This is a genomic window from uncultured Stenotrophomonas sp. (assembly GCF_945952405.1).
Lineage (GTDB): Bacteria > Pseudomonadota > Gammaproteobacteria > Xanthomonadales > Xanthomonadaceae > Stenotrophomonas.
Genome location: NZ_CAMFIA010000024.1, coordinates 1 through 54,276, shown reverse-complemented (window position 1 = coordinate 54,276; position 54,276 = coordinate 1). Strand labels below are relative to the sequence as shown.

45 protein-coding genes are annotated in these 54,276 nt (G+C 67.9%); 19 read left to right on the top strand and 26 right to left on the bottom strand.

Annotated elements, in window-relative coordinates; genetic code table 11:
- Positions 1-47: 47 nt before the first annotated feature.
- The 10 genes from Q0P60_RS18340 to Q0P60_RS18295 form a co-directional block, all read right to left on the bottom strand.
- Complete coding sequence (locus Q0P60_RS18340; RefSeq protein WP_294996886.1) at positions 48-494, bottom strand: transposase; 447 nt, start codon at positions 492-494, stop codon at positions 48-50.
- Between the two features lie 149 nt (positions 495-643).
- On the bottom strand, positions 644-1,402 hold the full coding sequence (locus Q0P60_RS18335; RefSeq protein WP_294996884.1) for a 2,3-dihydro-2,3-dihydroxybenzoate dehydrogenase: 759 nt from the start codon (positions 1,400-1,402) through the stop codon (positions 644-646).
- On the bottom strand, positions 1,393-5,283 hold the full coding sequence (locus Q0P60_RS18330; protein ID WP_294996882.1) for an amino acid adenylation domain-containing protein: 3,891 nt from the start codon (positions 5,281-5,283) through the stop codon (positions 1,393-1,395). The genes Q0P60_RS18335 and Q0P60_RS18330 overlap by 10 nt, the downstream gene beginning before the upstream one ends.
- Positions 5,280-5,537, bottom strand: coding sequence for a phosphopantetheine-binding protein (locus Q0P60_RS18325; RefSeq protein ID WP_294996881.1), 258 nt, complete (start codon positions 5,535-5,537; stop codon positions 5,280-5,282). Before Q0P60_RS18325 ends, Q0P60_RS18330 begins: the two co-directional genes overlap by 4 nt.
- Positions 5,537-6,169 carry an isochorismatase family protein gene (locus tag Q0P60_RS18320; protein WP_294996879.1) on the bottom strand — a complete coding sequence of 211 codons (633 nt, stop codon included), beginning with the start codon at positions 6,167-6,169 and terminating at the stop codon, positions 5,537-5,539. Before Q0P60_RS18320 ends, Q0P60_RS18325 begins: the two co-directional genes overlap by 1 nt.
- Positions 6,169-7,821 (bottom strand): AMP-binding protein, encoded by a 1,653-nt coding sequence (locus Q0P60_RS18315; protein ID WP_294996877.1) that lies wholly within the window; start codon positions 7,819-7,821, stop codon positions 6,169-6,171. The genes Q0P60_RS18320 and Q0P60_RS18315 overlap by 1 nt, the downstream gene beginning before the upstream one ends.
- Complete coding sequence (locus Q0P60_RS18310) at positions 7,818-9,011, bottom strand: isochorismate synthase (RefSeq protein WP_294996876.1); 1,194 nt, start codon at positions 9,009-9,011, stop codon at positions 7,818-7,820. The genes Q0P60_RS18315 and Q0P60_RS18310 overlap by 4 nt, the downstream gene beginning before the upstream one ends.
- Positions 9,008-10,204: an MFS transporter gene (locus Q0P60_RS18305; RefSeq protein ID WP_294996874.1), complete on the bottom strand. Its 1,197-nt coding sequence runs from the start codon at positions 10,202-10,204 to the stop codon at positions 9,008-9,010. The genes Q0P60_RS18310 and Q0P60_RS18305 overlap by 4 nt, the downstream gene beginning before the upstream one ends.
- Before the next feature lie 153 nt (positions 10,205-10,357).
- On the bottom strand, positions 10,358-10,702 hold the full coding sequence (locus Q0P60_RS18300; protein ID WP_294996872.1) for a DUF3817 domain-containing protein: 345 nt from the start codon (positions 10,700-10,702) through the stop codon (positions 10,358-10,360).
- Between the two features lie 110 nt (positions 10,703-10,812).
- Complete coding sequence (locus Q0P60_RS18295) at positions 10,813-11,757, bottom strand: TIGR03571 family LLM class oxidoreductase (RefSeq protein WP_294996870.1); 945 nt, start codon at positions 11,755-11,757, stop codon at positions 10,813-10,815.
- Positions 11,758-11,823: 66 nt separating this feature from the next.
- Here Q0P60_RS18295 and Q0P60_RS18290 point away from each other — a divergent pair, with 66 nt between their 5' ends.
- From Q0P60_RS18290 to Q0P60_RS18270, 5 genes are all read left to right on the top strand, one after another.
- A complete protein-coding gene (locus Q0P60_RS18290; protein ID WP_294996868.1) occupies positions 11,824-12,303 on the top strand; it encodes a GNAT family N-acetyltransferase in 480 nt (159 codons plus the stop codon).
- 99 nt (positions 12,304-12,402) lie between these two features.
- On the top strand, positions 12,403-13,923 hold the full coding sequence (locus Q0P60_RS18285) for a thioredoxin family protein (protein WP_294996890.1): 1,521 nt from the start codon (positions 12,403-12,405) through the stop codon (positions 13,921-13,923).
- 266 nt (positions 13,924-14,189) lie between these two features.
- Entirely contained in the window at positions 14,190-14,819 is a 630-nt protein-coding gene (locus tag Q0P60_RS18280; RefSeq protein ID WP_294996866.1) for a superoxide dismutase, read from the top strand.
- Entirely contained in the window at positions 14,816-15,394 is a 579-nt protein-coding gene (locus tag Q0P60_RS18275) for a flavin reductase family protein (protein WP_294996864.1), read from the top strand. The genes Q0P60_RS18280 and Q0P60_RS18275 overlap by 4 nt, the downstream gene beginning before the upstream one ends.
- Complete coding sequence (locus Q0P60_RS18270; RefSeq protein WP_294996863.1) at positions 15,391-15,726, top strand: tetratricopeptide repeat protein; 336 nt, start codon at positions 15,391-15,393, stop codon at positions 15,724-15,726. Before Q0P60_RS18275 ends, Q0P60_RS18270 begins: the two co-directional genes overlap by 4 nt.
- 5 nt (positions 15,727-15,731) lie before the next feature.
- Here Q0P60_RS18270 and Q0P60_RS18265 read toward each other — a convergent pair whose 3' ends face one another.
- Together Q0P60_RS18265 and Q0P60_RS18260 are read right to left on the bottom strand one after the other, a co-directional pair.
- Positions 15,732-16,880, bottom strand: a complete 1,149-nt coding sequence (locus tag Q0P60_RS18265; protein ID WP_294996861.1) for an acyl-CoA desaturase — start codon at positions 16,878-16,880, stop codon at positions 15,732-15,734.
- 11 nt (positions 16,881-16,891) lie between these two features.
- Positions 16,892-17,962, bottom strand: a complete 1,071-nt coding sequence (locus Q0P60_RS18260) for a ferredoxin reductase (protein ID WP_294996859.1) — start codon at positions 17,960-17,962, stop codon at positions 16,892-16,894.
- Positions 17,963-18,054: 92 nt separating this feature from the next.
- Between Q0P60_RS18260 and fabR the strand changes: the two genes are divergently transcribed.
- From fabR to Q0P60_RS18245, 3 genes are all read left to right on the top strand, one after another.
- Positions 18,055-18,711 carry an HTH-type transcriptional repressor FabR gene (gene fabR / locus Q0P60_RS18255; protein ID WP_294996857.1) on the top strand — a complete coding sequence of 219 codons (657 nt, stop codon included), beginning with the start codon at positions 18,055-18,057 and terminating at the stop codon, positions 18,709-18,711.
- Between the two features lie 279 nt (positions 18,712-18,990).
- Complete coding sequence (locus Q0P60_RS18250) at positions 18,991-21,150, top strand: TonB-dependent receptor (RefSeq protein ID WP_294996855.1); 2,160 nt, start codon at positions 18,991-18,993, stop codon at positions 21,148-21,150.
- Positions 21,140-21,688, top strand: coding sequence for a thioredoxin-like domain-containing protein (locus tag Q0P60_RS18245; RefSeq protein WP_294996854.1), 549 nt, complete (start codon positions 21,140-21,142; stop codon positions 21,686-21,688). The genes Q0P60_RS18250 and Q0P60_RS18245 overlap by 11 nt, the downstream gene beginning before the upstream one ends.
- A 120-nt stretch (positions 21,689-21,808) precedes the next feature.
- Here Q0P60_RS18245 and mntR read toward each other — a convergent pair whose 3' ends face one another.
- The gene (gene mntR / locus Q0P60_RS18240) at positions 21,809-22,273 is read right to left on the bottom strand and encodes a manganese-binding transcriptional regulator MntR (protein ID WP_294996852.1); all 465 of its coding nucleotides are present in this window, start codon (positions 22,271-22,273) and stop codon (positions 21,809-21,811) included.
- 117 nt (positions 22,274-22,390) lie between these two features.
- Here mntR and Q0P60_RS18235 point away from each other — a divergent pair, with 117 nt between their 5' ends.
- Complete coding sequence (locus Q0P60_RS18235) at positions 22,391-23,722, top strand: Nramp family divalent metal transporter (protein WP_294996850.1); 1,332 nt, start codon at positions 22,391-22,393, stop codon at positions 23,720-23,722.
- A 71-nt stretch (positions 23,723-23,793) separates the two neighbouring features.
- Here Q0P60_RS18235 and Q0P60_RS18230 read toward each other — a convergent pair whose 3' ends face one another.
- The 4 genes from Q0P60_RS18230 to Q0P60_RS18215 form a co-directional block, all read right to left on the bottom strand.
- Positions 23,794-24,123 carry a thioredoxin family protein gene (locus tag Q0P60_RS18230; RefSeq protein WP_294996848.1) on the bottom strand — a complete coding sequence of 110 codons (330 nt, stop codon included), beginning with the start codon at positions 24,121-24,123 and terminating at the stop codon, positions 23,794-23,796.
- Positions 24,095-24,574 carry a flavodoxin gene (locus tag Q0P60_RS18225; RefSeq protein ID WP_294996888.1) on the bottom strand — a complete coding sequence of 160 codons (480 nt, stop codon included), beginning with the start codon at positions 24,572-24,574 and terminating at the stop codon, positions 24,095-24,097. Before Q0P60_RS18225 ends, Q0P60_RS18230 begins: the two co-directional genes overlap by 29 nt.
- Before the next feature lie 13 nt (positions 24,575-24,587).
- Positions 24,588-25,628 (bottom strand): ribonucleotide-diphosphate reductase subunit beta, encoded by a 1,041-nt coding sequence (locus Q0P60_RS18220; RefSeq protein WP_294996846.1) that lies wholly within the window; start codon positions 25,626-25,628, stop codon positions 24,588-24,590.
- Positions 25,629-25,703: 75 nt separating this feature from the next.
- Entirely contained in the window at positions 25,704-28,082 is a 2,379-nt protein-coding gene (locus tag Q0P60_RS18215) for a ribonucleoside-diphosphate reductase subunit alpha (RefSeq protein ID WP_294996844.1), read from the bottom strand.
- A 432-nt stretch (positions 28,083-28,514) separates the two neighbouring features.
- Between Q0P60_RS18215 and Q0P60_RS18210 the strand changes: the two genes are divergently transcribed.
- Both Q0P60_RS18210 and Q0P60_RS18205 read left to right on the top strand, forming a co-directional pair.
- On the top strand, positions 28,515-29,492 hold the full coding sequence (locus tag Q0P60_RS18210) for a zinc-binding dehydrogenase (protein ID WP_294996842.1): 978 nt from the start codon (positions 28,515-28,517) through the stop codon (positions 29,490-29,492).
- A 260-nt stretch (positions 29,493-29,752) separates the two neighbouring features.
- Positions 29,753-32,380 carry a TonB-dependent receptor gene (locus Q0P60_RS18205; protein ID WP_294996840.1) on the top strand — a complete coding sequence of 876 codons (2,628 nt, stop codon included), beginning with the start codon at positions 29,753-29,755 and terminating at the stop codon, positions 32,378-32,380.
- A 143-nt stretch (positions 32,381-32,523) separates the two neighbouring features.
- On the opposite strand, the gene betT is transcribed toward Q0P60_RS18205, so the two are convergent.
- On the bottom strand, positions 32,524-34,503 hold the full coding sequence (gene betT, locus Q0P60_RS18200) for a choline BCCT transporter BetT (protein ID WP_294996839.1): 1,980 nt from the start codon (positions 34,501-34,503) through the stop codon (positions 32,524-32,526).
- A 197-nt stretch (positions 34,504-34,700) separates the two neighbouring features.
- On the bottom strand, positions 34,701-35,081 hold the full coding sequence (locus tag Q0P60_RS18195; RefSeq protein WP_294996837.1) for a VOC family protein: 381 nt from the start codon (positions 35,079-35,081) through the stop codon (positions 34,701-34,703).
- Positions 35,082-35,232: 151 nt separating this feature from the next.
- Between Q0P60_RS18195 and Q0P60_RS18190 the strand changes: the two genes are divergently transcribed.
- The 3 genes from Q0P60_RS18190 (at position 35,233) to Q0P60_RS18180 (ending at position 39,710) form a co-directional block, all read left to right on the top strand.
- Positions 35,233-35,751, top strand: a complete 519-nt coding sequence (locus Q0P60_RS18190) for a sigma-70 family RNA polymerase sigma factor (RefSeq protein WP_294996835.1) — start codon at positions 35,233-35,235, stop codon at positions 35,749-35,751.
- Positions 35,748-36,692: a FecR domain-containing protein gene (locus tag Q0P60_RS18185; RefSeq protein ID WP_294996833.1), complete on the top strand. Its 945-nt coding sequence runs from the start codon at positions 35,748-35,750 to the stop codon at positions 36,690-36,692. Before Q0P60_RS18190 ends, Q0P60_RS18185 begins: the two co-directional genes overlap by 4 nt.
- 69 nt (positions 36,693-36,761) lie before the next feature.
- Positions 36,762-39,710, top strand: coding sequence for a TonB-dependent receptor (locus Q0P60_RS18180; protein WP_294996832.1), 2,949 nt, complete (start codon positions 36,762-36,764; stop codon positions 39,708-39,710).
- 103 nt (positions 39,711-39,813) lie between these two features.
- Here the strand turns inward: Q0P60_RS18180 and Q0P60_RS18175 are convergent, their stop codons facing one another.
- Positions 39,814-40,137 carry an SMR family transporter gene (locus Q0P60_RS18175; protein ID WP_294996830.1) on the bottom strand — a complete coding sequence of 108 codons (324 nt, stop codon included), beginning with the start codon at positions 40,135-40,137 and terminating at the stop codon, positions 39,814-39,816.
- A complete protein-coding gene (locus Q0P60_RS18170) occupies positions 40,137-40,490 on the bottom strand; it encodes an SMR family transporter (protein ID WP_294996828.1) in 354 nt (117 codons plus the stop codon). Before Q0P60_RS18170 ends, Q0P60_RS18175 begins: the two co-directional genes overlap by 1 nt.
- Positions 40,491-40,650: 160 nt before the next feature.
- Here Q0P60_RS18170 and Q0P60_RS18165 point away from each other — a divergent pair, with 160 nt between their 5' ends.
- Positions 40,651-41,520 carry a LysR family transcriptional regulator gene (locus Q0P60_RS18165; protein ID WP_294996827.1) on the top strand — a complete coding sequence of 290 codons (870 nt, stop codon included), beginning with the start codon at positions 40,651-40,653 and terminating at the stop codon, positions 41,518-41,520.
- A 49-nt stretch (positions 41,521-41,569) separates the two neighbouring features.
- Here Q0P60_RS18165 and Q0P60_RS18160 read toward each other — a convergent pair whose 3' ends face one another.
- On the bottom strand, positions 41,570-42,490 hold the full coding sequence (locus Q0P60_RS18160; RefSeq protein WP_294996825.1) for a M14 family metallocarboxypeptidase: 921 nt from the start codon (positions 42,488-42,490) through the stop codon (positions 41,570-41,572).
- A gap of 131 nt (positions 42,491-42,621) precedes the next feature.
- Here Q0P60_RS18160 and Q0P60_RS18155 point away from each other — a divergent pair, with 131 nt between their 5' ends.
- The 3 genes from Q0P60_RS18155 (at position 42,622) to Q0P60_RS18145 (ending at position 47,356) form a co-directional block, all read left to right on the top strand.
- Entirely contained in the window at positions 42,622-44,703 is a 2,082-nt protein-coding gene (locus Q0P60_RS18155) for a TonB-dependent siderophore receptor (protein WP_294996823.1), read from the top strand.
- Between the two features lie 62 nt (positions 44,704-44,765).
- On the top strand, positions 44,766-46,538 hold the full coding sequence (locus tag Q0P60_RS18150; RefSeq protein WP_294996822.1) for a chloride channel protein: 1,773 nt from the start codon (positions 44,766-44,768) through the stop codon (positions 46,536-46,538).
- Between the two features lie 101 nt (positions 46,539-46,639).
- Entirely contained in the window at positions 46,640-47,356 is a 717-nt protein-coding gene (locus Q0P60_RS18145; protein WP_294996820.1) for an MgtC/SapB family protein, read from the top strand.
- 42 nt (positions 47,357-47,398) lie between these two features.
- Here Q0P60_RS18145 and Q0P60_RS18140 read toward each other — a convergent pair whose 3' ends face one another.
- A complete protein-coding gene (locus tag Q0P60_RS18140) occupies positions 47,399-47,803 on the bottom strand; it encodes a MerR family transcriptional regulator (protein ID WP_294996818.1) in 405 nt (134 codons plus the stop codon).
- A gap of 63 nt (positions 47,804-47,866) precedes the next feature.
- Between Q0P60_RS18140 and Q0P60_RS18135 the strand changes: the two genes are divergently transcribed.
- Positions 47,867-48,694: a class I SAM-dependent methyltransferase gene (locus tag Q0P60_RS18135; RefSeq protein ID WP_294996817.1), complete on the top strand. Its 828-nt coding sequence runs from the start codon at positions 47,867-47,869 to the stop codon at positions 48,692-48,694.
- 82 nt (positions 48,695-48,776) lie between these two features.
- On the opposite strand, the gene Q0P60_RS18130 is transcribed toward Q0P60_RS18135, so the two are convergent.
- The 3 genes from Q0P60_RS18130 to Q0P60_RS18120 all read right to left on the bottom strand — a co-directional run.
- Positions 48,777-49,040, bottom strand: a complete 264-nt coding sequence (locus Q0P60_RS18130; protein WP_006450485.1) for a hypothetical protein — start codon at positions 49,038-49,040, stop codon at positions 48,777-48,779.
- 148 nt (positions 49,041-49,188) lie between these two features.
- Complete coding sequence (locus Q0P60_RS18125) at positions 49,189-50,025, bottom strand: OmpA family protein (protein WP_294996814.1); 837 nt, start codon at positions 50,023-50,025, stop codon at positions 49,189-49,191.
- Between the two features lie 61 nt (positions 50,026-50,086).
- The coding region (locus tag Q0P60_RS18120) for a YadA family autotransporter adhesin (RefSeq protein ID WP_294996812.1) at positions 50,087-54,276 on the bottom strand (4,190 nt) is incomplete at its 5' end.

Sequence of the window (54,276 nt, the reverse complement as noted above, 5' to 3'; positions counted from 1 at the left end):
GGTAGTGCCGGCCGCTGGCCGGCAACCGTCACGCTCGAAGGCCGGCATCACGACCACACCGACCATGCATGCGGATACTCGCCAACCTGGCCGGCAAGACCGGCACGTACCGGATTCCCAAGGATGTACAGCGCTTGCCGCGCCAGCGATTCCTCGGCCCTGACCGCATGATCGTAGTAGCCAGGCTGCCACACCGTACGTCGACGAGCCGCCAGGCGATTCAGGGCAAGCGCGCTCGACGACTTCATTCGGCGTGCGATGTCTGCAAGGTCAACTGCACGCAGCTCGAACATCCAGTGAACATGATCCGGCATGACAACCCACGCGAGTGACTGCACCAGTCCCCGCCGTTCGATGTCATGAAGCTGGTCGATTACACATGCCACTGCGGCTTCGCTTTCAAACAGCCGGCGACGCTGATGGGTGGTGGTTGTCAGAACATAGACCTGACCGGGAATGGAACGCCGGCCCAGGCGGAGGCGATGGCTGCTCATGCCCCCTGGTGGAACGATCATTGGGCGTTGAACGTCAGGTCATGCCTCGACCGGTGTTCGGAAATGCCTGAAAGGTTGCCGGCCAGCGGCCGGCACTACCGGGGGCATGGATTGCCGGCCAGCGGCCGGCACTACCGGGGTGCGGCCCATCACCCGCGCAGGGTGGCGCCGCCGTCGACGTAGAGGTCGCTCATTGCCACGTGGCCGGCCTGCTCGGAGAGCAGGAACATCACCGCATGGGCGATGTCTTCCGGAGTGGCCAGCTTGCGCAGGGGGATGCCCGCCTTGTAGGTCTCAAGGCTACCGGCGATCACCCGCTCGGCGCCACGTTCGTCCTGCCACATTCCGGTCTGCATCGGGGTCAGCGTCGAACCCGGCGCGACGATATTGCAACGGATGCCGAGCGGCGCCAGCTCCAGCCCAAGGCAACGGCTGAACATGGTGGCAGCCGCCTTGGACGCCGCATAGGCGGCCATTCCATGCCGCGGCACGCCGGCCGCATTCGAACTGACCGTGACGATGGCGCCCTGCCGACGCGGTGACATCACCCGCGCCAGGGCGCGCCCGACGTGGAACACGCCATCTGCATTGACCGCAAACACCCGGCGCCAGTCGGCATCGGCGGTTGCAGTCACCTCGCCGACATGCAGTACGCCAGCCACGTTCGCGGCCAGGCCGATCGGCCCGATACCGGCCTCCACCTGGTCCACCAGTGCGTCCACCGCCGCGCTATCGGTCACATCGAGCGCGAACGCGCGCGCACGCGTACCGGACACATCCGGCACCTGGCGATCGGTGGCCACCACCGTGCAACCCGCCTCGTCCAACAACCGTACCAGCGCCGCACCGATGCCACCGGCGGCGCCGGTCAGCAGCGCCACACGCCCTGCAAAGCCGGTCAACTGCATGTTGCGATCTCCTCTTGCTCATCCCACTGGCGCAGGCGCGCCGACAACCACGGCGCCAGCTGCGCCACCGCATCGCGCCCGGTCAACTCGGCATGCAGGAACGGCAGCTCCAGTGCCTGCACCTTGCGCGCGTGAACCTGCCACAGTGCGGACTGCAGCTGCGGTCGTGCCTGGTGATCGCGGCCCGCGCGCACGTGCACCAGGGTGCCATCGAAGGGCCGATGCTGGTGCTCGCGGATCAGGCGGTTGGTGCCGGTCACGGCGCGCACTACGCCATCCAGCACCACGTCCGGCAGGCTGCCCAGCGCGCTTCCGCCCCGGCGCAGGAAGCCCAGGATGCGCTCCCGGCTGTCCAGCTCTGGATGCGCGTCCGGGTCATGCCCGGCGATCGCCAGCAGGGCGCGCAGCGCCGCAATCGGATCCGGCTCGGGTTCGGCGCGCCAGCATTCACTGGGATAGGCATCCAGCAAGACCAGTTCACCGACCTCGCGGCCGATCTCATGCAGGCGCACGGCCATCGCCTGGGCCAGAATGCCGCCCACCGACCACCCCAGCAGGTGCACCGGCCCGCGCGGCTGGATCGCCACCACGCGCTGCACGTAATCGTTGGCCATCGCTTCGATGCTGACCGGCAGTGCCTGCTGCGCATCCAGCGCCGGCGACTGCAGCCCGTAGACCGGCCGCGCGGGCTGCAGCGCCCTGGCCAGGCTGCGATAGTTCCAGGCGATACCACCGGCCGGATGCAGCACGAACAGCGGCGTAGCATCGGCCGCATCGCTGGTGGCCAGGGCGATCACCGGTCCCAGCGCATGGTCGGCCAGCGCCGGCGGCATGGCGATGCGGGTAGCAAGCGCCGCAACGGTCGGCTGCGCGAACACGGCGCCCAGGCCCAGATCGCAGCGCCAACGTCGCTCGATCGCCAGCAGCAGGTGCACCGCCGACAATGAATCGCCACCGAGGCTGAAGAAGTCCGCGTCCACGGCAACCGGCACGTCGCGACCCAGCGCCTGTGCGAACAACGCCGCCAGCTCCTGCTCCAGCGGCGTGCGCGCCGCCAGCCCGCCAGACTGCTGCTGTGGGGGCTTCGGCAGCGCGTTGCGATCCAGCTTGCCGTTGGCGGTCACCGGCCACTGATCGATGCCGACGAATGCAGAGGGCACCATGTAGTCCGGCACCCGCGCCGCCAGATGGCTGCGCAGCACCGTGGCATCGGCCAGCGCCACCGGCACGTAGGCCACCAGTCGCGCGTCACCGGGTGCGTCCTGCCGCAGCAGCACTTCCACGCGCTCCATGCCGGGCAGCTCGCGCAACGCCGCCTCGATCTCGCCAAGCTCGATACGCAGGCCGCGCAGCTTCACCTGGTGGTCGCTGCGGCCCAGGTACTCGACGGCACCATCGCCACGCCAGCGCGCCACGTCGCCGGTGCGGTAGATGCGTTCGCCCGGCAGGAAGGGATCGGCGAGGAAGCGCTCGGCGGTCAGGTCGTCGCGGCCGAGATAGCCACGTGCCAGCTGTACGCCGCCCAGATACAGATCACCGGCCACCCCCACCGGCAGTGGCTGCATATGCGCATCCAGCACATACAGGCGCGTGTTCCAGACCGGAAAGCCGATCGGCACCGGCCGTGAATCGTCCTGCGCCGAGGCCGGCCAGTAACTGACGTCCACGGCGGCTTCGGTAGGGCCGTACAGGTTGTGCAGCTCGGCATGCAAGCGGGCGTGGAAGCGGTCACGCAACGAGGCGTCCAGTGCCTCGCCGCTGGTGAACACCCGGCGCAGCTGCAGGCCTTCGCTGGCCGGCGCAGCCAGGAACGCGTCCAGCATAGAAGGCACGAAGTGCATCGTGGTGATGCCGTGCGTCCGGATCAGCCGTGCCAGCTCGTTGGGGTCCCGATGCGCGTCCGGTCCGGCAAGCACCAGCGTGGCGCCGCACAGCAGCGGCAGGAAGAACTCCCAGACCGAGACATCGAAGGTGGCCGGGGTCTTCTGCAGCACGCGATCGTCGGCGCGGATGCCGTAATGCTCGCGCATCCACAGCAGGCGGTTGACGATGGCGCGATGCTCGATCACAACGCCCTTCGGCTCGCCGGTGGAACCGGAGGTGTAGATCACATACGCCGCATCGCCGGGTGCCGGGTCGGCCCAGGGCGCAGCGAAGCTGAGTGCGGTCCACTGCCCAGGCGCCAGCACCGGCACGGTGGCCATGCGTGCCTGCACAGCATCGGCCGCAAGCACGCACACCGGCCGTGCCGAGGCCAGGATCCGCGCCAGCCGCTCATCGGGATGGGCCAGGTCCAATGGCAGGTACGCGGCACCCGCGCGCAGCACCGCCACCAGTGCGATCACCAGTTCCAGCGAGCGCGGCAACGCCACCGCGACCACGCTGCCCGGGCCTGCCCCCATCGCACGCAGCTGCGCGGCCAGCGCGAAACTGCGCGCCTCCAGCGTGGCGTGATCGAGCCCGGTGTCGCCGAATGCCAGCGCAGGTGCGTGCGGATCCCGGTCCATGCCCTGCTGCAGCAGTTCGACCAGCGTGGTCTGCGGCAACGCATGCGTAGTGGCATTGAAACCGTGCACTACGCTGTGGATCTCGGCGGTGGTGGCCAGTGGCACCGCGGCGATGTCCTCCGCCTGCAGCGCCGCCGACACGAAATGCAGCAGGCGCGAGGCATGGGCCTGCACCTCCTCGCGGCTGTACAGCGCAGGATTGGCCTCGACCTCCAGATCGAGGCCATGTTGCCCATCGCCACGGAATCCCAGCGTGAGGTCATCGACCGGCCCGGTGCACAGCACGTCCAGGGTCGCCTGCACGCCGGGCAACGCCAACGGCGTGTAGAACGGCTGCACATTCACCATCGGGCCATGCAGGCGCTGCTGCGCACCCACCAGGCCAAGATCGCGGCGCAGCTGCTCACCGCGGTAGCGGCCCTGCCTGCGGCCCTGGCTGAGCTGCCGGCCGAGTGCACGGGTAAAGCCCTCGACACTGCCGCCCGCAGCCGCCACGCGCAGCGGCAGCACGTTCATCACCATCGCCGGAACGCGTGCCGAAGCGCTGCCAAGCCGCGCCATGTACGGCATGCCCAGCACCACCTCCTCGGCGGCACTTATCCGGCGCAGGTACTCGGCCGACAACGCAGCGAGCACATCCGGCCAGGGCTGCAACCAGGCAATCGATGCCTGCAACAGTTGCTCGCGGAGGACCGCATCGACGGGCTGCACCCAGCGCAGCGCGTCATCGCTGGCGGGCGCGGTGCCCGCCAGGCCCACGCCTGCCGGCGCGCCCCGCAGCTGCGCGTGCCACCACGTTGCAGCCTGCGCCCTGCGTGGATCGGCGCGGTACGCGGCATCCTCGGCCAGTACGGCGGACAGTCCAGGCAGTGGCTCGCCCGCGCGCCCGGCGTACAGCGCGCAGGCGCGCTCGGTGAACAGCGCCATGCCATAGCCATCCGCCGCCAGATGATGCACACGCAGGTACCAGACCCAGCGCTGCCCGCCCAGATCGAACAACACCTGCTGGCTGATCCGGTCACGGCTCGGATCCACCACGCTGAGCCGGTCGGCCTGCATCAGCGCACGTGCCGCCGCCGCGGGATCGGACTCCCCCGCCAGGTCACGCAGCGAGAGCCGTGGCACATGTGCCGGCTCGTGCCACTGTACGGGCTGACCATCGTCGCCCTCGGCAAAGCGCAGTGCGAAGGCCTGCGCCTCACTGGCCGCCTGGTCGACCGCCGCCGTGAACCTGGCCACGTCCAGCGGGCCTTCGATCCACAGCGCGTGCGCGGTATTGAACGACGGATTGCCCGGCGCCAGCCGCTGCGCGAACCAGAGCCCGGCCTGGGCCTCGGTCAATGCCACCGGCGTGGCCAGCGCGGCGGCGTTCATGCGTTCTGCGCGGCCTGCAGCTTCTGCACTACGCCCCACCACTGGCGCAGTGTGGTGTGCTCGGCCAACTGCGAGAACTCCAGCGGCAGCCCGGTATTGCCCCAGGCCAGGACCAGGCCGAGCATGCGCATCGAGTCCAGGTCCAGGTCGATCAGGTTGTCGTCATCACCGATCTCGGCAGGCGTGCATTCCAGTACCCGCGCCACATCGGCACGCATCCGCTCCAGGTCCAGCATCGCGTCGTTGGCAGCCATTACAGCACCTCCAGCAACTGGTCGGTGCTCATCGGCACGCCGCAGGTGCGCGCGATCCAATGCAGGGCCTGGTCATGGTCGGCGCGCGAGAAGTCCGCCACGGCATCGGCAGCGATGAATGCTTCGATATCACGCTGGAAGGCCTCGACCACGGTAGCAGTACAGCCGATATGGGCATATACGCCGGTAACCAGCAGCTGGTCACAGCCGCGAACGCGCATCAGCGTTTCCAGGTTGCTGCGCTGGAAGGCGCTGTAGCGGTGCTTGACCAGTACGTGCTCGCCCGGCTGCGCTGCCAGCGCCTCGATGATCGGCTCATGATCGGCGCTGCTGCGCATGCCCGGCCCCCACAGATCGGCCTGCAGGCCACGGTCACGGCGATCCTGGTCGCCGTGCTGGGCGGTGTAGAACACCGGAATGCCATGCGCACGGCAATGCGCCAGCAGCCGCGCGATATTGTCCACCGCCGGCCGCAACGGCTCGCTGCCGGCGTCGAACGCAGCCAGGAAGTAGCGCTGCATATCGTGCACCAGCAGCGCGACACGATCGCGCTGCGGGCGCCATGGGCCGCGCGCCTGCGGAAGCTCGGCAGCGGTCGGCAAGGGATAGTTGGTGATGCGGGGCAGCGCCATCAGCGCGTTCCTCCTGTCTGTTGCAGATGACGCGCGCGCAGCTGCGCACGCAGTTCGCGGCGGCTGATCTTGCCGACCGCAGTGGTATCGAAGCTGTCCACGAACACGACCTGGTCCGGCACCTTGAACGCGGCCAGGCCGCGTCCACGCATCCAGGCCTTCAATGCCGGCGCCTTGATCGGCTCGCCCTGCTGGATCACGAATGCACAGCTGCGTTCGCCCAGGTAGTCATCGGGAATGGAGACCACCGCGGCGTCGAACACGCCGGGGTGCGCCAGCAGGTGGTCCTCGATCTCCTCGGCGGAGATCTTTTCACCGGCACGGTTGATGTGATCCCCGGCGCGCCCCTGCACCACCAGATAGCCGCCGGGCAGCTGCTGCACGCGGTCGCCGGTGCGGTAGAAGCCGTCGTCGGTGAACGAACGCGCGTTGGCCACCGCGTCGTTGTGGTAGCCACGGATGGTGTACGGGCCGCGGGTCAGCAGGTGGCCCACCTCGCCCGCAGCCACCGGCTGGTCGTGGTCATCGACCACCCGCACCTCGTCATCCTCGCTGATCGGCCGACCCTGGCAGGCCACGATCAGCGCTTCCGGGTCATCCAGCCGGGTGTAGTTGACCAGGCCCTCGGCCATGCCGAATACCTGCTGCAGGGTGCAGCCCAGGCCGTCGATCACCCGCCGTGCCGCTTCGGGCACCAGCTTGGCGCCGCCCACCTGCAGCACCTGCAGGCTGGAAAGATCGTGCGTGCTGGTGGCGGCGGCCTGCGCCCACAGCAGGGCCAGCGGCGGCACCAGGCCACAGCAGGTCACCTTCTCGCGGGCGATCAACGGGAACGCCGCATCCGGGCCGGGCCCTGGACTGAGCACCACGCGGGCACCGGCGTAGAGCGCGCCGAAGAAGCCCGGCGAACTCATCGGAAAGTTGTGCGCGGCCGGCAATGCCACCAGGTACACGCTGTCGCGGTCGATGCCGCAGATCGCATTGCTGGCACGGAACGAATAGATGTAGTCGTCGTGGGTCCGCGGGATCAGCTTGGACAGGCCGGTGCTGCCCCCCGAGATCTGCAGGAAGGCCACCGACTGCGGGTCCGGATCAGGCGGCAGCTGGCTGCGATCGCCCTGCAGCGCCTCCAGCGCAGTGAACTCGCCGGGATCGCCGTCGATGACCACATGGCGCACGGCCGGCACTGCCGCCTGCAGCGCCCGCGCCAGCCCTCGATGATCGAAGCCGTCATGCACGCTGGTGGTGATGTAGGCGCTGGCCTCGGCCTTGTTCGCGAAGTGCTCCAGCTCGGTGATGCGATGCGCCGGCAACGCGTACACCGGCACCAGGCCGGCGCGGAACAGGCCGCACACGCTACTGATGAACCCGGCCGTGTTGCCAAGCTGTACCAGCACCCGCTCGCCCGGCTGCAGGCCCAGTGCGAGCAGGCCCGCAGCGATCCGCCCGGCCTCGTGCCACAGCTGCGCGTAGCTCAGGCGGACATCGCCGGCGACCACGGCGATGTCGTCGGCATAGCATTCCGCGCGTGCGCGCAGGAATGCCGGGAAGGTCTCGCCGCGCCAATGGCCGGCTTGGCGATAGCGTGCAACCAGTTCATCAGGCCAGGCCTGCTGCAGCGGCAGGCGCGGCGAAACAGCGGACGTATTCATGCCACAGGCTCGATCGTGGGCGCCGGCTCATGCACGCCCAGCGCGTTCAACAGGGCGGCGAACTTCGCCGCGGTTTCCGCCACTTCGGCCTCGGGCTGCGAATCGGCGACGATGCCGGCGCCTGCGTAGAGCCGCAGCTGCGTGCCCTGCAGGCGCGCGCAGCGGATCGCCACATACCAGTCGCCGTCGCCCTGCGCGTCCAGCCAGCCAACCGCGCCGGCGTAGAAGCCGCGCGCTACCGGTTCCAGCTCACGGATGCGCTGCAGCGCCGCCAACCGCGGCGTGCCGCAGACCGCGGGCGTAGGATGCAGCTGCGCCAGCAGCAGGGCGGCGGGCGTGTGCGGGTCCTTGAGCGTGGCGTGGATACGCGTACCGAGATGCCACATGCTGGCGGTGGCGTGCAACGTCGGCTGCGGCTGCGCATCGATGTCGCTGCAATACGGCGCCAGGCCATCAACGATGGCCTCGACCACGTGACGGTGCTCGTCATGATCCTTTGCCGAGCCCTGCAGCGCGCGTGCGGCACGCTCATCCTCTGAAGCATCGGCACTGCGGCGTGCAGAGCCGGCCAGGGGGTGTGACAACAGCTGTACACCCCGCTTGCGCAACAGCAGCTCCGGCGTCGCGCCGACCAGCCAGGCCGGTGCCTGCCCGGGTTCGACCGGCAGCGGCACCGCATAGGTGGCAACCGAAGGATCGGCGCCCAGGCGTGCCAGCAGCACCTCGGGAGACAGCGCCTGGCGGGTGCGGGCCAGCAGGCTTCGCGCCAGCACCACCTTGTGCAGGTCCTGCGTGGGTGAACGCAACGCCTGCACGGCGGTGGCCACGGCGGCGGCATAGTCCTGCGCTGCCGGTTCGGCCTGCAGCGCGCCCTGCAACAGCGGAGCGCCCTGCGGCTGCAACGGCAGCGCAGGCAGCAGGCGCTCAGGTTGGTACAGCGCGTCGTCGGCGCGCGGCTCGAACGGAACCGCACCGACCAGCAGGCCCGGACCACCCCGCTGCTGTGCGAAGAACTGCGCCACACGCTCGGACAGCGTCGCCAGCGCACCACTCGGCAGCGCCGCCCGGCAACCCCGTGCGTGCACGTGCTGGCCGGCATGCTGCAACAGGAACAACGAGGCGTCGTCGGTGCTTTCCAAGGGCGATGGCGCAGCCTCCGGCCACCCGCCCTGCATCAGGGAATCATTCATGGGGTCTCCTTCATCCGATGCGCTGCGGACAGCGCGCACAGCAACAGCAGCAGCGCGCCGACCAGCAGGTAGGGCAGGCTGTGCCCGCCGCGATACAACAGCGTGCCGAGCATCGGCCCGGCCACCATGCCCAGCCCCTGCGCGGCGGCAACGGTGCCGGCGGCGGCGCCCTGCTCGTGCGCCTCGACCGCATCGGCAGCCAGCGCCTGGAACGAGGGAAACACGAAGCCCATGCCGAACGCGGCCAGCGCATAGGCCGCCGGCAGCTGCCAGCCCTGCTGCACGCCGGCCACCGAGGCGAAACCAATACCGGAGATCAGCGCGCCGAGGATGATCCAGCGCCGGGGATGCACGTCCAGCTTCATCACCAGCACCTGCGCCAGGATCAGGCCGACGCCGACCGCGGTGAGTGCGATGCCGGCCATGCGCGCACCCGCGGCCGCATCCAGGCCAAGGCGATCAATCGCGAAGAAGCCGACGGTCACCTGTGCAATGGTGACCGAGACCATGGCAATGAACGCCGCCAGCTGCGGCAGGCGCAGGCGCGGGTCGAGGCGACTCAGCGGCGCGCGGCGCGGCGCGGCGGTGCCCGCCACCGGCGGCGTGGCCGGCAGGCGCCAGGCCAGCAGGGCCAGCGCCAGCAAGGGCAGCAATGCCGCCACATACAGCGCCAGCGACAGGTTCGTATAGGCCAGCCAGCCCGCCGCTGCCGGGCCCAGTACCATGCCCAGCGCATTGGCGCTGCCCAGCCGTGCGAGAAAACTGGCGCGCTGCCCGGTCGGTGCCTTGTCGGCGATCAGGGCGGCGGCGGTGGGCGGCACGGCGGCATAGAACAACCCGATCAGGCCGCGCGCTCCGACCAGCACCAGCACCGACACCCACACCGCGGGCACCCCCTGCAGGGCCACGTCGATGAACACCGCCAGCGCGATGTAGACCACGGTGTACGCGCTCATCGCCAGCATCAGTACGCGCTTGCGGCCGATGCGATCGCTGAGCTGGCCCCACGGGCGCGCGGCCAGCATCCACAGCACGCCGGCGGCGGTGACCGACAGGCCGGCGTGCCATTCGGACAGGCCGAGCATGCGGACCACGGGGCCGATCACGGCGACGAAGGACATCATCGCCATGGTGCCGATCAGGGCCGCCAACACCAGCGCCGGCAAGCCGGGAACGACGGGACGTGCGTGCATGGAACACCAGCCGTAACAGGAAAGGATCGCCGGGCGCGCCTGCGCGCCCCGCCCGGCGTCCGTCCCGTTCAGGACCGGACGCCACTCTCAAATGATAACGGCTCGTATTTGCATTTGATACCCATTCTCTTGAATGGGCATGCAACAGTGGGTTCAGCGCGTTGCACGCAGCCCCAGCAGGCCGCGGCGCTTGAACCACCATTCCAGCGGCAGCGTAACCAGCGGCGGAATCGCCGCCAACAGGGCCAGGGCACTGGCCCACCACGGCCAGCGCAGGCGCACTGCCGCAAACAGCGTGACCGCCACATAGACCAGGAAGGCCACGCCGTGCAGCGGCCCGAACAGCTTGACCAGCGCCACGTTGGCCAGCGGGCCGTATTTCATCCACATGCCGATGAGCAGGCCAGCCCAGGTCACGGCTTCGATGAAGGCAACCACGGCGAACAGGCGTCCGCTCGGATGCAGGGGGGAAGATCGGGTCACGCAGGGCTCCGCCATCAGCAAATCAAATGCGAATGATACGCAGATGCGCAAAGCATGTGGCGTCGAGCCACGCCCGCCCCTGTGGCGGGTGCAGGGAATCAACAGCAGCCCCGCGGGGTGGGTCGCTACATGTGGCCGCTCGACACCCCCGGCAGGATCTGTTCGCCGATCTCGCGCAGCACGTCCTGCAGCGGTCGTCCGTTGTCGACCAGATTGAACATCACATGCGCCACGCCCTGCGCGTGAACCCGCAACAGATAGTCGCGCAGGCCGTCACGACCCACCTTCAGGCCCAGTGGCAGCGGCGCGGGCGGCGCCTGCGGGTCGGCCTGCAGGTCCAGCTGCATCGACTGCACGAACGGCTTGGTTGCCCCGCCCCGCTGCGCAAGCGCCTGCTGCCACAACCCGATACGCCCCTCCTGCGCGACCTCCTCGCGATGGTAGGTGGCCCACCCCTCGGCCTCGCGCGCGATCCACTGCAGGCTCTGCCGCGCCGTGCCCACCACCAGCATCGGGATGCGGCTGTCTGGCGGCGGCAGCACATCGAAGCCTCCGGTGGCCCGCCGCACCCTGGCCCGCTCATCGGCATCGGCTGACAACGCCGCGCGCAGCAGCGACCAGCGCTCGCGGAAGGTGGCCGCCCTGCCCTCCAGGTCCTCCCCGAATGCGGCGAACTCCTCTGGACGATCGCCCGAACCCAGGCCCAGCACGAAGCGTCCATCGCTGATCCGATCCAGGCTCAACGCGGACTTGGCCACCTGCAGCGGCTGGCGCAGCGGCAGCACGATGGCGGCACTGCCGACCGCGATGCGCGTGGTCGCCGCGGCCAGCATGCCCAGCCACAGGAACGGATCATCCAGTGCACTGGCGCTGGCATCCGGCCCCTGCGGCACCATCAGCGGCACATCGCGCGTCCATAGCGCGGCAAAGCCGAGATCGTCGGCCAGTCGCGCCATGCGGCGCGCCTGCTGTGGATCGGCCAGCCCCTGCGCCGCGACCGGCGTCATCAGGCCCAGGCTCAACCCCTGCGGCGGGAACAACCGCGCATGGGCGGGATTGAAATCACTCATGCCGCCAGCTTAGCGTGCACACATGCGGCAACGATGACGTGCCGTCCACCTCTGGAAGAACGCTGCATGCCAAAGATCCGCCCCGCCCGCATCGATGACCTGCCTGCAATCAGCGCGGTGTGCCTGGCGGCCTTCCATGCGGCCGTCGCCCCTTCGTTGAGCGCAAACGGCATCGCCACCTTCACCCGCGTTGCCGCGATCGATGCCTTCGGCGCGCGCCTGCAGGGCGACAACCTCATCCTGGTCGCCGAGCAGGACGCCCGCATCGTCGGCGTGGTCGAACTCAAGGAAGGCCGCCATCTGGCGATGCTGTTCGTCGATCCCGCCTGCCAGGGCCAGGGTATCGGCCATGCGCTGTTCGAGGCGGTGCTGCCTAAGGCGCGGGTGCCGATGCTGACCGTACGCGCCTCGCTCAATGCCGTACCGACCTACCTGCGCTACGGCTTCGTGCTGGACGGCGAGGTGGGTGAGTTCAACGGGCTGGTCTACCAGCAGATGGTGTGTACCACGCCGGCGTCGGTCGCCGCGGCCGCGGCCGCGCACTGATATCGGGCGCACATGCCGTGCAGCATGCCCGACATGAGCAAACTGAATCAGCAACCGCTCCAGCCCTTCCTACAATGCCCTGTCATCCTGCCCTTCGAGATGCTGCCGATGCGCGTCGCGCTTTCCGTGTTGCTGCTGGCTTCGGCGCTGAGCGCCTGCACCCCGGCTCCAGTCTCCACCGCCAACTCCGCCGAGGCACCCGCGCCGACCAAGGCCATCGCCTGGCGCCAGGGCGACGTCGATGACGCCTTCGCCGAAGCCGCTGACAGCGGCAAGCCGGTCCTACTGTACTGGGGTGCGGTCTGGTGCCCGCCATGCAACCAGCTCAAGGCTGGCCTGTTCAAGGACCCGGCCTTCATCGCATTGACCGGCAAATTCGTGCCGGTCTACCTGGATGGCGACGAAGAAGGTGCGCAGGCCTGGGGCGAGCGCTTCGGCGTTCGCGGCTACCCGACCCTGATCGTGCTGGACCCGCAGCGCCACGAGATCACCCGTGTGGCGGGAGGCAACGATGCAGCCGAATTGACCCGCGCACTGACCGTCGCCGCTGGCCGCCGCAGCGCGGTCGCCGCCACGCTGGCCACCGCACTGGCCACGCCGGGCAAGCTGACCGCCGAGGATTGGCAGGTGCTGGGCGACTACGGCTGGGAAGTGGATGCCAACCGCCTGGCCGGTGAGCGCGGCAGTGAAACCGTGCTGCGCCAGCTGTCCAAGGCCGCGCCGGACGCTGCCCTGCAACGCCGTTTCGCGCTGCTGGCCCTGGCCACCGCCGACACGCCCGGCGCCTCGCCCACCGAAGTGCGTGAGCTGCTGCAGGCGGTGCTGGCACAGCCTGCCGAGGTACGTCGCAACCGCGAACTGCTGGGCTACGCCGGCGCTGCACTGGTGAAGCAGGCCAGCGCAGGCCCGGCCACCTCCAACACGCTGGGCCAGCAGCTGCTGGTAGCCCTGGAACGCGCCGACGGCGAGCGTGGCGACCGTGCCGACGACGCCTTGTCGCGGGCGCTGACCGAGCTGTCGCTGGCCCGCCAGCAGCAACCACAGGGTGCGCTGCCACCCGCCCTGGTCGCCCGGGTCAAGCAGCGCGTGGCCGCCGCCGATGCGGCCGCCAGCGATGCACATGCGCGCCAGGCCACGATCAGCAGTGCCGCCTATGCGCTGCGCCAGGTCGGCGACGATGCCGCAGCCGAAACCCTGCTGCTGGCCGAGTTGAAGCGCAGCGAGCAGCCCTACTACTACATGCCCGAGCTGGCCGAACTGGCCGAGCAGCGCGGCGACAGCGCCGGTGCGCTGGAGTGGCTGAAGCGCGCCTACGATGGCGCGCAGGGCCCGGCCACCCGCGTGCAGTGGGGCGTGCTGTACGTGGAAGGCCTGCTGCGGCTGGCGCCGGACGATGCAGCGCGCATCGAGCAGGCCACCGCATCGCTGATCGCAGAACTGGATGCGCAACCCTCGGGCTACCACCAGCGCACGCGCCAGCGCTTCGAGCGGCTGGCCGGGCAGTTGAAGGCGTGGAGCGGCAAGCACCAGGGCGCGGAGACGCTGGCGCGGCTGCAGCAGCGGATGCAGCAGGCCTGCGGCGAGCAGGTCGACAGCGCGTGCAGGGATTGGTTGAGTTGAGACTGTTGTGAAAGCGCTGGCGGAATTCTGAAATGCCACGGCGCTTTTGTTGACAGGTGTGGGAGGAGGCGGGGGCCGCTGGTGAGGGTTCGAAAGGCAGGTCCTGGTAGTGCCGGCCGCTGGCCGGCAATCGCGGAAAGTCGGTTTGCCGGCCAGCGGCCGGCACTACCACGCACCCTGCCGCCGCTTGACCTCAACCAATGTTGAGGTGCGATAACGATCTCCCCACGGCCAGCCCACTGGCCTTCCCCACGGAGATTGCTTCGATGTCGTACTCGCTTCCCCCGCTCCCCTATGCCTATGACGCTCTCGAGCCGCATTTCGATGCGCGCACGATGGAGATCCACCACAGCAAGCATCATCAGGCCTACGTCAACAACCTCAATGCCGCCCTCGAGCAGGCTGGGCTGGCCGCGCAGCCGGTGGAAACACTGATTGCCCAGCTCGATGCGGTGCCCGAGGCGCAGCGCGGAGCGATCCGCAACAACGGTGGCGGCCACGCCAACCACAGCCTGTTCTGGACCGTGCTCAGCCCCACCGGTGGCGCCCCCGATGATGAGCTGGCCGCCGCGATCGACCGCGATCTGAGCGGTTTCGATGCCTTCAGGGAAGCCTTCAGCAAGGCCGCGCAGACCCGCTTCGGCAGCGGCTGGGCCTGGCTGACCAGCGACCGCGAGGGCCGCCTGCAGGTCGAAAGCAGCGCCAACCAGGACAGCCCCCTGATGGGTGCGGCGGCCGGACTGTCCGGCAACACCCCGATCCTCGCGCTGGATGTGTGGGAGCACGCCTACTACCTGCACTACCAGAACCGCCGCCCGGACTACATCGGCGCTTTCTTCAACATCATCAACTGGGCCGAGGTTGGCCGGCGCTATCGCCAGGCCAGGGCCTCATGAGCGGCGAGACACTGCCGTACGCCGGGCCGTGGGCGGGGGTCTTCCCCGCCCCGGCCCCGGTGCCGTCGGTCGCGATGCCGCCGCGCTCGCTGCGGCGGCTGCTCGGTCATTTCCCGACCGGGGTGGCCATCGTCTGCGCCCGCGATGGACAGGGCAACCCGGTCGGCCTGACCATCAACTCGTTCGTCCCGGTCTCGCTGCAACCGCCGCTGGTGCTGTGGAACCTCGCGCTGCACGCGCAGAGCCTGTCCGTGTTCCAGCGTGCCACCCGCTTCGCGATCAGCGTACTCGGTGCCGACCAGGAAGCACTGGCACGACGCTTCGCCGACCCGCAGGTACGCAACCGCTTCGACGGCCTGCCGCTGCTGGACGATGAGGACGGCGCTCCGCCCCGCATCGCCGGTGCGGTCGCGCATCTCACCTGCACGCGCCACGCACAGTGGCCAGTGGGCGATCACCTGTTGCTGGCCGGCCGCATCATCGAGGTCAACGAGAACGGCGGCGCGCCCCTGCTGTTCCACCGCGGCCGCTTGCAGCCGGGGCCGGCCGAACTGCTGGTGGAGGTGCGCCCATGAACATCGAAGCGCTGGAATGCATGCTTGCCAGCGGCAAGGACGGCGCGCTGCTGCGCTTTGGTCTCGGCAAGGGCTGGCTGGATGCCGGCAACCCGGTACGCGCGGCGACCCACCTCGGCCGCTGCGTGGTGCTCGATCCGCAGTACTCGGCAGCGTGGAAGCTGCTGGGCAAGGCCTGGCTGGCCAGTGGCCAGCCGCAGGCGGCGCGCGAGGCGTGGCAGCGCGGGTTGAGCGTGGCCGGCAGCAAGGGCGACCAGCAGGCGCGCAGGGAAATGCAGGTGTTCCTGCGCCGCCTGGACCGCGAACAGGCGGCGCTGGCGAAGGCGGGCTGAGTCGATCAGCCCGCGTTGGCCGAGGCCGGTGCGGACATGATGTCCGCCATCGGCAGGCGGCGCGGCTTGCTCGGGAAGGCATGGCGCAGGATGCGCCAGACCACCTGGCCGAACTGGCGCGGCAGCGAGCCGTTGTTGTAGTGCTGGCCGTAGCGGCGGCAGATGTCCTTCACTTCCTTGGCGATGGCCGCATAGCGGTTGGCCGGCAGGTCCGGATAGAAGTGATGCTCGATCTGGTGGCTGAGGTTGCCCGACAGTACGTTGATCAGGAAGCCACCACTGATATTGGACGAGCCGCGCAGCTGGCGCAGGTACCAGTGCCCGCGCGATTCATTGCGCAGGCATTCCTTCGGGAAAGTTTCCGATTCGGCGGTGAAATGGCCGCAGAAGATGATCACGTAGGTCCAGATGTTACGCAGGCCATTGGCGACCAGGTTGCCCAGCATCACGGTGAGGAAGAACGGACCGGCCAGCAGCGGGAAGAACACGTAGTCCTTCAGCACCTGGCGCAGCATCTTGCGCGCCACGGGACGGGTCTGCAGCCACATCGCGCGGCCACTCATGCGCCCCTTCAGCCAGCGGCCCAGGCGCAGGTCCTGCGCAGCCACGCCCCACTGGAACAGCAACGCGAAGATCGGCGCGATGATCGGCTGCAGCAGGTAGAACGGCTTCCAGCGCTGCTCCGGGAAAATGCGCAGCAGCCCATAGCCGATGTCATCGTCCATGCCCCGCACGTTGGTATAGGTGTGGTGGCGGAAATTGTGGGTCTTGCGCCAGTTGTCGGCCGTGGCAACGATGTCCCACTCGTAGGTATTGCCGTTGAGCTTGGGGTCGCCGGTCCAGTCGAACTGGCCGTGCATGACGTTGTGACCGAGCTCCATGTTCTCCAGGATCTTCGACAACGCCAGCAACAGGGTGCCGGTGATCGCGGCCGGCCACAGCAGCGGCATCCAGAACAGCGGCGAGAACGCGGCCAGGAACAGCAGGCCGCGCCCGCCCACGCCGAACCAGCGCACAGCGGCGGCCACGCGGCGGATGTAGCGGGTATCGGAGGCACCGAGGCTGCCGATCACACGGTCGCGGATCGCATCGAGTTCTTCGCCGAAGGCATGCATCTCGGCGGTGCTCAGGGCACGGTCGGTAGCGCGGGTCATGGCAACGGTCCTCAGAGATCCAAAGTCAGGTCGGTGGTCGGAGCGCTCACGCAGATCCGCACCGGCTGTGCCGATTCGGACTGCAGGTCGCCGGTGCGCAGGTGGCGGGTAGCGCCACTGACGCGGTCGCAGGAACAACTGTTGCAGATGCCCATGCGGCAGCCGTGCTTGGGCTTGATGCCGTGGGCTTCGAGGCTCTCCAGCAGCGAACGGCCGCGCGGCACGCTCAGCTGGCGGCCGCTGCGTGCCAGGGTCAGCGACACTTCGCCTTCGCTGCTGCCATCGCGGATCGGCGCCGGTGGTGTGAAGGCTTCGGCCTGGAAGCCGGCCACCTGGTGCGCCAGGCGCGCGCGCGCAGCGGCGACGAAGCCATCCGGGCCACAGGCCAGCACGTGGCGCTGCGCCAACGGCGTGTCATCGCCGGCGGCCTGCAGCGTGTGGTTGTCGATGCGCGCCGCAGGCACGTCACCTTCACGGGTGGTCAGCAGGTGCACGCGCAGGTTGGGATGGGCCGCGGCCAGAGCCTGCAGTTCATCACGGAACTGCAGGTGAGCAGCCGTGCGTTCCCAGTAGAACAGGTCCAGCGGCGCCGCCAGCGGGCGCTGGCAGGCCTCGCGCAACAGGCTGCGCATCGGCGTGATGCCACTGCCCGCCGCCAGCAGCAGCACGGGCGCCGCAACCGGCAGGTGGAACTCGCCAAAGGCGGCATCCAGACGGAACAACTCGCCGCGCCGTGCATGCTGGACCAGGTGCTGGCTGACCCGGCCACCCTCCACTGCCTTGACGGTAATCGCCAGCTCGCGCGGGCCCAGCACGGTGGGGCTGTAGCTGCGTTGCCACAGCCGCCCTTCGATCTCCACCCCGAGGGTGACGTGCTGGCCGGCGCGCATGCCGGACCAGTGCCGGTTGGTACGCAGCACCAGGGTCGCCGCGCCCTCGCCGGCCGGTTCACGCCGGAGCAGGCGGGCCACCGGCTCGCGCAGGGTCCACAGGGGATTGAGCTGGCCCGCCCAGAAATCGAACAGCGACGGCGAGACCCAGCGGTGTGGAGAGAACAGGGACGGACGGACGACAGCGCTCATGGGCGCACTATACGGGCGCACATACACCTGTGTATACATGTGTATATTGAACCGGATTGGGTATGATTCAGCCTCGCCCCACCGGAATCCTCATGGCCGCTGCCACCGTCTTGTCGACGCCCGAAGATGCCAACAGCCCGGCCCGCCGCACGGTGAGCCGCGAGGACCTGTTGGCCGCCGCCCTGAAACTGATCGGGCCACACCGCAGCCTGTCCACGCTCAGCCTGCGCGAAGTGGCACGCGAGGCCGGCATCGCGCCGAACAGCTTCTACCGGCAGTTCCGCGACATGGACGAACTGGCCGTGGCGCTGATCGATGCCGCCGGCCGCTCGCTGCGCACCATCATCGGCGAAGCCCGTCAGCGTGCCACCTCCACGGCCAGCAGCGTGGTCCGGGTGTCGGTGGAGACGTTCATGGAGCAGCTGCGCGCCGACGACAAGCTGCTGCACGTACTGCTGCGCGAAGGCGCGGTCGGCTCGGACGACTTCAAGCATGCGGTCGAGCGCGAGCTGCACTATTTCGAGGAAGAACTGCAGCACGACCTGGTGCGCCTGGCGGCGCTGGATGGTGCCGTGCTGCATGCCCCCGAACTGGTGGCCAAGGCCATCACCCGGCTGGTGTTCGCGATGGGTGCCACCGCCATGGACCTGCCGCCGGAGAAGGATCCGGAGCTGGTCGAACAGATCTCCACGATGATCCGCATGATCATCGTCGGCGCCCGCACCCCCGCCGCATTCCGCCGCGGCTGACGATCGCCCCGCAGGGGTCGGATCCCTTTCGGCAGGAAAGGGCTGTGACCCCGACTGCCTGCGCCACACGGCAACGCCATCCCCGGTGCATGACCACCGGCAGGGTTGCGACCCTTAATTGTAATGTTATAACACACGCATGATCTGACTGGACGGGCGCCCCACGCGGAATTGCTACGGCTTCGTTATATAGCACTTGCTATATTCATAAGCCACTGCTTTCATATGCATCAGCCAGGTCGCCCTCGCCGCCTTTTTTCCCCCAAGGACGACGCCCTCATGCGCTTTATCCCCCACCGCTTCCGCCGGTTGCCGCTGACCGCCACCCTTGCCATCGCCTTGCCGCTGCCTGCACTGGCCACCCCTCCGAAACCGACGGAACTGGACCGCGTGCAGGTCAAGGTGAGTACCGCCACCCGCAGCGAGCGCCTGCTGTCGGACGTCCCCATCCGCACCGAGGTATTGCGCAGGGAAGACATCGCACTGCGTGCCGCCACGGACTTTTCACGCGCGGCGGAGCTGATCAACGGCCTGCGCGTGGAAAGCAACTGCCAGAACTGCAACACCAGTGAGGTGCAGCTGCTGGGCCTGCCCGGTGCCTACAACCAGCTGCTGTTCGACGGCATCCCGCTGCTGTCCACGCTGGGCAGTGTGTATGGGCTGGAACAGATCCCGGCCGGCTTCGTCGACCGCATCGAAGTCGTCAAGGGAGGTGGCTCTGCGCTGTATGGCCCTGGCGCGGTCGCCGGCGTGATCAACCTGATTCCGCCTCTGCCGGCGCGCAGCGGCGGCCATGTGCAGGCCGGCGTGGACGTGCTGAAGGGCACGCCGCAGAAGAATGCCGACGTGCGCCTGGACCTGGTCGGCCAGGATGCGGACGCGGGGCTGTCGGTGATCGCACAACGCAACTGGAACAGCGGCATCGACTACAACGGCGATGGCTACACCGAGATCACCCGCAAGAACCTCAAGGTCGGCGGCGTGCAGGCCTGGTACGCCCCGACCCCGGGCACCCGGCTGCGCCTGGACCTGCAGGTGACCGATGAAACCCGCCGCGGCGGCAATCGCCTGGACCAGCCCGAGTACCTGGCCAACATTGCCGAATCACTGGACACGAAGTATCGCCGTGGCAGCGTGTCGTGGGACCAGGAGGTCAATGCGGACGTCGACTTCCGTCTCGCCTATGCCTTCGCCGACATCGATCGCGACAGCTTCTATGGTGGCCTCGGCGATGTGGTCACCGATCCGTCCGCGCCCGGCTATGACCCGTCGCAGCTGGACCGCAACGTGGCTGGCAGCGCGGCCGCGCGTTCCTGGCGGCAGTACGGCCGCACCCGCAACCCGCTGCACTACATCGACAGCCAGTTGAACTGGCGGCTGGGCGCGCACGCGCTCGCCTTCGGCGTGCAGTACAAGCACGAGGCGCTGCGCGACGACAACCGCAATGGCGCCGGCCAGCGCCTCGCGGTGCTGGAGGACGCCACCTTCCACACGCTCGGCGCGTTCATCCAGGACGAGTGGAGCCTGCGCGACAGCGTGGACCTGGTGCTCGGCGCGCGCGTCGACAAGAGTTCGGAGCTGGACAACGCCGTGTTCTCGCCGCGCATCGCGCTGGCCTGGCAGGCCAGCCCGAACCTGAAGTGGCGGGCCGGCATCGCCACCGGCTTCCGCGCACCGGAGATCTTCGTCGAGGACGTGCACGTCGATACGCTCGGCGGCGAGCAGGTGCGCGTGCGCAACACCACCGGCCTGAAGGAGGAACGCGCGTTGACCACGCTGTTCGGCTTCGACTGGCGCTCGGACCCGGCCAATCCGGTCTGGAGCTGGGACGCTACCGCCTCGTACGCCCGCATCCGCGACACCTTCGCACTGGGCGAGATCCAGCGTGGCGATGACGGCCAGCTCAGCCAGCTGCGCTACAACGCCTCCGGTTCGAATGTGTTGGGCATGGAAACCAACCTCGGCTGGCAGCCATCACCGCAGTGGCGCCTGTCGGCCGGGGCTTCGTGGTACCGCTCGCGCTTCCGCGAGCCACAGCGCATCTTCGACGACCGCGGCGACGGCGGCGACACCGTCATCGAAAGCCGCGACTACCTGAAGACGCCGCGCTGGACCGGCCTGGCCCAGCTCAGCTGGCTGCCGGCCGAACCGTGGGAAACCTTCGTGGCGTTGCGCCACACCGGGTCGATGCCGGTGCTGAACAATCGCCTGGGCGAGCTGCACCGTACCCGCGCCTTCCTGGTTACCGATCTCGGTGCGCGCTGGCATCGTCACTTCGGTGCGCAGGCGCAACAGGAGGTCTCGGTGGCTGCAGGCGTGAAGAATGTCTTCGACCAGCGCCAGAAGGATCTGGAAGTCGGTGCACTGCGCGACAGCGACTATGTCTACGGGCCGCGCTTCGCACGCTCCTGGTACGTCAATCTCCGCTATGCGTTCTGAACGGCTGCCGCGCCTGTTGATGGCCGCCGCCCTGCTGCTGGCCGCCCCGGCAATGGCCGCGGACCTGCACGCACAGGTTTCCGCCTCGCTGATGCGGCCCGGGCCACGCAGCCTGCTGCCGGTGCAGTGGTCGCCGCCACCGCCCCTGCTGGCGCTGTACTTCGGCGCCGACTGGTGTGCGCCATGCCACGCCTTCGTGCCGACCCTGCGCAGCGTGCGCGACGCGCTGCGCCAGGCCGGCGCCGACACCGAAGTGGTGTACGTCAGCCTTGACCCGGGCGACGCCGCGCTGCGCCGCTACATGCAGCTGCAGGAGATGCCGTGGCCGGTGCTGGATCCGCGCCGCGCCGCACGCATGCCGGCGCTGCGGGCCCTGGCCGGGCTGGGCCCACCCAACCTGGTGCTGATCGATGCCGAGGGCACGGTGCTGGCCAACGGCTGGCATGGCCGCCGCTACGAAGGCCTGCAGCCGGTGCTGAAGGAATGGCAGGCCCGCGCCTGCGCGCAGCCGCAGGCGCGCTGCCCGTCGGGGCTGTAGAACAGCCGCCAAGCAGGCAGCTTCCGCAGTAGATCCACGCCATGCGTGGATGCCTTTGCAGCGTCAAGCCCTGCTCGACTCGTTACCCTGCCTCGCCAACAGCAACACGCAAACCGCGACTCAACCGCCCTCGGCCTTGCGCACGAACGCCTCGAACAACGCCAGCGTCTGCTCGCTTACATGGTGCTCGATGCCTTCGGCGTCGCGCCGTGCGGTATCCGCATCCACCCCCAGCGCCAGCAGGAAGCGCTCCACCGTCTGGTGCCGCTGGCGGCTGGCATGCGCCAGGGCCTCACCCTCCGGAGTCAGGAACACGCCACGGTACGGGCGCTGCACGACCCAGCCATCACGGGCCAGGCGCCGCAGCATCTTCGCCACGGTCGGCTGGGCCACGCCCAGGCGGGTGGCGATGTCGACCTGGCGGGCCTCACCGCCATCGGCCAGCAGGTCCGAGATCAGCTCGACATAGTCCTCCACCAGCTCCATGCGGTGCGCCTCGCGCACCTGCCGGAAGCTCTCGACCTGGCGCTCGGCCTCGATCAAGGGGGTGTTTTTCAGCGATGTCGAATCGTCGGTCCTGCCCACGCCTGCGCCTGTCCTTCCGGTGTGATCCGGGGTTGAACCTGAATTCTGGACCAGTAACGCGATAAAGACGATTGTTTCACATTGCTAATGACTATAGCAGGAGCTATATTCGGACCCATGAACACCCTCGCGCCCCGCGACCCCTCGGCCTCCCCTGCGGCCAGCCTGGGCGCGCTCAACGCCTCGGTCGCGGTGCCCGACAAGGGCCACTGGTGGTTCCGCCTGCTGGCCTTCCTCGGCCCCGGCTACATGATCTCGGTCGGCTACATGGATCCAGGCAACTGGGCCACTGACCTCGCCGGCGGTTCGCGCTTCGGCTACCTGCTGCTGTCGGTCATCCTCGTTTCCAACCTGATGGCGGTGATCCTGCAGGCGCTGTCGGCGCGGCTGGGCATCGCCACCGGCATGGACCTGGCCCAGGCCTGCCGCGCGCGCTATCCGAAGCCGGTAAACCTGGCGCTGTGGGCGCTGTGCGAGGCGGCGATCATTGCCTGCGACCTCGCCGAGGTGATCGGCACCGCGATCGCCCTGAAGCTGCTGTTCGACCTGCCCCTGCTGTGGGGCGCGGTGATCACCGCGCTGGATACGCTGCTGGTGCTGCTGCTGATGAACCGTGGCTTCCGTGCGCTGGAAGCCTTCGTGATCGCGCTGCTGATGGTGATCTTCGCCTGCTTCGTGGTGCAGATCGCGATGGCCGCGCCGCCGCTGATGGCGGTGCTGGGTGGGTTCATTCCGCGCGCGCAGGTGGTGACCGACCCGCACGCGCTGTACATCGCGATCGGCATCATCGGTGCCACGGTGATGCCGCACAACCTGTACCTGCATTCGTCCATCGTGCAGACCCGCGCCTACCCGCGTACCGATGAAGGCCGCCGCAGCGCGCTGCGCTGGGCGGTGACCGACAGCACCATCGCCTTGACCCTGGCACTGTTCATCAACGCCAGCATCCTGATCCTGGCGGCCGCGGTGTTCCACGCCAATGGCCGCTTCGACGTGGAAGACATCGAGCAGGCCCACCAGCTGCTGGCGCCGATGCTGGGCGTGGGCGCGGCGGCGACGCTGTTCGCGGTCGCGCTGCTGGCCTCCGGCCTGAATTCGACAGTGACCGCCACCCTGGCCGGCCAGATCGTGATGGAGGGGTTCCTGCACCTGCGCCTGCCGCCGTGGCTGCGACGCCTGCTGACGCGGGCGCTGGCGATCATCCCGGTGGTGGTGGTCATCGTGATGTTCGGCGACCAGGGCGCGGTGAGGCTGCTGGTCCTCAGCCAGGTCGTGCTGTCGATGCAGCTGCCGTTCGCGATCATCCCGCTGGTGCGCATCGTGACCGACAGGATGACGATGGGCGCGCTGGTTGCACCGCGCTGGCTGGGCGCGCTCGCCTGGGTGATCGCCCTGGTGATCGTGGTCTTGAACGTGAAGCTGCTGGTGGACACCTTTACCGGCACCTGACCCAGTAGATCCACGCCATGCGTGGATGTCTCTATGCACCACGCGAACGGCAGCCGGGCATCGGCTCGGCGCTACAGAAGGTGCAGCGCGATCGCCGCTTCGATCTGCTGCGGCGACTGGAACCCCGCCAGGCGGGTCCGCTCGTCGCCGTCACGGAACAGCGAGAGCGTCGGCGTCTGGCGCAGCCCCAGTTCCCTGAAGAACGCTTCACCCAGCACTTCCAGCTGCACGCGCAGCAGGGTCGTGCCCTGCCCCGCCACGCTGGTGGCCACGCGATGCAGCGACATCTCCAGCATCCGGCAACCCGGACACTGCTCCTTGTGGAAATCCACCAGCACCCGCGGGTGCTGGGCCAGCAACTGCTGGAACTGCTCAGGCGTGGTGGCGTCGATGATCTGCATCGATACTGCTCCAGTAATGGGCCAGGACCGCATCGGTCCAGGCCTCGATGGCCGCGGCATGGCGTTCGCCATGCGGCATCTGTTCGATCTCCAGCGGCGGGTAGCCGCTGTGGAAATAGCGGATCAACCGGTGCACGGCTCCGCAGTAGTATTCCTGGCCCCACTGCGTCTCGCCGGTGCCGAACACCGCCAGCTGGCGCGGCCGCTCGCCACGCTCGGCGGTGCCGGCGACCCACCGCTTCATCTCCGCAGGCGTGCGCCCGGCGTTGTCGGTCCAGCAGCCCAGCAGCACCAGGTCCGCCTGGTCCGCCGCCAACGCTGGCGCCTGGCGCAGGTCATCGGCCTCCTGCCAGTGCACCGCATGCCCTGCGGCGCGCAGGCGCTCGGCAATCTGCCGGCCGAGCTCGCGGGTGTTGCCGCTCAATGACGCCACCACCAGCAGGATGCCCAGGGCCGCGCCGGGTTCAGAGATCGTCGAAGCCGTTGTCGACGTTGGTCTTCTTGTAACTTGCATTGCGCATCTCGAAGAAGTCGGTCTTGGTCTCGGTGAAGTTGTCGGCGTAGGCCTTGATCCACGGCATCACGTTGTCGGTGGTGTCGCTGTACAGGCGCTCGATGCCGAGCATGCCGGCCATCTTGTTGGCGCGGTACTTCACGTAGCGCACCATCTCGTCGACGTCGATGCCGTCGATGCCATCCAGCACTTCCGACGACCATTGCGTCTCCAGCTCGATGGCGTGCTCGAACGCACCGTGCACGTAGGCCGTCAGCTCGTTGGTCTGCAGCTCCGGGTTCTCGCCGACGATGGCGCGGATCACCTCGCTGATGAACTTGGTGTGGGCCAGCTCGTCGCGGTTGATGAAGCTGATGATCTTGCCGGTGCCGGTCATGCGGTTCTGCCGTACCAGGTTGTAGAAGTAGGCGAATCCGGAATAGAAGTTGATGCCCTCCAGGATCGAGGACTGGATCAACGACTTCAGCAGGGTCTCGGCGGTCTTCTCGCGCATGAAGTCGTCGTACGCGCCCATGATCGGCGCATTGCGCTTGATGATGGTCGGATGGGTGCGGGCCAGCTCGAACACCCGGTTCTGGTTCGGCAGGTCGGTGATCGAGGCCAGCACATAGCTGTAGCTTTCGTTGTGGATCACCTCCTGCTGGCCGATGATCGCCGCATTGGCATGCGCGGCCGGGTCGGTGATGTACTCGGCCACGTTGTAGATGAAGCGGGTCTGCGGCGAATCCAGGGTGGCGAGCAGGCCGATGATCGAGTCATAGGCGTTTTTTTCGCGGCCGGAAAGCTCGCCGTACTGGCGCGCATCCGCCTTCATGTCGACTTCGTCGGGAATCCAGAAGTTGGTCGACAGTTCCTTGTAGGCCCGATAGAACGATGGGTACGGAATGTCATTCCAGTTCAGGATGCCGCTGGTGCGGCCGTTGATGATGCCGGTGCTGCGGTTGGGATGGCGCGGTTCGAGGATCTTGATGCGGTCAAGCGGGGTTGCCATGGTCTTCTGCCCTTGTCCAAATCTCTGCCAGGTTGCCGGCCAGCGGCCGGCACTACCCTTGATTGCGGGTGACGATCAGCTGGCGCACCACTCGCATTCGCTGATGTCGATATCGTTGGAACGCACGTAGTAGGTGGTTTTCAGGCCTTCGCGCCATGCGCTCAGATGCAGCTCCAGCAGCGTGCTGGCGCGGATCGTGCTGGGCACGTAGAGGTTGAAGCTGATCGACTGGTCCACGTGGCGCTGGCGGCGTGCGTTCTGGCGCACGCTGGCGAACTGGTCGACCTTGTAGGCGCCCTTCTCGTAGTACGGCCAGGTCTCCAGCGACAGGCCCGGCGCCGCCACCGGCCGCCGGAAGTCCTTCTTCTCCTCGTAGTAGAACGCGCTGTAGATCGGGTCGATCGATGCAGTGGAGCCGGCAATCTGCGCTGTGCTCATGTTCGGCGCCACTGCCAGCAGCCAGCCATTGCGCAGGCCGTGCGTGGCCACCTCGCCGGCCAGGCTGTCCCAGGCCGCGCCGCCATAGTCGCGATCACGGAAATAGCGGCCGTTGTGCCAGTCACTGCCGGCGAACATCGGGTAGCTGCCCTTCTCCCTGGCCAACTGCGCACTGGCCTGGATGGTCAGGAAGTTGATGCGCTCGTACAGGCGATCGGCCAGCTGCTCGGCCTCCACCGATTCCCACTGGATCGACTGCTGGGCCAGCAGGTGGTGCCAGCCGAACGTGCCCAGGCCGATCGCGCGGTACTTGCGATTGGTGATCGTGGCCTGCGGCACCGGCAGGGCATTGAGGTCGATCACGTTGTCGAGCATGCGCACCTGGATCGGAATCAGGCGCTCCAGCACATCGGTGGCCAGCAGATCATCCGGTGCACTGATCGCACGGCCCAGGTTGATCGAAGACAGGTTGCAGACCACGAAGTCGCCGGCGCGGCGGGTGGTGACGATCTGGTCGCCACTGACGATCTCCTGGATCAGCCGCGTCGGGCTCATGTTCTGCAGGATCTCGGTGCACAGGTTGCTGGAATAGACCATGCCCGCATGCTTGTTCGGATTCTTCCGGTTTACCTCGTCGCGGTAGAACAGGAATGGATTGCCGGTCTCCAGCTGGCTGAGCATGATCCGCTTGAACAGATCGATGGCCTTCACCGTGCGCCGGCTGATGCGCTCATCGGCGACCAGTTCGGCGTAGCGGTCACGGAAACTGCCCACGCCGCGCTTCTCGTCATAGAAGTCCTGCAGGTACCAGCCCTTGGCCTGCTTCACCTCGTGCGGATCGAACAGGTACCAGTCGGCGCGGCGCTCGACCGCCTCCATGAACAGGTCCGGCACGCACACCGAAGTGAACACATCGTGCGCGCGCAGTCGCTGGTCACCATTGTTCAGGCGCAGGTCGAGGAAGGCTTCAATGTCGCGGTGCCAGATATCGAGGTACACCGCCACCGCCCCCTTGCGTTGGCCAAGCTGGTCAACCGACACCGCGGTGTTGTTGAGTTGCTTGATCCACGGCACCACGCCACCGGAGGAGTTGGGTACGCCGCGGATCGGCGCACCACTGCTGCGCACATAGCCCAGATAGGCGCCGACACCTCCCCCGTGCTTGGAAACCCGGGCGATATCGGTGTTGGAGTCATAGATGCCCTGCAGGCTGTCGTCCACCGTATCGATGAAGCAGCTGGACAGCTGGCCCCCGACCTTGCCGGCATTGGCCAGGGTTGGGGTAGCCACGGTCATGTACAGGTTGGACAACGCCCAGTAGGCCTCGCCGACCAGTTGCATGCGCCGCACGCGGCCGCTCTCGCCTGGCCCGCCTTCTTCCTGCATCAGGTACAGCGCGATGGTCAGCCAGCGCTCCTGCGGCAGCTCATAGACTTCGCGGCTGCGGTCGCTGGCCAGGTAGCGCGTGGCCAGCAGGTACAGGCCGTTGTAGGCGAACAGACGATCCCGATCCGGGTCGATCATCTCGCCGGCCTGCTGCAGTTCCTCCTTGGAATAGCAGCGCAGGATGTCGTTGCTGTAGACGCCGCGGTCGGCCAGGCTTTCCTGCAGGCCCACGTAGGAGCCGTACTTCAGGCTGACATCGTAGAAGCGGTTGCGGCTGGCACGCTTGTACAGCCGACGCAGGTAGATGCGCGCGGCAAACTGCTCCCACTCCGGCGCGACCAGGTCCACGCGCGATTCCGCCTCGCGGATCAGCAGGTCGACCAGATCATCGGCACTGAGGCTGGGCTTGCGCTCGACCATCGCCTGCACCACGCGGCGGTAGTCGCTCACATCCAGCTGCGGGAACTCGGCATGCACGGCGTCGACGCTGCGCTGCAGGCGCTCGGCGTCGAACGGCAGGCGGCGGTTGCCCGCTTCCTTGGTGATCCAGGTTGGCACGCGCTCGCCAGCGGCGCGCAACGCGTCGCCGGCGCCAGCCGGATCGGCCGCGCGGTAGGGGTTGTCGGTCATGGTCCTGCGTCTCCAGGCTCGCACGCACGGCGGCGTCGATGCCATGGCAGCCCTGCACGCGATACCGGCGCACGGGGCGGTCGGGGTGGGATGCCAGCGCGCGGGAACACCAGGTCGTCGGCAACTGCCTGCGCCTGCGGCCGGTATCCGGGCCGTGGGGGCGACCTGTGTCCGCACGATGGCGGCCGCGTCGACACGGCAAGCCTTCAGGGGCGGGCCGCGGGACGTTTGCTGCATGTCCGGCGGCGGCGGCTGACCGGGAGTGACGGCCACAACATAGTGGGGATCGAATGGTCCGTCAACACAAGATGCGGGAATCACTTCATGCCGCGACGATCAGTCGCAGGATGCCGTGTTGCAGTGCTGCCGCCTTGTCGACACCGCGCCCGCCCCCAGTTCGGTACAACATCAACTTTCCCCGGAACACCGCCCATGCGCGCTGCCCAGTACGCCTCCTTCGGCGATCCCGCCGACGTCCTCGCCGTTGCCGATGCAACCCTGCCCGAACCCGGCCCGGGCGAAGTGCGCATCCGCACCGTACTGGCCTCGATCCACAACCACGACCTGCTGACCGTGCGTGGGCTGTACGGCTACAAGCCGGTGCTGCCGGCAACCGGCGGCAGCGAAGCGCTGGGCGTGGTCGATGCACTCGGCAAAGGGGTCGAGGGCCTGCAGATCGGCCAGCGGGTTGCCGCTGCCTCGGTGCACGGCACCTGGGCCGAAGCCTTCATCGCACCGGCGCGCATGGTGATCCCCATGCCGGCGTCGATCCCCGACGAAACCGCCGCGCAGCTGATCGCCATGCCGCTGAGTGCGCTGATGCTGCTGGAGTTCCTGCACGTCGAGCCGGGCCAGTGGATCGTGCAGAACACCGCCAATGGGGCGGTAGGCAAGTCGCTGGCGATGCTGGCGCGGGCGCGTGGCGTGCATGTAGCCAACCTGGTGCGCAATGCCGATGCGGTCGCGCAACTGCAGGCGCTGGGTATCGACCACGTGTTCGACACGTCGCTGGACGGCTGGAAGGAGCGCGTGCGCGCCGCCACCGGCAAAGCCCAGGCGGCCGCGGCGGTGGATTCGATCGGCGGTGATGCCAGCGGCGACCTGGTCGACCTGCTCGGCCACCACGGCACCCTGGTGTCGTTCGGCGTGATGAGCGGCGAACCGATGCGCATTCCGGCCGGCGGGCTGATCTACAAGGAAGCAACGGTGAAGGGCTTCTGGGGCAGCAAGGTCAGCCAGGCGATGGCGGTGGAGGACAAGCGCCGGCTGGTCGGTGAACTGCTGAAGCGCGCCTCCGATGGCGAACTGACCCTGCCGGTGGAACAGGTCTTCGCACTGGACGACATCGCCCTGGCCGCAAAGGCCGGCGCGGGTTCGGGCCGCAACGGCAAGGTTCTTGTGCGGGCTTGATGGGCTGGAAGGCCTTCCTGTAGAGCCGCGCCATGCTCGGCTGCGTTCCGGTTTGCGCACGGAGCCGAGCATGGGCTCGGCACTACAGGACCGAGGTGTGCGGACCAACGGTCCGCACCCACCGAACGCCGGCCCCAGCCAAGGTTCCGGCTTTCGTTAAGAACCTGTGATGTATAACTGAATGCGCTTTCGTCATTGGAAGGCGGGAGTAGACGCGTGCGGTACTGACGGCTCCTCTCCCGTTCGGCGTTGTCGCTTCCATGTACCGCACCACCCTGAACCTGCTTGCCGGCGCGATCGCGCTGGGCCTCTCCGCCGGCGTTGCCGGCGCTGCTGAAACCGCCGACACCGGCAAGGACAGCACCACCCTCGGCACCGTGCTGGTGACCGGCTCCAACATCAAGCGCAGCGATACCGCCGGGCCGAACCCGGTGCAGATCGTCAGCCGCGAGCAGATCGAGCAGACCGGCCGCTCCACCCTCACCGACGTACTGCGCAACCTGTCGGCCAACGCCGGCAACAGCTTCGATGAGCAGTACACCGGCAGCTTCGCCGCCGGCTCGGCCTCGATCGGCCTGCGCGGGCTGTCGCCGAAGAACACGCTGGTGCTGGTCAACGGCTACCGTGTTTCCAACTTCGGCTTCGCGCTCAACACCCAGGACACCTTCGTCGACCTCAACGCACTGCCGATCAGCGCGGTCGAGCGCATCGAAGTCCTGAAGGACGGCGCTTCGGCGGTGTATGGCTCCGATGCCATCGCCGGCGTCATCAACATCATCCTGCGCAGGAACTTCCAGGGCGTGGAGGTCGGTGGTGGCATCGGTGCCGCGACCCAGGGCGGCCTGAATGAGCGCAAGGCCAACCTGCTGGCCGGCTTCGGCGACCTCGAGCAGCAGGGCTGGAACGTGCTGTTCGGGCTGGACCTGCTCAAGCGCGACCGCCTCGATGGCGATGATCGCGCCTATACCCGCAGCGGTGACTTCCGCGACAAGCCCGGCGGGCGCCTGGCCGGCTGGTCCACGGCCGGTGGCAACGGGCTGTCCAATCCTCGTGCACCGCAGCCGTTCAGCCCCTGCCCCGAAGGCAGCCAGCTGCGTCCCTACAGCGATTTCGGCAGCACCCTGCCCGGCCAGGCCTGCGCCTTCAACGCACAGCCGTTCAAGACCCTGCAGCCGGGCGCGGAGCGCCTGCAGGCCTCGCTGAGTGCCACCTACCGCTTCAACGACCACGTCGAGGCGTTCGCCGACCTGCTCTACAGCCACAACAGGGCCGACCAGATCTTCAGTGCGCCGCTGACGGTCGGCCCCGGACTGCGTGCCTACAACCCTGCTACCGGCACCCTGATCGACGTCCCGGCGGTACTGCCGGTCGGCCACCCGAACAATCCGGGCAGCACGCCGCTGCCGTTCGAGTACACCTTCTTCGATCTCGGCCCGCGCCTGAAGGACAACACCCAGGTGTTCTACCGCGCCCTGGCCGGCGTGCGTGGCAGTGGCGAGCGCTGGGACTGGGAGCTGGCGGCATTGACCTCGCAGAGCGCGCAGCGCGAGTACGTCGACAATTTCGTCAACCGCTATGCCTTCGAGCAGATCCTGCGCGATGGCAGCTACAACTTCCTCAACCCAGCCAGCACGCCGGCTGCGCTGGATGCACTGCGCCTGCAGACCAAGCGCCCGGGCTGGTACAAGCTGCACGCGCTGAACGTGAAGGCATCCACCTCATTGTGGGAGCTGCCGGCCGGCACGGTCGGCTTCGCCTGGGGTGCCGAATTCCGCAAGGAATCGCTGGACGCACGCACCAGTGCACAGGTGCTGTCGGGCACCGAACTGCGGCCGGCCATCAATGTGGTCAACGGTGAGCGCCAGGTCAGTGCCGCCTATGCCGAGCTGAGCGTCCCGCTGCACCGCACGCTGGAGCTGCAGCTGGCCGGCCGCGGCGACCACTACGACGACTTCGGCAAGGCGTTCTCACCGAAGGTGGCGCTGCGCTGGCAGCCGCTGGACAGCCTGCTGCTGCGTGGCTCGTTCTCGCGCGGCTTCCGTGCGCCATCGCTGCCGGAGATCGCGCCGGGCCAGACCGTCAGCTACGGCTCGGTGATCGATCCGCTGGATCCGCTGCAGCCCGGTGGCAGCCGCGGGGTGACCAACATCCGCACCGGCAACCCGGACCTGAAGGCGGAGCGCTCGCGCAACTTCAACCTGGGCGCGGTGTGGTCGCCGGATGGCGACACCAGCATCGGACTGGACTGGTACCGCATCGAGCAGGACAACCTGGTCAAGCCGGACAGCGCGCAGTTCATCGTCGACAATCCGACCCTGTTCCCCGGCCGCGTGCAGCGTGATGCGCAGGGACGCATCCAGTTCATCACCAACCAGTACGCCAACCAGGGCGAACTGACCACCTCGGGCCTGGACCTCGACGCCAGCCGCACCTTCCGCACCGAAGGCTGGGGCAACTTCACCGTCGCCGGCAGCTGGACCCACCTGCTCAGCTTCAAGCAGCCGCTGGTGGCCGGCCAGGCACCGTATGAGGGCGCCGGCAACAACCGTCACGGCGCGCTGCCGCGCACCCGCGGCACTACCTCGCTGAACTGGGCAGTGGGCGACTGGAGCAGCACCCTGAGCCTGCAATACGTGAGCGGATACGACCAGCGCGTGGCGACCGCGACCAGCAACCCGGGGCTGCGCGACCGCATCAAGCCGTATCACCAGCTGGACCTGTACGTGGCATACGAGGGCATTCCCAACACCACGCTGTCGCTGTCGGTGCTGAACCTGACCGACAAGGACCCGCCGTTCGACCCGGCCGGTGGCTCCAGTGGTTTCGACATCAGCCAGTACAACCTGCGCGGGCAGTTCGTTTCGCTGGGGGCGCGCTACCGGTTCTGATGCGGAAACTGCACAGGTAGAGCCGAGCCATGCTCGGCTGCGCTTCGGGCATCAAGGAACCGAGCATGGGCTCGGCTCTGCAGGGGTGTGCGGACCACCGGTCCGCACCCACCGAACGCCGGGGCAAGCCCGGCGTTCGTGCATCACCGGCTCAGGTGCAGGAACTGCAGGTGCCGTTCGTACTGGCTGATGATGTCGTTGATGATCTGCTTGCGGCTGTAGCCCACCAGGTCGTAATCCTGGCTGCCTTCGAACAGGTGCACTTCGGCGCGGTAGTAGCGCTGGTTGCGCAACTGCTGGGCGGCGAACGACGGCGTCAGGTAGCCGCTCAGGATCACGCGATACAGGAAATCCTGCTGCTCGCCGTGATTCACCGTCAGCTCCATGTCGCCGGCTTCAAAGCGCGTGGCCACGTCCCAGCCCTGCCCGCGCAGCTGCTCGGCGACCGCTTCCATCGCCGGCTTCACCGTATCGTCCATGAAACGGTAGACCTGGTCGCGCACCGGGAAGTGCATGGCCTGGCTCAGGCGCTGGCGCCAGCCCTGGTGATGGCGGTCATCACCGATCAACGGCGACGGCCGGTACTGCAGCGCGCGCTTGCGGTGCGACTCATCGCTGAAAGCGCGGGTCAGGCCCCACATCATCAGCAACAGCACCGCCGAGAATGGCAGCGAGGCCAGCACCACCGCTGACTTCAACGCGTCGATGCTGCCGGCCAGCAGCAGCCCGGCGGTCAGCACCGCGATCACCGTTCCCCAGAACACGCGCAGCCAGCGCGGGCCGTCGTCCTCCGGCGCGCCGCCATGAGAGGACAGCGTGGACAGCACCACCGCGCCCGAGTCCGCGGAGGTCACGAAGAAGATGAAGCTGACCAGTACCGTCACCGCGATCACCGTGCGGCTCCATGGGTAGCCGTCCAGCAAGGCATACAGCACGGTCGGTGGATCATCCACGGCCAGCTGCGCCAGCTGCTGCTGGCCGTGGTGCAGCACCTGGTCCAGTGCGCTGTTGCCGAAGATCGACAGCCACGCCAGGGTGAAGCCGAGCGGGATCAGCAGCACGCCGAACACGAACTCGCGGATGGTGCGACCGCGCGAGATGCGCGCGATGAACAGGCCGACGAACGGCGCCCAGCCGATCCACCAGGCCCAGTAGAACACCGTCCAGCCGCCCAGCCATTCCGGGCGACCGCCATAGGCGTACACGTCGAAGCTCTTGCCGACCACGCTGCCCAGGTAGTCGCCGAGGTTCTGCATCAGCGTGCTGAGCAGGTACTGGGTCGGGCCGGCGCACAGCATGAACAGCACCAGCGCGATCGCCAGCAGCATGTTGATGTTGGCCATCCAGCGCACGCCCTTCTCCACCCCGGAGACGGCCACGGCCACCGCCGCCCCCATCATGCTGACCACCAGGATGATCTGCACCAGGTTGGAGTGCGGGATGTTGAACAGGTGCGACAGGCCGGCGTTGAGGTGCAGCACGCCGAACCCCATGTCGGCACCGATGCCGAACACGGTGGCAACGATGCCCAGCGCATCCACGGTGTAGCCGATCGGACCGTTGATGCGCTTGCCGATCAGCGGATACAGCGCCGAACGCAGTGCCAGCGGCAGGTTGTGGCGATAGGCGAAGTAGGCCATCGCCATCGCGGCCAGCGCGAACACGCCCCAGCCATGCAGGCCCCAATGCAGGAACAGCAGCTGCATGGCCTGGCGTGCACCGGCTTCGCCGGCGGCGGGTTCACCCTGCGGTGGCTGCAGGTAATGGGTCAGCGGTTCGGAGACGCAGAAGAAGAACAGGGTGATGCTGATGCCGGCGGCGAACAGCATGCCTGCCCACGACAGGTAGCTGAACTCCGGCTCGTCATGGTCGGCACCAAGCTTGATGCCGCCGTACTTGGACAATGCCACGCCAACCACGAACACCAGGTACAGGGTCATCGCCAGCAGGTAGTACCAGCCCACGTTGAGCGCGGCCCAGTCCTGGGCCTTGACCAGAAGGCGACCCGCACCGAGCGGAAACAGGCTGACGAACAGCGCGAACGCCACGACAACGATCGCCGCGAAGGCGAACACAGGCCGAAGGGTGCGCACCGGGGATTGTTGCGGCTCCAGTACTTCCATGGGGCGGCGTTCTCCGGTAGATCAAAGGATTAGCCGACCGATTCTGGCTGAATCGCAGTGGACAGAGCATGAAGTTGCAGGCCACGGTCACAGGCCCGGCCCGCCGTTACGTGGTATCACGCGCGCGCTGCCGGCCACCGGCGTGCTGCTCCGCTGACCGCAGAGGGTGTGGCAATGCCGCACCCACGCCAGTCCATTCACGACATTACATGCACCGCGCACAGCTTGTTGCCATCCGGGTCACGCAGGTACGCCAGGAACAGCTGGCGACCGGCCATGTTGCGGATGCCGGCCGGATCCTCGATGGCGCTGCCGCCCTGCGCGACGCCGGCCTCCTGCCAGGCACGCACCGCCTCGGCGCTGTCCAGGGTGAAGCCGATGGTGCCGCCGTTGGCATGGCAGGCCGGCTGGCCGTCGATCGGCGCAGTCACGATGAACATGCGGCCATCCTTGAAGTACACCAGGCGGCCCTTGTCATCGAAGACACCCGGACGGGCGCCCAGCGCGGTGAACAGCGCGTCGTAGAAGCGATGCGCGACGTCCATGTCGTTCGTTCCAACGGTGATGTGGCTGAACATGCGGGCACTCCTTGTGGAAAGACCGCAGTGTCGGCGAGCGCGCGAGGCATCGCAAATGGGCCTGCTCGCTGCCAGCGGCGCGCACCCGGGTTTGTCGAGCGCGGACCGATCATTCTATAATGGGAATCATTCTCATTAATGATCGATGCCGATGGCCGTGCCCGCCGCCTCCAGCACCGCGCTGGCGGGGTTCTACCGCGAACACCATGGCTGGCTGCTCGGCTGGCTGCGCCGCCGCACCCGCAACGCCGACTGCGCCGCCGACCTGACCCAGGACACCTTCCTGCGCCTGCTCAGCCGGCGCATCGATCCGGCCGAACTGCGCCTGCCACGCGCCTATCTCAGCACCATCGCGCATGCCCTGCTGGTCAACCACTGGCAGCGCGCAGACCTGGAGCGCGCCTATCTGGATGCGCTGGCCGCACAGCCGGAACCGGTGCATCCCTCGCCGGAACAACGCACGCAGGCATTGCAGATGCTGCATGCCGTCGCCGACATGCTGTCCGGGCTGGCCGAGCGGCCTCGTCGCGCCTTCCTGCTGGCGCGCCTGTCGGGCCTGGGCTATGCGCAGATCGGCCAGCAACTGGGCGTTTCCGAACGGATGGTCAAGAAGTACATGGCGCAAGCGATGCTGCACTGCCTGCGACTGTCCGGCGATACCGCGGCATGAGTTCCGCGCTGACCAGCCTGGCGCTGGAACAGGCCGCGGAGTGGTTTGCACTGCGCCAACAGGGATGGAGCGGCAACGAGCAGCAACGCTGGCAGGCCTGGCTGCAGGCCGATCCGGCACACGCCGACGCCTGGCGCCGGGTCGAGTCGATCTGGCAGTCGTTCGCTGGGCTGTCGGCACCGGCTGCCGCACGGGCACTCGATACCGCTGGCCGTCGCCGTCGCCAGGCGCTGCGCGGACTCGGCGGCGTGCTCGGCATCGGAGCGATCTCGCTGCTCGGGCTGCACGGCCTGCAGGCGCAGCGCGGACTGCAGAGCAGGAGAACCGCAGCGGGGCAGACCGGGCACTGGACCCTGATCGACGGCAGCCAGCTGTGGCTCAACGCCGACAGCGACGTCACGATCGACATCGGAAGCGGCCGCCGCGCGCTGCATCTGCTGCGTGGCGAACTGCTGCTGCAGAGCGGCCACCATCCCACCCATGCCAGCCTGCCGCTGACCGTGCATGTGCCGGGGGCACGCCTGCAACCGATCGGCACCCGCTTCGCGGTCGGCCGCGAAGCGCAGGGCAGCCGCCTGGATGTATTCGAAGGCGTGGTGCGCTGCCTGCCGCTGCTTGGCCCGGTGCTGGACGTGGCCGCGGGCAACGCGGCGCGGATCGGCCCGATGGGCGGACTTGAAGCCGCTGCGGCGGATCCATTGCGCGGCGATTGGCAGGACGGACGCCTGCAGGTCCAGGACATGCCGCTGCTGCGGGTCATCGACGAACTGGCCCGCCACCATCGCGGCTACCTCGGTTGTGATGCCGCCCTCGCCGCACTGAACGTCACCGCCGTGCTGCCACGGCTGGACAGCACGCGGGCGTTGCAACTGCTGGCGCGCGCACTGCCGATCCGCATCGAGCAGCGCTGGCCATGGTGGACCGTCGTGCACCCGCGCTGACATCGCGGTTCCCTTTCTGCGCGCTCACCGGGCCTTACAAGGGAACCCATTGCGGATGTTGCCGCCTCCATGAAACTGCCCTCCCCCTCTCCTCGCCCCCTGACCCTGGCGCTGTACCTGGCCCTGGCGGGCCCGTGCCTGTTGCCGGCCGCCGCCCACGCACAGGACGCCCCTGCTGCCATCCACTGGCAGATCGCACCGGGCCCGCTCGACCGGGCACTCACCGCGTTTGGACAACAGTCCGGGCTGTCCATCGCCGCCGACGCGCGCCTGACCCGTGGTCGCCACAGCAAGGGTGTGCAGGCCACGCTCGCCACCGATGCCGCACTGGCACAACTGCTGGCCGGAACCGGCCTGACCTTCCAGCGTGATGCCAGCGGTGTAGTGCTGCAGGCAGCACCTGCCACCGAAGCCGGAGTACGCCAGATCGGCACCCTGCGCGTAGCCGGCCAGGCCAGCGATGGCGCATCGCCGTGGGGACTGGCCGATGCCGACGCGGTCTACCGCGACAGCGGCTCGCGGGTGCACCTGGACCGCCAGCAACTGGAGCGGTTCCGCGGCCAGTCGATCGGTGACGTACTGGCCGGTGCGGTGGGCGTGCATACCGGCGACGTCCGCAATGGCGGCGCGCTGGACGTCAACATCCGGGGCCTGCAGGGCCAGAACCGGGTGCCGGTGATCATCGACGGCGGCCAGCAGGCCATCGATGTGTACCGCGGCTATGCCGGCGTGCAGCAGCGCAGCTACCTCGACCCGGACCTGATCAGCGCGGTCAGCATCGAGAAGGGGCCAAGCCTGGCCGCCAACGCCGCCAGCGCGATCGGCGGCGTGGTCTACATGGAAACCCTCAACGTCGATGACATCCTCGACGACGGGCAGACCTGGGGCCTGCGCGTCCGCAGCGGCGTGGCCGACAACAGCATCGACCGCACCCGTACCTTCAAGCAGATCGCGCGCGGCAGCGACAACCGCAACAGCCTGCGCGACCCGCGCGACTGGAACGGCAGCGTCGCCTTCGCCCAGCGCGGGCAGGACTGGCAGCTGGTCGCCGCCTATGCACGGCGCCGCCAGGGCAACTACTTCGCCGGCAGCAACGGCGCCCACCGCTACGATGACCAGCATCTGTCCAGCGGCGGCACCGGCATGTCCAGCCAGGCGGTATCGGCGATGTACCACCCCGGCGACGAAGTGCTCAACACGCACACCGACAACGAATCGGCACTGCTGAAATTCACCTGGACGCCGGACCCCGACCAGCGCCTCGAACTCAGCCATCGGTTCTTCAACTCCAGCTTCGGCGAGATCATGCCGTCGGCGATCGGCCGCGTGGGCGAATCCAATGAATGGGTGACCTATGTGGACAAGGCCAACACCATGTTCCAGTTCGAACCCGGCAGGATGCGGGTCAACGCCACCTCGCTGCGCCATCGCTACCGGCCCGAGGCACATCCCTGGCTGGACCTGAGCAGCACCCTGTGGCTCACCACCGCCACCAGCCGCATGTTCAACAGCAATATCGCCAACACCCCGCTGTTCAAGGATGTCCCTTCGGATCAGATGCCCGACACGCTGGGCGAGACCTACGGCCCGGGCCTGCAGTCGGATGTGAAGACCCGGCGCTGGGGCGCGGACAGCAGCAATACCACCCGCTTCAGCAATGGCCTGGGCGAGTGGACGCTGCGCTACGGTGCCGCGTTCCAGCACGAGGACACCGCGCCGAACTCGCCGGTGCTGCCGGTGGACTACAACAACAACCGCTACCTGCGCTCCGGTACGCGCCGCGAGGCCAGCGTGGTCGCCTCGCTGCAGTGGCAGCCGTGGGACTGGCTGTCGCTGACCGCTGGTGGCCGCTTCATCGATTACCGCACCCGTGACCGCAACCGCGTCGCCTTCGTCAGCGAATCACGCGACCTGCGCTACACCTTTGCGCGCCTGAGCAAGGCCGGCCAGCTGCTGCCGGGCTGGTACAAGGAGTGGTACCCGGACGCACAGGGCAACTACACCTATGACTCGCTGCGTGCCACGCCCTATGGCGGCAGCACACTGGGACAGACCTACGACTTCGATGGGTTCATTCCCGATCCGCGCGGCGCCAAGGGCTTCTACACCAAGAAGATTCCCACCGCATGGGATTACAAGCCGGCGATCCAACGCTCCGGGCACGGCTTCGCACCGTATGCCGAGGCCCGCTTCAACCTCGATCCGGACATGTTCTTCTACGTGAAGTACGCGCAGGGCTGGAAGATGCCCAGCCTGTTCGAGTCGACGCTGGGCAACAGCACCTCGGCGCCGGTGGCCGACCTCAAGCCGGAGAAGAACCGCTCCTGGGACATCGGCTTCAGCCTGCTCAGGCAGGACCTGTGGCGTGACGGCGATCGCCTGGCCTTCAAGGTCGCCTGGTTCAAGAACGATATCGACAACGCGATCACCCGCCGCTTCGATTCCAGCAACTGGGCGTTCTATGTCGACAATGTCGACAACTACACCGTGTCCGGCTACGAGCTGCAATCGGGCTACGACGCCGGCATCGCCTACCTGGACCTGTCCGCCAGCTACTACCAGCGCGCCCGCACCTGCGATGCGGCCACCGCCAAGCGCCTGCGCGAAGACCCGTATGCGAAGTGGAGCAAGCTGGACACCACGCCCGACTGCGTCAATGGTGGCTTCGGTACCTCGTTCGTCAATGCACAGAACCCGCCGAAGTATTCGATCCACAGCACGCTGGGGTTCCGCCTGTTCGACCGCCGCCTGGATACCGGCATCCGCCGCACCTACAACAGCGGCCCCACCCACGAGCTGGACAAGCCCTGGAACACCACCGGTTCAACCGGACTGCAGAACATCTACCTGCCGACCGCGATCTATGACTTCTATGCGCGCTGGCAGTTCACCCCGCGCAGCGAAGTGGAACTGGTGGTCAACAACCTGCGTAACACCTACTACATGGATACGCTGGCGATGAGCCTGATGCCCGGGCCGGGCCGGACCACGCGGCTGAACTTCACCGCACGCTTCTAAGCCCTGCGGATACGACAGCGCCCCGGCGAGATCCTCCCCGGGGCGCTTGCGTGTGGCGGCGCACGCCCTGGCAGGGGCCAACCCTGGTTGGCGCAGCGATGCGTTACTTCGCGGTGCTGAGCAACAGCACCGCGGCCGTGACCAGCCCGATGCCGATCCAGCCGATCGGGCGCAGGCGGTTGCCGAACAGCAGGCGGCCGCAGGTGGCGGTACCGATCACGCCGATCGCGCCCCACATCGCATAGGCAGTGGCCAGGTCCATGTAGCGCACCGCCTGGCCCAGCAGGGCGAAGGCGATCCAGACCATGACGATGGCCGCGACGCCCCAGCGCCAGCGGCGGAAACCTTCCGACTTGGCCACCATCATGTTGGCGGCGACATCGATCAGCGCCGAACAGATCACGAAAAACAGCGCCATGGTATTCATCAGTGCGCCTCCCCGAGGGTGACGCAGACGATGCCGACCACCGCCAGCACCAGGCCGGCCAGCTGCTGCAGCGACAGGCTCTCGCCGAACACGGTCAGTCCGACTACGGTCAGCAGGGTCAGGCCAAGGCCTTCCCAGACCGCATAGGCCACACCGACGGCGATGCGGCGAACCGACAGCGCCAGGAAGTAATAGGACAGCGCCAGCGCGCCGGCCATGATCAGGTAGCCGCTCCAGCCGCCATCGCGGGCGGCGTGGGCCATGAACGAGGTGCCGACCACTTCGGCGACAATCGCCACGGTCAGGCAGGCCCAGGCGACCAGCGCGCCACGGGCGGGAACAGTACGGGACATGTGAAACTCCTTGCAGGACGGGGACCGCGCCGCCTGGTCAATGAATCCACGGCGTGCGTGGAGGGTCCGGAACGCCCCGCAGACGGGGGCGACGGATGCCAGTATCATCGTCTTTTACGGTGGATTCAAAATGGATTCCATCGACAGGATCGATAGATAAATGCCCTACTCCCCTGAATCCCTGCAGGCCTTCGTGGAGGCGGCGGCACTGGGCTCGTTCTCGGCCGCCGCACGTCGCCTGCGCAAGACCCAGTCAACCGTCAGCACCGCCATCGCGCATCTGGAGGCCGACCTGGGCGTGACCTTGTTCGACCGCAGCGGGCGCTACCCACGCCTGACCGAAGCCGGCCGCCAGGTGCTCGGGCACGCGCAGGAAATCCTCGCTGCCGATACGCGCCTGCAGCAGCTGAGCGTGCGCCTCGCCGCACCGGTCGAGCCACGGCTGACCCTGGTGTTTTCCGACGTCTACCAGCTGGATCCGCAGCAACGACTGCTGCAGCGATTCGCCGAGGCGTTCCCGGAGATCGAGCTGGAATGGCTGGATGCCGAGGGCGAGGACGTGCTCGACCTGGTCTGCAGCGGACGGGCCAGGCTGGGCCTGCTGCCCCGCCAGGAGCGCTATCCGGACGGCGTGGTGGCACAGCCGCTGGCACACCACAGCGAACTGTCGGTGTATGTGGCGCGCGAACATCCGCTGGCCGGCGCCGGCCGCCGCGCCGCCGCCCAGCTGGCACGGCACCGGCAGGTGCGGTTGAGCGCGGAAGTCGACCATGCACGCGTGGTGACCGGCCTGGCATGGACCGCCACCGATTACCTGATGGTGATGGAGATGGCCGAGGACGGCATCGGCTGGGCCGAACTGCCGCGGGTGCTGGTGCAGCGCTACGACCGCGGGCGGCTGGTGGAACTGGTGCTGCCCGGCTGGCCACGACGCATCCACAGCGATCTGCTGTGGCGCCGCGACACGCCGCCCGGACCCGCCGCACTGTGGTGGGCCAACGCGCTGGAAAAAGGGGACGGAGGGGATTAAGTCGTTTGTGGCACAAACGACTTAATCCCCTCCGTCCCCTTTTTTGGGTTCAGCGGTGTGCGAGGGCGTAGTCGAGCGCCGAGCACACTGCGGCCACCTGCGCATCGTTGCACTGCTGCGGCGTGGCCCGCGGGCTGTCCGGGTAGACCTCGGTGGTGGTGGTGAACCGGGCACCGGTGATGCCCGCGCAGAGCGCCAGCTTCACCAGCGGGTACTCGATCACGCCGTGGGCGACCACCGGCGAACCGATGATTTCGCCCTTGTCATCGGCCGGGGCGATGTGGGTGACCTTCTCCACCGCGGCGATCACCGCCTGCTGGAAGGCCGCCTGCGGGTTCTCGCTGTCGTCCACCAGATAGAACCCATCGGGAATCAGGCCCGGCTCGAACGGCTTGCCGTCGCGCGCGGCCAACGCCGGGCGGAACTCGCTTTCGTCGCTGTCGGTGGTCTCGTGCAGATCGATGTGCAGCACGAACTGATCCTTGATCGGCGCGACCAGCTCGATCAACGCGGTCGATTCGCGGGCCGGACCGTCGGCGCGGAAGTTGCGGTTCGGGTCGATCGCATCGAAGTTCCAGCGGTTGATGCGCTCGAAGCCCCACGGGTTCACGCACGGCGCCACCAGCAGATTGGCCTTGCCGGCGTAGTCGTCCGCATGCTGTTCAAGGAACTCGAGCGCTCCCAGCACCCCGCTGGTCTCGTAGCCATGCACGCCACCGGTGACCAGTGCCGCCGGCAGCGCCGGGTTCCAGTCGCGGCTGCGCAGGGCGAACAAGGTGTAACGCTCGCCGGCGTACTCGAGCTGGCCATAGGCCACCTTGTCGAAGCGCGATGCCAACGCCTCGATGCGCGGCAGCACCTCCTCGTCGTAGCGCCGCAGGCGCTGCTGGCGAGCCCGCCATTGCTCCCGCTCCGCCGCTCCCCACGGCTGGCCAGGGGTTCCGACGGGGTAGAAAGCGGCTTGGGACATGGCAGATCTCAGCGAGTCAGGAAGCAACTTCCCAGTGTACCACCGGGCTCCGGGAATGAACCTGAGACGCATTCCATTGGCGAATGGAATCAGCAATAATTCTCATTTACGACCTTCCACAGCCTGCACCGATGCCCATCACCGCCCCGCAACCGGCCCGCCTGCCCCTGGCCGCGGCTCTCGCCCTGTGCCTGCTCCCGGCCGCCAGCGCCCTCGCCCAGGACCGCGCCACCACGCTGGACAGCATCCAGGTCTCCGGCAGCTGGCTGGGGACCGGCCTGCACGACAGCGTCAAGAGCTTCGCGGGTGCACGCACCGTGGTCGACCGCCAGCGGATCGAGGCCAGCGGCGCCGCCAGCATCGGCGATGCGATGCGCCGCATTCCCGGCGTACAGGTCACCGACAACTCCGGTACCGCCGGCAGCTCGGTGTCGCTGAACATCGGCGTGCGTGGCCTGACCGGCCGCTACTCGCCGCGCTCCACCGTGCTGCTGGACGGCGTACCGCTGGCGGTGGCGCCGTACGGCCAGCCGCAGCTGTCATTCGCGCCGACCAGCCTGTCCAACATCGAATCGATCGACGTGGTACGCGGCGGTGGTGCAGTGCGCTATGGGCCGCAGAACGTCGGCGGCATCATCAACTTCAGCACCCGCGCCATTCCCACCGGGCCCGGCCTGCAGGGCGAGGTCGGCGTGCGCCACACCGCCTACGACCACGGCGGCGGCGACAGTACCCAGTACAACGCCTTCCTCGGTGGCACCGGTGACAACGGGCTGGGCATGGCCCTGCTCTACTCCGGGCAGGATGGCCGCGGCTGGCGCCAGGGCAGCGATGACCGCTTCAACGACCTTGCGCTGAAATTCGCCTACGCCATCGACGCGCAGCAGGAACTGCGCGCCAAGCTCTCGTACTACGACGTGCGTTCACTGACCCCGGGCGGGCTGACCCGCGCGCAGTACCAGGCCGATCCGTTCCAGAACACCCGCCCCACCGATTTCTGGAAGGGCCATCGCACCGGCATCGACCTGGGCTACACCAATACGCTGTCCGACAGCAGTGAGTTCGAGGTGCTGGCCTATTACAACGAAAGCACCCGTGCCAGCTCGTTGATCAATGCCGCCAATACCCAGCTGACCGTGCAACCGCGTGACTACCGCGTACTCGGCATCGAACCGCGCTACACCCAGCGCCTGCACTGGGGTGCCAGCGTGCACGACATCACCGCCGGTTACCGCTTCCTGCGCGAGCGCGGCAACGACCGCAGCTACACCGTGACCCGTCGTACCGGCGCCGCCAGCGCGGTCAACCGCTTCGACAACGCCACCGACGCGCATGCGTTCTACATCGACGACCGCATTGCGATCGGCCAGTGGCGGATCACCCCGGGCGTGCGCATGGAATGGATCGACATGGACCGCCGCCAGGCCGGCGGTGCGGCCACGTTCAGCAGCCGCAACGACAAGGCGCTGCCCTCGCTCAACATCGCCTACCTGCTGACCCCGCAGCTGACGCTGTTCGGCAACTACACCACCTCGTTCGGGCCGGTGCAGAACATCCAGCTGAACTCGCAGAGCGCGAGCAATCCGCTGAACCCCGAGGTGGCCAAGACCGCCGAGCTGGGCGCACGCTGGCAGGATGGCGCGCTGCGTGCGGAAGTCACCGTGTTCAAGCTGCGCTTCGACAACCAGATCCTGCAGGTGCCGGGCCTCACCCCGCCGACCTTCCAGAACATCGGTGCCACCGACCACAAGGGCGTGGAAAGCGCGCTGGAGTACCGCTTCAGCGAGGACAGCGCCCTGGCCGGACTCGAGCTGTATGCCAACTACACCTGGACCCAGGCGATCCAGCAGTCCGGCGACAACCGCGGCCTGGACGTGCCCTTCTACTCACGCGACACCGACAGCATCGGCGCGCGCTATGCCCTGGCCGGCTGGACCTTGAATGTGTCCAGCACCCACCAGAGCGGCCAGTTCTCCGATGCGGCCAACACCTGGGAAGAGACCGCCGATGCGCGCGTGGGCCGCGTGCCCGGCGTGCGCCTGTGGAACGCGCAGGTCGCCTGGCAGGTGCCGGGGATGGGTGACAGCCAGATCGCGCTGGGCGTGAACAACCTGGCCGACAAGCGCTGGTACACCCGCAATGTCGACGGCAATGCCGGGCGCATGGTGGCCGCACCGCGCACCTTCTACGTGCAGGGCCGCTACCGCTTCTGAGCCGGTAGCCGCCCGATGCGGTGACGGTGGCGCTCACGGTGGCGGCGTATCATGCCGTCACCATGTCTTTGCCCGTTTCGCCATCGCGCCTGCATCTGGCCTTCCAGGGCCTGCGCCTGCGCCTGCGTGGCAGCGACCTGTGGTTCATCGCGCTGGCCCTGCTGGTCGGCCTGATCGCCGGCTACCTGACCCTGCTGCAGTCGGGCATCGCGCGCTGGCTGCAGGGCGCCCTGTATGGCCTGGATGAAGGCATGCGGCTGAGCTCGTTGCCGTCGCTGCCGTGGACCGCGCTGCTGGTGCTGCCGCTCGGCGGCCTGCTGGTCGGCCTGGTCAGCCTGGCCGCGACCCGGCTCAAGCGGCCGCTGCTTGACGCGGTGGAGGCCAACGCCCTGCACGGTGGCCGCATGTCGATGCGCGACAACCTGATCGTGCTCACCCAGACCCTGCTGTCCAACGGCTGCGGCGCCTCGGTGGGGCTGGAGGCTTCGTACACGCAGATGGGCGCGGGCAGCGGCTCGCAGTTGGGCCGGGTGATGCGCCTGCGCCGCAACGACGTGCGCATCCTGGTCGGCGCCGGGGCCGCCGGCGCCATCGCCGCCGCCTTCGGCGCGCCCCTGGCAGGCGCGTTCTATGCCTTCGAGATCGTCATCGGAGCCTATACCCCGGCCGCGCTGGCGCCGGTGGCGGTGGCGGCGCTGGCCGGCGCGTTCGTGGCCGACCAGGCCGGCATCGAGGCCTACCTGCTGCCGGCCGCTTCGACCATCGACGTGCGCGCTGCCGACTACGCCATCTACGGCCTGCTCGGCTGCTGCTGTGCGATGGTCGGCATCGCAGTGATGCGCTTGATCGCTTCCATTGAAGGCACGGTCAAGCGCAGCCCACTGCCGCCGTGGGGCCGCCCGGTGGTGGGCGGGCTGCTGCTGATTCCGCTGGCGCTGGCCAGCCCGCAGGTGTTGTCTTCCGGCCACGGCGCGCTGCACCTGGATCTGACCACGCATCTGCCACTGATCTGGATCGGCGGTCTGCTCACGCTGAAGTGCCTGGCCTCGGGCATCTCGCTCGGCTTCGGTTTCCGTGGCGGCCTGTTCTTCGCCTCGCTGTTCATGGGCACCCTGGTCGGCGCCCTGTTCGCTGGGCTGCTCGGCATGGCCGCCGGTGTTCCGGTGGTCGACGCCACCTCGGCCGCACTGGCTGGCATGGCCGCATTGGCGGCAGCGGTGGTCGGTGCGCCGATGACCATGGCCATGCTGGTGCTGGAAGGCACCCACGACTTCCTGCTGACCAGCGTGGTGATGAGCGCGGTGCTGGTGTCCAGCACGCTGGTGCGGCAATGGTTTGGTTATTCGTTCTCGACCTGGCGCATGCACCTGCGCGGCGAGACCATCAAGAGCGCCCGCGACGTCGGCTGGGTGCAGAACCTCAACGCCGGCCGGCTGATGCGCAAGGGCGTGGCCACGGCCCCGGCCGAGCTCGAGGCCGAGGCCTTCCGCCAGCGCTTCCCGCTGGGCTCGGGCAGCCGGGTGGTGCTGATCGATGGCGAGGGCCACTACGCCGGCATCGTGCAGATTCCGCGCGTCTATGGCGATGGCGTGAAGCCGGAGACCGCCATCGGCGAACTGGCCGAGAACCGGGATGTATCGCTGTCACCGGCCGCGGACGTGGTCAGCGTGATGCAGCGCTTCGACCAGACCCAGGCCGATGAACTGGCCGTGGTCGCTGCCGACGGCCAGGTACTGGGCGTGGTTTCCGAAGCCTTCGTGCGCAAGCGCTACGCCGAAGAGCTGGACAAGCGCCAGCGCGAACTGATGGGCGAACGGGTCGACGACAGCGACTGACCCCCAAAAAGGGGACGGAGGGGATTAAGTCGTTTCCGGCACATCCGGATCGCCACGCCTGGTGTGGACCTGCTGTCACCTGGCCGCGGTAGACTCCGGCCATGCGCTTCGTTGAAACCTTCCAGGCCGGCCCGTTCGCCGACACTGTGGTCAGCCTGCTGGCCGCCTTCGTATTGGGCACCTTGATCGGTGCCGAGCGCCAGTACCGGCAGCGCACCGCCGGCCTGCGCACCAATGTACTGGTTGCGGTGGGTGCCGCCGCCTTCGTCGATCTGGGCATGCGCATCGCCGGCAGCGCCGAGGCGGTACGGGTGATCTCCTACGTGGTGTCCGGGGTCGGCTTCCTCGGCGCTGGCGTGATCATGAAGGAAGGCATGAACGTGCGCGGCCTCAATACCGCCGCCACCCTGTGGTGCTCGGCAGCGGTCGGCAGCTGCACCGGTGCCGACATGCTGGCCGAGGGCGTGCTGCTGACCGTGCTGATCATCGCCGGCAACACCCTGCTGCGCCCGCTGGTCAATGCGATCAACCGCATTCCGATCAACGAGACGGCCACCGAAGCCACCTACGAAGTACGGCTGAGCGTGGATGCCGAGGCGGTGCCGCGCGTGCGCGAGCGGCTGGTCGACGCGCTGGAGGCTGCTCAGTACCCGGTCGGCGACGTGCAGGTGGTCGAGCATGCCGATGCTCCCACCGACGTGATCGCGGTGCTGGTCAGTACCGCCGTGAGTGCCGATGAGCTGGATGTGGTACTGGCACGGATGGAGCACGTGCCGGGCGTGCTGCACGCCACCTGGGAAGTCAGTACCCGCGATTGAGATGAATGCCGCCGATCCACGCCGTGCGTGGATCGCGCCCGGTCATCCGCCCGCCATCCTCTGCTGGGCCCGCAACAACTTGCGGAATGAACCGCACTGGCGCGCGTCCTCGGCCTGCGGGCAGGCCGCCGCCCGCTGCAGGTGGCGGCGTACCCGCTGCAACTGGGCGATCTGCTGTTGCAGTACATCGGCCTGCGCCAACAGGGCCTTGCGGTCCAGCGTGATGCATCCCTGCTGCGGCAATGACAGGCCGATCTGCTGCAGCGACAGCCCGGCGGCCTGGCCGAGACCGATCAGCGCCAGCCGTTCCAGCACCTGCTCGTCGTACTGCCGGCGCTGGCCGCGGCGGCCCAACGGGCGCAGCAAGCCCAGTTGCTCGTAATAGCGCAGGGTCGAGGCGGGCACGCCACTGCGCTTGACCACCTCACCGATATCCAGTTCACGCATGGGCTTGACCTCAAGTCGCCTTCAAGCGCCAACCTATGGGCAAGTTCCCGGCAAGGCAAGACCATGACCCACATTTCCCCCGTTGATCAGAACGCACTCTGGAATGGTCCCGGCGGCCAGATCTGGGTCGCCCAGCAGGCCATCCTCGATGGCCTGTTCCAGCCGCTGGCCGACCTGCTGGTGGCCGAGCTTCCGGACACCGTCACGCAATTGCTCGATGTGGGCTGCGGCACCGGCGCCAGTCTGCTGGCTGCAGCCGCGGCACGCCCCTCGGCCCACTGCACCGGGCTGGACATCTCTGCGCCAATGCTGGATCTGGCCCGGCAGCGCGCTGAATTGGCGGGGCTGGATGTGGATTTCATCGTCGCTGATGCGCAGCGGCACCCGCTGCCAGCGGCGACGTACGACTGGATCCAGTCGCGGCTGGGCGTGATGTTCTTCGAGGACAGCCAGGCTGCGTTTGCCAACCTGCATCGCGCCGCGGCACCCGGTGCGGGGCTTCGCTTCATTGCCTGGCGCAGCGCCGCGGAAAACCCATTCATGACCACGGCCGAACGGGCGATCGGTGATGTGCTGGACCTGCCGCCGCGCGTTCCAGGTGCACCGGGGCAGTTCGCCTTTGCCGATGGCGAACGCGTACGACAGGTTCTGCAGGCCGCTGGCTGGAAGGAGATCGAGGTGGTGGCGGTGGACCTGCCCTGCTTCATCGCCCGCGATGATCTGCCGGACTACGTGGGCCAGCTGGGCCCGTTGGGCCTGGCCCTGCGCTCGATGCCGCCTGCGCAGGCCGCCGCGCTTCGCGACAGGGCATTGGCCGCATTCACCCCCTTCATCGAGGGCAACCGGGTGCGCGTGGACGCCGCCTGCTGGCGGGTCAGCGCCCGCGCCTAGAAAAATGGGGACGGAGGGGATTAAGTCGTTTCCGGCACAGCCGGGGCATAAACGACTTAATCCCCTCCGTCCCCTTTTTGCTCTACAGGGCTTCGCCGGCGTCGGCCAGGCGTGATTCGATCAGGGCATACCATTGCTGCAGCACATCGATCAGCATGTCCAGCTCGGCATCGGTACGCTGCGCGCGGCCGCTGCGCAGGCAAGCCTGGGCTTCCTGCAGCTGGGCCAGGAACCCGGCCACGGTATCGGCCTGCAGGATCAACCCCGGCAGCCGCCGGCCGGGGATGCGCACCACGGCATGGTTGCCGAGCTGGCCGTACACACTCAGTGTGGTTTCCGTCTTCATGGAAAGAGGCAGGAATTGGGCATTCATCGTGTGCACCATGGAAAACCTGAGCCGCCGGCAGGCGTGGACAACGGGGGAGACGTGGCCACGTCCTGCCGGCGGTCAGGGGGGACTCGGAATGCCGGGGCGCTGCCCCGGCGCAGGCTTCTCAACGCGCGTGGGCCATCCCGGCGATCTGCACGCGCCGGTTCGGCGCCAGGCAGGCAATCAGCTCGCGACGGTTGCGCTGCTCGCACTGCACGATCGGCTCCGCCGCGCCGCGCCCTTCGGCGCTGATGCTGGCCGCAGGCACCCCGCCCTGCACCAGCGCATTGCGCACCGCTTCGGCGCGACGTTGCGACAACGTCTGGTTGTAAGCGGTACTGCCGATGCGGTCGGTATAGCCGGTGACCCGGATCGACTGCACCTGCGCCGCCTCGCGCACCTGCGCCAGGATGCCCTGCACGGCCTGCTGGCCCTCGGCGCTGAGTACCGCACTGTCGAAGCCGAACAATGCGTCGGCAGACAGGCGCAGCGGCTGCTCCGGCAGCGGTGCCGGGGCCGGCGGCGCCGGCGGGCGTGGCGGCTCGAGCACGGCCGCGCACGACTCCGGCTTCCAGTACCCGGCCTGGGCGATGCCCTTGCTGTCGAAGCGCACCTGGAACTGGCAGGTGAAGTACTCCGCGCCCTGTGCGGTGCGGAAGTTGAACAGGTAGTTCCACTCGCGCACGCCCCACATGCCTTCATTGAAATGCGGGGTGCCCAGCAGTGTGTACAGCTGGCGCTTGCTCATGCCCGGCGCGAACCGGCGCAGATCGGCAACATCGGGATAGATGCCTTCCTTCAACGAGGCCTTGGAGGCTTCCGGGAAGTGCACGGCGGTGGCCTCGGCCGGACCGTCGGCGGCTGGCGCATGGCTGCGGCAGGCAGCCAGCAGGCCCATCCCCAGGACCAGGCCCAGCAGGGCGGCCAACTGGCCGCTGCGGGCGATGCGATGCTGTTTCATGTCATTCCCCCTGTAGACGTTTCCGCGATACCGGGCCGCGTCTGCGGCCCGGCGGCGGGGATCACCACTGGATGCCGGCACCGACCGCCACACCGGCTTCGCCGCGGCTGTTGGTGGAACCGCTGAACTTGTAGATCCAGCGACCGCCCTCCGAGACACCGGAGATACCGACCGCCACACCCGATTCGCCGTTGTAGCTGCCGGCCGCGATCGAGGCCATGCTGCGGCCGGCTTCACTGGGCTGCGGCAGGGCCGCAGTGGCCATCGCCGAAGCGATACCGGCCGAAGCGCGGTTGTCGGTCTTGCGCAGGTCGCGTTCAAAGCCGCCCATGCGCTCGTCGGTGTAGGCCTTGGACCAGTCCAGGGTCTGGGCCATGCCCGACTTCAGCTGGTCCACGTTGACTGCATCGGTTCCCGAGGTACCGGCGGCGACGTTGCGCACCGTGGTCGGGCCACTGGTGGTGCTGCCAAGGGTGACGCTGTTGTAGTTGGTGGCGCCGTTGGTGGTGGTGTCGTAGCGGATGGTGCCCTGCTGCGAGGCCTGCAGCTGGCGCACATTGACCGCATCGGTCGCCTGCGTGCCATCGGCCACATTGACCACCTGGCGCTCGGCGCCGCTGGAACCGACGGAAACCGTATTGGCCCGGTTCGCCACCGAACCCGCACCCAGCGCCACCGAGTTGGTGGCCTGCGCCTGCGAGCCGTTGCCCAGCGCGGTCGAGTTGGCACCGGCGGCAGTGGAGCCTGCGCCACCGGCCGCCGAGTTGGCACCACTGGCGGACGGGTCAGCCAGGTTGTTGGTGTTGTTGGAGCGGAAGCTGCCGGCCACGTTGGTGATGTTCTGGATCTTCTGGTCGGTGTACTTCTTGGACTCGTCGATGGCGTAGTTCACGCCGTTCTTCAACTGGCCGACATTGGTTGCATCGTGATCGTCGGAACCGTCGGCCACGTGGGTGACCTTGCGTTCGCTGCCGCTGCTGCCGACCGACACTTCACCTGCAGAGTTGCTGGCACCGGTCTGGCCATAGGCGCCGGTGTAGCCGCTCTGCGCCCCCACGCTGGCCACCGAGCCGGCACCCAGCGCGACACTGTTGCCGGCGCTGGCACTGGCGCCGTTGCCGACCGCCACGCTGCTGGCACCGGCGGCACTGGCCTGCGGGCCCACCGCCACCGCCTCGGCGCCGGCCGCGGTCGCCGCCGCGGCGGTCGAGTTCACCGCCAGGTAGGCGCTGCCACCGCCGCCGTTGGTGATGCGCTGGTTGAGGATCTTCAGCGAGCCATCCACTGCGGTGAACGCGGCGGTAACGTTGCTGTAGTCGCCGGTGGTGAAGCTGCCGTCGGTGGCGATGCTGGAGATGCTGAACTTCGGCGCGGTCCACACATTGGTGGTCCCGTTGTACGCGGTGGTGCCGCCGAAGTAGTTGGCGATGGTGCTGTGGGTGCTGAACAGCTGGTCGCCGGTGATGGCGTCGCTGCTGCCGGCCAGGATGCTGCCGGCGGCGACGTTGGTCAGTTTCACTGCGCCGCTGCCGGTGCCGTTGAGCGACACCGAGTTGATCACGTTGCCGCTGCCATCAACGTCGTACTTCACCGCGCGCTTGTCGATCTCGCCGGTCTGGTCGGCGACATTGGCCAGCGAGTTGCTGACCGCATCGAACGCCGTACCGACATCGTTGTAGCTGCCCTTGGTGATCGTGCCGTTGGCCGCTACGTTGTTGATCGAGTAGGTCGGCGCGGTCAGCACGCCGTTGGCGTCCACCGCAGCACCACCGCCCAGGTGGGTGGCCACCGCCTGGTTGGCCGCGAACAGCTGGGCACCGTTGATGGCTTCGCTGCTGGCGGCGCTGACCTGGCCCGGGCCGAGGTTGCGCAGCGTGGTGGCGGTGCCGGACTGGCCCAGCGTTGCGCTGGCGTAGTTGACGCTGCCATCGCCGTTGAGGTCATAGCGCAGCGCGCCGGCTTCGGCAGCCTGCAGCTGGCCGACGTTGACCGCATCGGTCGCCGCGGTACCGGCCGCCATGTGGGTGACCTGGCGTTCGGCACCGGCGGCACCGATCGACACGCTGTTGGCGCGATCGGCGAGGCTGCCGGCGCCCACCGCGATGCTGTTCGCCGCGGTGGCACGGGCATTGGTGCCGACGGCAATCGAGTCGGTGCCGCTGGCCAGGGCTTCGGTGCCGGTCGAATTCACCCGCAGGTACTTGGTACCCGCATTGCGGATGTCGGTGATCTGCGAGTTGAGGTTGACCAGCGAGCCATCGACTGCGGCAAAGGCATCGGTGGCGTTCGTGTAAAGGCCCTTGGCGATGGCGCCACCGGTGGAGATCGTGCTGATCTCGAACAGCGGCGCGGTGAAGGCGCCACTGGCCGGATCGAACGCGGCGCGGCCACCGAAGAAGCTGGCGATGGCGGCGTTGGTCGCTGCGAGCTGGCCGCCGTTGACCGCTTCCAGGCTACCGGCAGTGACTGCGCCAGCGGCGAGGTTGCCGATCGTGGTGGTACCGGTTCCGGCACCGAGGGTGACCCGGCGGTAGTTCGGATCACCCGCACCATCCAGGTCGTAGGTCACCGCCGCAGTCGCCACCGCGTTGATCTGGCTGATTGCCCCCTTCAGCTGGCCGACGTTCACTGCATCGGTATTGATGCTGCCAGCCGCGACATTGGTGATCTGCCGCTCGCCGCCGCCTGCGGTACCCACCGACACTTCACCGGCCGACACCTGCGGCGCCGTCAGGCCATAGGCACTGTAGCTGGCCTGGGCACCGCGCAGCGCGGCCGAGCGGTAGCCCAGTGCCACCGAGTTGGCCTGGTTGGACGTCGATTCGGCGCCCAGCAGGGTCTGCCCGTTGGCAGTGCCGACGGCGCTGTCGCCGACGATCACCGAATGGCCCATGCGCGCAGCGTAGTCCGCGGTCGGAACACCGGTCGGATTGCTCGGATCGTTGACACCATCACCGGGGAAGGCGACGTTGGCATCGACCTTCGGCAACTCGTGGCGGGCATTGGCGCCGATCACCACTTCCTTCGAACCATTGGCGAAGGCACCGTCACCCATCAGCACCTGGTAGTCCTGTGCGGCGTTGACGGCCCAGCAGGAAATGTCCGCCAGGGCGATATCCAGGCACTTGGCCGCCCACGCCGGCGAATCTTTCGGCAGCAGCAGGCCAAGCAGGCCACCGGGGTTGCCGTTGTTGATGTTGTAGATGTAGCTGTCGGAGGTGACGCCACCGATCAGGGTCAGGTGCGAGCTGCCGCCGGTGGTGGCGTTGCCCAGGCCGTTGAGGGTGCTGCCGACCGGCGACAGGTTGACCACCGGCAGGCCCAGCACGTTGACCGTGGAATAGGTCTGCATCACGTTGGCATTGCTGAGCTTGAGGTTGCCATTGCTCAGGTAGCCGGTGCCACCGAACAGGCTGCTGGTGGTCGGGCCGAGCAGCTGGCCGACATTGCCGACCAGGCCACCGGTGCCGATGATCAGGCCGGCATTCGGATCGGCTGCCGCCGGCGCCTTCGGGCTGGTCGGCGGAATCGCCGAGGGTTTGGTCAGGCCGAGGCCGCTCAACGTGCCCCCCACCAGGCCGCCCACGGCACTGCCGAGATTGCCGATGGTGCCGTTGAGATTGCCGTTGAGCAGGTTACCCACCGCACTGCCGACGTTGCCGAGCGTGTTGCCCAGCAGGCCGCCCAGGCCGCCGCTGGTGCCACCGGTTGCGCCGTTGAGGACACCGCCGACGGTGTTGCCGACCGCACCGACCGTATTGTTGAGCGTGCCACCCACTGCACTGCCGACCGTGCCGACAGTGCCGTTGAGTGCACCGCCAACCGCACCGACCGTATTGTTGAGCGTGCCGCCCACTGCACCGCCGACCGTGCCGACGGTCCCATTGAGTGCACCGCCAACCGCACCGACCGTGTTGTTGAGGGTACTGCCCACTGCACCGCCGACCGTACCGACGGTCCCATTGAGTGCGCCGCCGACTGCACCGACCGTGTTGTTGAGCGTGCCGCCGACTGCACTGCCGACCGTACCAACGGTGCCGTTCAGCGCGCTGCCCACTGCACTGCCGACCGTGCCGACAGTCCCGTTGAGGGCACCGCCAACCGCACCGACCGTATTGTTGAGCGTGCCACCCACCGCACCGCCCACCGTACCGACGGTCCCATTGAGTGCACCGCCAACCGCACCCACCGTGTTGTTGAGGGTGCCACCTACTGCACTGCCGACCGTACCAACGGTGCCGTTCAGCGCGC

What these genes read in the sequence shown, in the direction of transcription:
- Q0P60_RS18340 (WP_294996886.1), bottom strand. Translation starts at nt 494, where the DNA reads ATGAGCAGCCATCGCCTCCGCCTGGGCCGGCGTTCCATTCCCGGTCAG.
- Q0P60_RS18335 (WP_294996884.1), bottom strand. Translation starts at nt 1,402, where the DNA reads ATGCAGTTGACCGGCTTTGCAGGGCGTGTGGCGCTGCTGACCGGCGCC.
- Q0P60_RS18330 (WP_294996882.1), bottom strand. Translation starts at nt 5,283, where the DNA reads ATGAACGCCGCCGCGCTGGCCACGCCGGTGGCATTGACCGAGGCCCAG.
- Q0P60_RS18325 (WP_294996881.1), bottom strand. Translation starts at nt 5,537, where the DNA reads ATGGCTGCCAACGACGCGATGCTGGACCTGGAGCGGATGCGTGCCGAT.
- Q0P60_RS18320 (WP_294996879.1), bottom strand. Translation starts at nt 6,169, where the DNA reads ATGGCGCTGCCCCGCATCACCAACTATCCCTTGCCGACCGCTGCCGAG.
- Q0P60_RS18315 (WP_294996877.1), bottom strand. Translation starts at nt 7,821, where the DNA reads ATGAATACGTCCGCTGTTTCGCCGCGCCTGCCGCTGCAGCAGGCCTGG.
- Q0P60_RS18310 (WP_294996876.1), bottom strand. Translation starts at nt 9,011, where the DNA reads ATGAATGATTCCCTGATGCAGGGCGGGTGGCCGGAGGCTGCGCCATCG.
- Q0P60_RS18305 (WP_294996874.1), bottom strand. Translation starts at nt 10,204, where the DNA reads ATGCACGCACGTCCCGTCGTTCCCGGCTTGCCGGCGCTGGTGTTGGCG.
- Q0P60_RS18300 (WP_294996872.1), bottom strand. Translation starts at nt 10,702, where the DNA reads ATGGCGGAGCCCTGCGTGACCCGATCTTCCCCCCTGCATCCGAGCGGA.
- Q0P60_RS18295 (WP_294996870.1), bottom strand. Translation starts at nt 11,757, where the DNA reads ATGAGTGATTTCAATCCCGCCCATGCGCGGTTGTTCCCGCCGCAGGGG.
- Q0P60_RS18290 (WP_294996868.1), top strand. Translation starts at nt 11,824, where the DNA reads ATGCCAAAGATCCGCCCCGCCCGCATCGATGACCTGCCTGCAATCAGC.
- Q0P60_RS18285 (WP_294996890.1), top strand. Translation starts at nt 12,403, where the DNA reads ATGCTGCCGATGCGCGTCGCGCTTTCCGTGTTGCTGCTGGCTTCGGCG.
- Q0P60_RS18280 (WP_294996866.1), top strand. Translation starts at nt 14,190, where the DNA reads ATGTCGTACTCGCTTCCCCCGCTCCCCTATGCCTATGACGCTCTCGAG.
- Q0P60_RS18275 (WP_294996864.1), top strand. Translation starts at nt 14,816, where the DNA reads ATGAGCGGCGAGACACTGCCGTACGCCGGGCCGTGGGCGGGGGTCTTC.
- Q0P60_RS18270 (WP_294996863.1), top strand. Translation starts at nt 15,391, where the DNA reads ATGAACATCGAAGCGCTGGAATGCATGCTTGCCAGCGGCAAGGACGGC.
- Q0P60_RS18265 (WP_294996861.1), bottom strand. Translation starts at nt 16,880, where the DNA reads ATGACCCGCGCTACCGACCGTGCCCTGAGCACCGCCGAGATGCATGCC.
- Q0P60_RS18260 (WP_294996859.1), bottom strand. Translation starts at nt 17,962, where the DNA reads ATGAGCGCTGTCGTCCGTCCGTCCCTGTTCTCTCCACACCGCTGGGTC.
- fabR (WP_294996857.1), top strand. Translation starts at nt 18,055, where the DNA reads ATGGCCGCTGCCACCGTCTTGTCGACGCCCGAAGATGCCAACAGCCCG.
- Q0P60_RS18250 (WP_294996855.1), top strand. Translation starts at nt 18,991, where the DNA reads ATGCGCTTTATCCCCCACCGCTTCCGCCGGTTGCCGCTGACCGCCACC.
- Q0P60_RS18245 (WP_294996854.1), top strand. Translation starts at nt 21,140, where the DNA reads ATGCGTTCTGAACGGCTGCCGCGCCTGTTGATGGCCGCCGCCCTGCTG.
- Q0P60_RS18235 (WP_294996850.1), top strand. Translation starts at nt 22,391, where the DNA reads ATGAACACCCTCGCGCCCCGCGACCCCTCGGCCTCCCCTGCGGCCAGC.
- Q0P60_RS18230 (WP_294996848.1), bottom strand. Translation starts at nt 24,123, where the DNA reads ATGCAGATCATCGACGCCACCACGCCTGAGCAGTTCCAGCAGTTGCTG.
- Q0P60_RS18220 (WP_294996846.1), bottom strand. Translation starts at nt 25,628, where the DNA reads ATGGCAACCCCGCTTGACCGCATCAAGATCCTCGAACCGCGCCATCCC.
- Q0P60_RS18215 (WP_294996844.1), bottom strand. Translation starts at nt 28,082, where the DNA reads ATGACCGACAACCCCTACCGCGCGGCCGATCCGGCTGGCGCCGGCGAC.
- Q0P60_RS18210 (WP_294996842.1), top strand. Translation starts at nt 28,515, where the DNA reads ATGCGCGCTGCCCAGTACGCCTCCTTCGGCGATCCCGCCGACGTCCTC.
- Q0P60_RS18205 (WP_294996840.1), top strand. Translation starts at nt 29,753, where the DNA reads ATGTACCGCACCACCCTGAACCTGCTTGCCGGCGCGATCGCGCTGGGC.
- betT (WP_294996839.1), bottom strand. Translation starts at nt 34,503, where the DNA reads ATGGAAGTACTGGAGCCGCAACAATCCCCGGTGCGCACCCTTCGGCCT.
- Q0P60_RS18195 (WP_294996837.1), bottom strand. Translation starts at nt 35,081, where the DNA reads ATGTTCAGCCACATCACCGTTGGAACGAACGACATGGACGTCGCGCAT.
- Q0P60_RS18190 (WP_294996835.1), top strand. Translation starts at nt 35,233, where the DNA reads ATGGCCGTGCCCGCCGCCTCCAGCACCGCGCTGGCGGGGTTCTACCGC.
- Q0P60_RS18185 (WP_294996833.1), top strand. Translation starts at nt 35,748, where the DNA reads ATGAGTTCCGCGCTGACCAGCCTGGCGCTGGAACAGGCCGCGGAGTGG.
- Q0P60_RS18180 (WP_294996832.1), top strand. Translation starts at nt 36,762, where the DNA reads ATGAAACTGCCCTCCCCCTCTCCTCGCCCCCTGACCCTGGCGCTGTAC.
- Q0P60_RS18175 (WP_294996830.1), bottom strand. Translation starts at nt 40,137, where the DNA reads ATGAATACCATGGCGCTGTTTTTCGTGATCTGTTCGGCGCTGATCGAT.
- Q0P60_RS18170 (WP_294996828.1), bottom strand. Translation starts at nt 40,490, where the DNA reads ATGTCCCGTACTGTTCCCGCCCGTGGCGCGCTGGTCGCCTGGGCCTGC.
- Q0P60_RS18165 (WP_294996827.1), top strand. Translation starts at nt 40,651, where the DNA reads ATGCCCTACTCCCCTGAATCCCTGCAGGCCTTCGTGGAGGCGGCGGCA.
- Q0P60_RS18160 (WP_294996825.1), bottom strand. Translation starts at nt 42,490, where the DNA reads ATGTCCCAAGCCGCTTTCTACCCCGTCGGAACCCCTGGCCAGCCGTGG.
- Q0P60_RS18155 (WP_294996823.1), top strand. Translation starts at nt 42,622, where the DNA reads ATGCCCATCACCGCCCCGCAACCGGCCCGCCTGCCCCTGGCCGCGGCT.
- Q0P60_RS18150 (WP_294996822.1), top strand. Translation starts at nt 44,766, where the DNA reads ATGTCTTTGCCCGTTTCGCCATCGCGCCTGCATCTGGCCTTCCAGGGC.
- Q0P60_RS18145 (WP_294996820.1), top strand. Translation starts at nt 46,640, where the DNA reads ATGCGCTTCGTTGAAACCTTCCAGGCCGGCCCGTTCGCCGACACTGTG.
- Q0P60_RS18140 (WP_294996818.1), bottom strand. Translation starts at nt 47,803, where the DNA reads ATGCGTGAACTGGATATCGGTGAGGTGGTCAAGCGCAGTGGCGTGCCC.
- Q0P60_RS18135 (WP_294996817.1), top strand. Translation starts at nt 47,867, where the DNA reads ATGACCCACATTTCCCCCGTTGATCAGAACGCACTCTGGAATGGTCCC.
- Q0P60_RS18130 (WP_006450485.1), bottom strand. Translation starts at nt 49,040, where the DNA reads ATGAAGACGGAAACCACACTGAGTGTGTACGGCCAGCTCGGCAACCAT.
- Q0P60_RS18125 (WP_294996814.1), bottom strand. Translation starts at nt 50,025, where the DNA reads ATGAAACAGCATCGCATCGCCCGCAGCGGCCAGTTGGCCGCCCTGCTG.